We start from the raw sequence: 57,671 nt of genomic DNA on the forward strand, positions 1-57,671 counted from the left end.
CCCGCCGCCCGACCAACTATTGCCGTCGCCAGATGATGGAACGGCCCGAGCCGGTTCCCGTTCAATTCGTCAATTGGTGACCCTTAACCGCCGGGAGAATCAGACAAACCAAGATTGAAAAGGCTCAATGTCAATCGCGAAACGCGGCGCCGCGCCGGGCCGGCTCGGGCAGGAACACGCACATGGCCACCGCCAGCGCCGGGACGAAGCACAGCACGGTGAACGGGGCCGAGATGCCGTGCGTGTCGGCGATCGCACCGAGGGCGGGCGCCGCGAGCCCACCGGCGCTGACGGCGAGGCCGAGAGTGACCCCGGAGGCGGTTCCCGGCCGGCTGGGCAGGTAGTCCTGCCCGAGCTTGACCAGCACGGCGAACGGGATGCTGATGGCCATACCCGCCGCGACCGCGGCGGGAAGTCCCGTCACCGGTCCGCCGGCCAGCCGCAACGCGACGAGGGCCGGCACGGTGAGCACGGCGCCGGCCTGGACGGTGCGGACCGCCCCGAACCGGTCCGCGAGGCGGCCGCCGACCAGCGTTCCCCCGACACCGCCCATCAGGAACAGGGTCAGCGCGAGCCCGGCGAGGGCGTGGCTGGCACCCAGGTGCCGCAGCCAGAACAGCTCGATGAACGTGCTGACGCCGAACAGCAGCACCGACCGGACGATCTCGACCGCGGTCAGCAGCAGGAACGGACGCGGGCGGTCGGGCGTGGGTGCGCCCGCACCAGTGCCCGGCCGCCGGGCCGCCACCGGCCGGCGGCCCGCCCGCAGCAGTACCACAGCGAGCAGCAGCGCGGGCGGGATGAAGAGCACCGTCGCGTTCGGCCCCCAGGCGGCGAGGGCCGGTGTGGCCAGCAGCGGCGCGAGGAAGAACCCGACGCTGCCGCCCGCCGCGAACAGGCTCATCGCGGTGGTGTCGTCGCCTGCCACCGCGCGTGCGGCCGCGCCGGCCGCCGGATGGAACATCGACACCCCGACCCCGGACAGCAGGAGCAGCAGCCAGGTCGCGGCGTAGGCAGGCGCCAGCCCGGCCAGGCCCGCGCCCACCCCGGCCAGGCTGACGCCGACCGGTGCCATCCAGGGGACCCGGCGGCGGTCGACCAGCACGCCGACCAGCAGCTGGGGCAGCGAGCCGCCCAGGGTCGCGGCCAGCGCCAGGCCGGACGCGGCGGTGTAGCCGTAGTTCCGTTCGAGGACGAAGTAGGGGATGCTCGCCGGGACCAGCCCCTGGTACAGGTCGTCGACGGCGTGCGCCGCCGTCCAGGTCCGCATCCGGGCCCAGAGCGAGGCGGGTGCCACTGCCGGTGGTTCCGTCAGCGCTGTCGGTGCCGGGACGATGCCGGCGAGCAGGGCGCCGGGGCTGCTGTGATCGTGGGATGTGCGCATGTGATGGGCCACTTCCGCTCAGCCGCGCTGCCGGGGCAGCGCGCGCAGGAACGTCTCGATTTCCGGGAGGACGGCGGCGGCGAGGTCGACCGGGGTGGTGAGGGAGTCGTCCAGGGCACGGCCGGCGAGCACGGCGGCCGGCATGATGCGCGCCGCGGCGTGGACGACGTGGTCCGGATGGCGCCAGTCGCCGCCCGGGAAGAGCAACGTCGGAACCCGCACAGCGGAGAGCTCGTCGACGGACCGGAAGGACCGGTCGTGCCCGATGGCCGCCGCGGCGGCGACGCTGTCAGGGTCGGCGCGCCCGATCGCCTCCCTGACCATGGCGTTCGCCAGCGGTGACAGCCCCCGCAGGAGTGGTTCCCAGCCCGCCGCCAGGCCGTCCGAGCGGACCCGTCCGGCGAACTCGTCGAGCAGCCGGATCTCGGCGGCTTTCGCCTCGTCGTCCTCGATGTCCTCGACGCCGATGGCGACCACGGCGGCAGGCCGGTCGGGATGGGCGATCGCCAGCCGCAGCGCGATCGTCGCACCGATGCCGACCCCGATGACGGCGGGCACGTCGCCGTGCGCTCCCGCGGCGGGCACAGCGGCGAGCACGGTGAGAACGTCGTGGACGTACTGGTCCCAGGTGTGGCGGGCCGGGTCGCGGCACACCGACGCGCCGTACCCCCGGATGTCCGGCTGCACGACGGTGTACCGCCCGGACAGCCCGCGGGCGATCGGGTCGAGGCTGTGTCGGTCGGGGCCGCCGGCGTGCAGCAGCACGACGGGCGGTCCGGACCCGCCGACATCGACGTGCAGGTCGCAGCCGTCGGGGGTGGTCACCCGGTGTGACGCAGTCATGAGGCACTCCTGACGCGCCCGCTCGGGGGCGGGCGACGGGCACGGGACCGGTCACGTTCGGTGGGTGCCGCGTGGGGCGCCGGGGCCGGTCCCGGTGGACGACTGCGAGCCTCTCCCGCCGGTGGCCTGGCCAGCCACCGCCAGCCCGTACAGTTCTGTCGATGAACCGCCATCTCGCCGCCGGGCCGATATTGCTGCGCCTGGCGGACCGGGAGGGCGTCGACTGGCACGATCACGCCGACCACCAGCTCGTCTACCCCGGGACCGGGGTGCTGCGGGTCTTCACCCGGCGGGGCTCGTGGGTGGTGCCACCGCTGCGTGCGGTCTGGCTGCCGGCCGGCGTCGCCCACGCACACCGGGCGCACGGCCGCACCGACATGCACACGCTCGCGTTCGGGCCGGACGACGATCCCTTCGGTGTTCCCGACCCGACGATCGTGGCGGTGACCGGCCTGCTGCGGGAGCTCATCCGCGCGCTCACCGACCCGGAGCTGAGCCCGGCCGACGCCGCGGATCTCACCGCCGTGCTCCGTCGCGGGCTGCGACCGGTCACCGAGCCCCGGCTGCACCTACCCAGGCCGGTCGACGACCGACTCGTCGCCGTCACCACCGCGCTCACGCGCCAACCCGCGGACACCCGGACCCTGCGCGAGCTCGCGCGGACCGCGGGCGCGAGCGAGCGGACGCTGAGCCGGCTGTTCCGGGCCGAGACCGGGATGACCTTTCCGCAGTGGCGGGCGCAGCTCAGACTGCACCACAGCCTGACCCTGCTCGCGATGGGCGAGCCGGTCACCGTGGTGGCCATCGCCTGCGGTTACGACAATCCGAGCTCGTTCACGGCGGCGTTTCGAGACGCCTTCGGCGTCACCCCGGCGCGCTACGCCCGCGGCGCCCGCGCGGATGGCACCGCCCCGGGCGGCGCGGTTCGGGTTGGCGCCGCCCCGGATCCCGCAGTGGTGGACGCCGCCGCCCCGGCACGGGCCGAACCCTGATCGGTGACCTGCTCGGAGAAGGGCCCGGCCGCCTCCAGGCAGTCCAGGAAGGCACCCACGACCGGCTGCGGGTCGGGGCGCCACACGGCGTACATCCCCACTGTCGGGACCGGGTCGACCAGGCGGACCGCGAACAGCCCGTGGCCGGGCGGGTGCGCCCCGCGGGCCGCGGAGGCGAAGCCGACGACCGGCCTGGTGGTGACCACGATGCCGGTGGCGCCTGAGTCGTCCACCTCGTCGGAGATCGTCAGCGCGATGCCACAGCGGTCGGCCGCGGCGAGGATGGCGTCGTGCATGGCAGGACTCTGCTCCCGGCGGAACAGCACGCAGGGCTGGTCGGCCAGCTCCCGGAACGGGACCTCGTTGCGGGTCGCCCAGGGATGGCGGCGGCTGACGATCGCGACCAGCGGTATCGTCGCGACCCGCTGGGAGCGCAGCTGCGCCGACGGCGGCCCGGCGAAGACCAGCGCGACGTCGAGGCGGCCCTCTGCCAGCGCGGACAGCTGCGGACCGCTGCGCGCCTCCCACAGGGTGGTCGACACACCGGGATAGTCGGCGGCCAGCCGCAGCAGCGTCGGCTGCAGCACCCGCTGACCGGCCGGGTAGTTGAACCCGATGCTGATCATGCCGGTGCGCCCGGACGCCGCCTCCCGGGCGACGGTCACGGCGCGGCGGGTCGCGTCCAGCAGCCTCCGGGCCTCGACCTCGAAGGCCCGGCCGGCCGCGGTCAGCTTCACCTCATGGGAGCTGCGCGAGACGAGCTCGACGCCGATGTCGCGCTCGAGCCGCTGCAGCTGCTGGCTCAGCGACGGCTGCGCGAGGTGCAGCCGGGCCGCCGCCCGGCCGAAATGAAGTTCTTCGGCGATGGCCAGGAATGACGTGAGATATCGCAGCTCCATGGCCGTCCTCCCGGTGGGCGCAGACCACGTTACCGGTGAGCGCTAACCACCGGTAACGCGCACATGTGGACGGCGGAACGAGAACATGGCGGGCAGGCGCGCCGGCCGGCAGGGCGGTCTGGGCCGACCGCGACCCGACGGGTGCTGCCGCGCTCCCGCGCGGGCCTGCCATGTACGCGTTCACACCTGGCGTGCATTGCCTGCCGGTGGAATCCGCGACCGGCGTGCGGCAGCATCCGTTGCCGCTTCGCCCGGGATGCGGACGATTAGCGGCGCCGATGGGCCAATTGTGGTCGAGAAATCGTGTTTGACCGGTGGGTGAGCGGCGGGCAAGCATTTCCAGGGAACGGGTACGGCCCGCGGACGGTACGCGGAGAAAACAGGCGCACGGTGGCCGGTGCCACGCGGAGAAAGCCGCATGGCCCAGCAGCCGGGCGAGGTGTTTCGACGAGAGGACGCCGGTGGTCATGCGGGTATCCCTGGACGAGGTGGTGCCGGGCACGACTGCCGCCGCCGCGCTCGCCGCCGGCAGCGTGCACGGGGCGCTGGCGGCCGTGGCGGCCCGCCGCCCCGCCGTCCGGATCGACTTCCCGTCCTCGGGCGATTCGCTGTCCTACCGGGAGCTGGTCGAGCGCGGCGAAGCCCTCGCCGCGGCGTTGGCGCGCGGCGGGGTACGGCCCGGCGCGCGGGTCGGCCTGCTCAGCGAGAACGCCCCCGACTTCCTGGTCGCGCTGGCCGGGGTGAGCCGGGCCGGCGCCGTGACCTGCCCGCTTCCGCTGCCGACCTCGACCCGGGACCTGACCGGGTACGCGGCGCGGCTGGCTCGGGCGGCGGCCGTCGCCGACATCGGTCTGGTCCTGGTGGGCGGGCGCACCGCCCGACTGGCCAGCCGGTTCGCCGCGGCGTTCGACGCCGGCGGCGCCGTCCGGGTTGTCACCGTCACCGAATACACGGCATCCGCCGGCGCCGGTGCGGGCGCCGGCGGCCCTCTGCCGGACGAGGTGCCCCCGGGCGCCCCGGCGCTGGTCCAGTTCACCTCCGGCAGCACCGCCGCGCCGAAAGGCGTCCTGCTGACCCACCACAACATCCTCGCCGGCCTCGCCGCGATCATTGACGGTGTCGGGCTCACCGAGAACGACGGCGGCGGAATCTGGCTGCCGCTGTTTCATGACATGGGGCTGTTCGGCACGCTCGCCGGAATTCTCACCGGAATGCCGATGACGGTCTGGTCGCCGGCCGGTTTCGTGAAGGATCCGGCCGGCTGGCTCACCGACTTCCTGCGCCGGGGCGGGAGCATCGCGCCGATGCCGAACTTCGCGTACGACTACCTCGCCGACGCCGTCCCCGAGCCCGTCCAGGCCGGGCTCGACCTGAGCGGCTGGCGGGTCGCGTTCAACGGGGCGGAGCCGGTGTCCCCCGCGTCCGTCGACCGCTTCCTGGCGATCTTCGAGCCGGCCGGGTTCTCCCCGGCGGCGATGATGCCGGTCTACGGCATGGCGGAGGCGACCCTGGCGGTGACCTTCCCGCCGCGCGGCCGGGCGCCGGTCTCGCGCTGGGTCGACCGTGACCTGCTCGCCCGGCGGGGGATCGCCGTCGACGTCGCACCGGACGATCCGGCCGCCCGCGGGCTGGTCGGCGTGGGCCGGCCGGTGCGCGCGATGAACGTGCGCGTCACCGGCACCTCGCCCGGCGCCACCGGGCCGGCTCCCGACGACCAGGTCGGCGAGATCCAGATCCGCGGCGAGGCGGTCACCGGCGGCTACCTCACCGAGTCCGGCGCGGTACCCGCCGACGCCTTCACCGCGGACGGCTGGCTGCGCACCGGCGACCTCGGCCTGCTACGTGACGGTGAGCTGTTCGTCACCGGCCGGGCCAAGGAGATGATCATCGTGCGGGGGGTGAACTACTACCCGCACGACGCCGAGGATGCCGCCCGCGACGTTCCCGGGGTCCACCGCCGGCGCTGCGTCGCCTACGCCGACATCGCCCCCGACGGAACCGAGGCGATGACCGTGCTGGCCGAGACGACGCTGGAGGACGACGCCGCGCGCGACCTGCTCACCACCGGCATCCGCACCGCGGTCGGTGCCGCGCTGGGCCTCGCCGAGATCACCGTCCACCTCGTCGGCCCCGACGCCCTGCCGCGGACGTCCAGCGGGAAGTTCCAACGTCTCGCCGCCCGCGACGCGGTTCCGGTGGCGTGAGCGGGCAGCCGGCCCGAGCGGGTGGCAGGGCCGGGCTGTCATCCCGAGGGCCTGGCTGTCACCCCGTCCGACATCCGATCCGACCATCCACACGATGTCCCTTCCCGACCGCGGCCCGCGCCGCGGCCCGCACGGGCCGGCGCGTCCGGGGCCACCGTCTCCGTCCCAGGCAGGTGCTGGCACATGCACAGCTACGACGTGTTCCGCCACTATGAGCGCCAGGTGTGGCGGCTCGCCGACATCCCCTTCGACGAGGTGCGGCGAAGTGACGTCCGCCCCGAGTACATCCGGATCGCGCGCGGCGCGGTGATGGGCGAGGCGAACTCGATCGCCGCCCAGCACGGATTCTTCGACGAGTTCGTCCATGACTACGACTTCTCCGCCTTCGTCGCCCTGTGGGGCTACCAGGAGCTGCAGCACCACTTCGCGTTCCGGGCCTGGCTGGACGTCGTCGGCGAGCCGGTGTCGGCGGCGCCGATCGCGGCGATGCGCGAGCCCTACGCACCCGGCACGACGCCGGCGGCGACGCTCGCCACCAACATCATCTCCGAGCTCACGGTCAACCACGTCTACCGCGCGGTCGCCGGCTGGGTCCAGGAGCCGGTGCTGCGCATGATCATGACCAACGCCAGCCGGGACGAGGCCGCGCACGCCCGCGAGTTCATCCACTACACCCGCCGCCGGCTCGCCGAGCACCCCGACGAGCTGGCCTCGGTGCTGGAGACGCTGTTCGTCTACACCGCCGAGCAGCGCATCAAGCATCCGGTCGGGGTCTTCAAGGGCGAGCTGGAGGCGCTGCGCGACCACGACACCATCGACACCGGATTCGAGTTCTTCCTCTCCCAGGTGGCCACCGAGGGAGAGCTCGCGCACCTGCAGGACAAGATCCGCCGGGCGTTCGGCGCGATGACCGGCCTCGACCTGGGCACCAACGCGCGGGTCCGGCGCGAGCTCGCGGAGGTGCTGGGGTGACCGCCTCGACCGAGGACACGCGCACCGCGCCCGCCGGGACGTCCGGGCCGTCCAGGACGTCCGACGGGCCACTGGCCGAGGTGCTCGGGGGCCCGGCCGCTGACGACGGGCACCTGCGGACGCCGTGGACCGTCCTGGAGGACTACCAGTGCTTCGGGTGCTCACCGCACAACGCACACGGCCTGCGGCTGCGCTTCCGGGAACGGCCCGACGGCATCTCCACCACCTTCCAGCTCGGCCCGACACACGAGTCCTACCCCGGAGTCGTCCACGGCGGGCTGCTCGGCGTGATCTGCGACGAGACCATGGGCAACCTCATCGTGCTGCGGGTCGGCCAGCCCGCGTTCACCACGGCGATGCGGGTGCGCTTCCTGGCGCCGGTGCTGGTCGGGGCCGTGCACGAGTGCCGGGCCCGGATCATCCCGGGCGCGGACGGCTCCACTCTGATCAACACCGAGGCTGATGTCGTCGACGCCGCGGGCACCGTCGTCGCCACCGCCCGCGCGACCTACCGGCCGGTGGCGCTGGAGGCGGCCCGCGACCGCATCCAGATCAGTGACGACGCCGCCGGGCGCCTCGCCCGCGTCCTGGCCGCGACCGCGGACGCCGCCGGTCGGCCGCTGGCTGACCCGCCGCCGACCGACCGGCCGGTGGCTGACGAGCCGCGCGGCGGCCAGCTCCCGAACGTCCCCGCATCCGAGGAGTCCTGATGTCCACGACCGCCGCCGAGCCGGTGCTCTCGACCATCACCGGCATCGTCGCCACCGAGCTCGCGACCGCCCCGGGCACGATCGATCCGGACCTCGATCTGCGGTCGGTCGCCGGCGCCGACTCGGTGAAGGTGCTGCGCATGATCGCCCGTATCGAGCGAGCCTTCGACATCGAGCTCGACGACGAGACCGTCTTCACGGTGACCACGGTCCGTGAGGTGACCGAGGTCGTCGAGCGTGCCCTCGCCGGGGGGGCCGCGGCGTGACCGTCACCTCCACCGGCGCCCCGGCACCGGCCGTGCCTGCGCCAGCGAGCGTCGCCGCGGCAGCTGCCGCGGACCCGGCCTCCATCGCGGACACCAACCAGCACTACGACCTCGACCCGGAGATCTTCGGCCTGTTCCTCGACTCCCGCCGCAAGTACTCCAGCGGCCTGTACCGCGCGGACGGGGTGACGCTGGAGGAGGCACAGCTCGCCAAGCTGCGCTTCGTCGCCGACCGGCTGGCGCTGCGCGGCGGTGAGCGGACGCTGGACGTCGGCTGCGGCTGGGGTTCGGTCGTCCTGCATCTCGCGCGTGAGCTGGGCTGTCACGCGGTCGGGGTGAGCCCGGCGGGCCGCCAGCACGCCTACATCGCCGAGCGCGCCGCCGAGCTGGGCGTGTCCGACCTGGTGCGGACCCGTCAGGGCCACTTCGAGACCTTCGACACCGAGCCGGCGTCCTTCGACGCGGTGTCCCTGCTCGGCTCGATCGTGCACATGCCCGACCTGGACCTGGTGTTCCGCCGGGCGCGCGCGGCGCTGCGCCGTGGCGGCCGGCTCTACGTGTCCGAGTCGTGCTTCCGCAACGCCGCCGCGCACGCGGAGTTCGACCGTCGTGGGGGCACCGAGTTCGTCCGTAACTCGATCTTCGGATGGGGCGACATGCGCCCGCTGTCCGAGCTGGTCAGGGCGGCCGAGGACGCCGGGTTCTCGATCCGGTCGGTCGACGACCTGACCGAGGACTACCGGCGCACGATCGAGGACTGGCTGGCGAACGTCGCCGCGAACGCGGACCGCATCGACGCGATCCGGCCGGGCACGGCGGCGATGCTGACCCGGTACCTGCAGGTCGCCAACGCCGGCTGGGGCTTCACGACGAAGCACTACGCGCTGGTCTGCCAGAAGTCGCGCTGAGGAGCGGGAGCACACCGACGATGACCAGTACACCGACGATGACCAGCGCACCCTCGGTTACCAGTACGCCGGCACGCGAGCCAGTCCTGCGCGGCCCGGTGCGGGGGCCGTTCCTGGCCCCGGGCGAGCTGGCGCAGGCCGTGACCGACTTCCATCTGGCCTCCAGCCCCGCGCGGCGGTGGGACGTCGAGACCGCCGTCGACTGGGCCGCGGCGGACGCCGACCGGCTCACCGACGGCCAGCGTTCCGCCGTCCGCTTCGTGACCCTGATCGAGGACCATCTCCCGGGCTATTTCGCCGTCTACACCCGCCGGTTCCCGCTCACCGCGGACGTGGATCCGGCCGAGTTCGCCCACCACCGCGAGCTGTACCACTTCACGGTCCGCTGGGCGGTGGAGGAGGACAGCCACGCCCGCGCGCTGTTCCGCTACCAGACCGAGGCCGGCATCGCCGACGCGGACGCGCTGCGCCACGAGCTGGCGCTGGAGGGGCGCAAGCCGTTCGAGCTGCCGCACGACGACGCGGTGTCGCTGTTCGCCTACGCGCTCGTGCAGGAGAAGGCGACGCAGCTCTACTACCAGCAACTGCGTGCCGTCGTCGGTGACCCGGTGCTGGGCACCCTGCTCGGCCGGCTCAGCCGGGACGAGGCCCGGCACTTCACCTTCATGGCGGACGTCATCGAGCGCTACCTGCGTACCCATGGCGACGCCGTGGTGGAGCCGATCCGCGAGGTGATCGAGCGGTTCCGGATGCCGCTGGCGGACACGATGCGTGGCTACTGGCGCTGGGCGCTGCAGATCGCCGACACCGCCCGCTATGACCACACCGACGCCTACGAGCATCTGATCCGGATCATCAACCGCGCGGTGGACGCGCGTTCCGACCGGGTCGAGGAGCTGACCAGGTTCGTCGCCAGCTGCCGCTCGGGCACGATCGCGACGGCCTGATCGCGACGGCCTGATCGCGACGGCCTGATCGCGACGGCCTGATCGCGACGGCCTGGTCGCGACGGCCTGGTCGCGACGGTGTGGTCGCGACCGTGTGATCGGACCGCCGCGGCGGCGGGCCCGCGCCGCCGGTCGCCGTTGTGTGACACTTCCGCAGAACAACGGAAACGGTTAGGTTTGCTTCCGGTTTCCACATCGTCCCTCCGTGGGTGCCCCGACGAAACCGACGGTGGGACCGACGGAGGGACACGCGGTGGACGACGTCAGCTACGCCCGGCGAATTCGCCAGCTCGCCGAGGAACATCCGGACGAGCCGGCCTTACGGCACATCGCACTGGACGGCTCGGAGCCCGTCCTCACCTGGTCTGACCTGGACCGACGCTCCAGTCAGCTCGCGGGGGCCCTGGCGGGGCGGGGCCTGGGCGGCGGCGACCTGCTGGGGCTCGGGTTACGCAACTCGCCGCAGTTCGCGCTCAGCGCGCTGGCCGCCTGGAAGCTCGGCGCGGTGCCGGTGCCGATCCGCTGGGACCTGCCGGACTGGGAGCTCTCCCGGCTGCGCGAGACGGTCGGCGCACCCGTGCATCTGGGGCCGGCCGACCTGCCCTGGATCGATGCCACGGCCGACCTGGACGTCCCGGACCTGCCCGACGCGACCTCGCCGCAGACGAACGGGATCTGCAGCAGCGGCTCGACCGGCACGCCGAAGGTCATCCTCAACACCCGGCCGGCCGTGTTCGACGCACGCTTCACCACACCGTTCATCGACCTGTGGCGGACCGACAACCCGGTGCCCCGGCCGCAGGTCATTCTGGTGCTGGCGCCGATGTACCACGCCAACGGCTTCTCCACCCTCTACAGCCTGCTCGGTGGGGACCGGCTCGTGGTGATGGAGAAGTTCGACGCGGCGCGGATCGTCGACGTGATCGAGCGCTACCGGGTCACCACCTTCACCGCGACGCCGACCATGCTCAAGCGCATCGCGGATCTCCCGGACATCGAGGGCCGCGACCTCTCCAGCCTGGAATGGATTCTGCAGGGTGCGGCTCCGATGCCGCCGTCGCTCGTTCACCGGTGGGCGAAGCTGATTGGCGCCGAGCGCATTCTGATGGCCTATGGAATGACCGAGGCAATCGGCATCACAGCCTTGCGCGGTGACGAGTGGATGAGTCGGCAGGGCAGCGTCGGGCGCGGTATGCGGGGTACCGAGGTGAGCATTCTCGACGACGCGGGAAATCCCCTGCCGGACGGTGAGATCGGTGAGATCTTCCTACGTACCCCGGCGGCGAGCTACGGCGGGTACACGTATCTCGGCAAAGCACCGCAGTTGCGGCAGACCGGGCAGGGCTTCGAGACCGTCGGAGATCTGGGATATCTCGACTCCGACGGCTATCTCTTCCTTGTCGACCGGCGCGTCGACATGATCATCTCGGGTGGCGCGAATGTTTTCCCGGCCGAGGTCGAGGTGGCACTCATCGATCACCCCGAGGTTCTCGACGTTGTCGTGATCGGGCTACGTGATCCGGAGTGGGGCCGGCGGGTGCACGCCGTCATCGCGCCGGTCGACCCGTCGCGACCGCCGACCTCCGCGGAGATCATCGCCTTCGCGAAGAGCCGACTTGCCGCCTACAAGGTACCCAAAACGGTGGAAATCGTGGACGCGATCCCGCGCAGCGAGGCGACGAAGGTCAACCGGGGCGCGCTTGTCGAGGCGCGCGGCGGCTGACCGATCCGGACCGGGAGTCCGCCTCCGTGGCGGGATGTGACCGCAGCCGCGGACGGTGGGCGGATGCGGCGAAACCGTGGGAACGGGCCGGAAAGGCGGCACCAGGAGTGGCAGTCGGGTGTCGCCTTTTCTGGTCGCATCGGGCGGGCGAATGGTGCGGGGCGAACCGCTCACGAGCCCGCGGGCGGCGGGCCCCCGAAAAGGAGACGGAACCGTTCCGAAATTCGCGGGTGTCGCCGCGTGCCTGTGCTGTTCGCCGGGGTCGGATCGCTCCGGTATGGCGGTGTGACGACAGGCACACCACCACGCCGCCGCGTGCGGGTCTGAGATTTTGTGTGGAACGTTCCCCGAGGTGCCGACCCGGCAGGACGCTGTAAGGCCCATCGACTACCGTGGCGGGGCCCGCACGCCACGCCGGCCGTGCCTTGATGCGCCTGACCAGGTCTGACCAACCGCGCTCCGGCTGACCAACCGCATCCGGCTGACCAACCGCATCCGGGCGCCCAGGCCGGCCGGCCCGATGAAGGAGTTTTCGAGAAGAATGCCTCTGCGTGCTCGCCGGTCTTGTCTGGCTGTTCCTGGCTCGAACCCGAAGATGCTGGGCAAGGCGCAGGGCCTTCCCGCTGACCAGATCTTCTGCGATCTTGAGGATTCCGTCGCCCCGGACGCGAAGGAGTCGGCGCGCGGCAACGTCGTGGCCGCTCTGAACGAGGGTGACTGGGCGGGCAAGACCCGGGTGGTGCGGGTCAACGACCTGACCACCAAGTGGACGTACCGCGACGTGGTCACGGTGGTCGAGGGCGCCGGCGCGAACCTGGACTGCGTGATGTTGCCGAAGGTGCAGACCGCGGCGCAGGTGCAGTGGCTGGATCTGCTGCTCACGCAGATCGAGGAGGTGATGGGTTTCGAGGTCGGTCGGATCGGGATCGAGGCTCAGATCGAGAACGCGCTGGGTCTGTCGAACGTGAAGGAGATCGCGTTCGCGAGCCCGCGGATCGAGACGATCATCTTCGGGCCGGCGGACTTCATGGCGTCGATCAACATGCCGTCGCTCGTCGTCGGTGCCCTCACGCCGGACTATCCCGGTGACCCGTTCCACTACGTGCTGTTCAAGATTCTCGAGGCGGCGCGGGCGCGGGGCGTGCAGGCGATCGACGGCCCGTTCCTGCAGATCCGGGACGTGGACGCGTTCCGCGGGGTGGCGAAGAAGTCCGCGGCGTTGGGTTATGACGGCAAGTGGGTGCTGCACCCGGGGCAGATCGAGGCGGCGAACGAGATCTACGCCCCGCGGCAGGAGGACTACGACCACGCCGAGCTGATCCTGGACGCGTACGCCTGGTACACGTCGGCTGCCGGTGGTCTGCGCGGAGCGGTGATGCTCGGCGACGAGATGATCGACGAGGCCAGCCGCAAGATGGCCGAGGTCATCGCGGGTAAGGGCCGGGCTGCGGGGATGGCGCGCACCGCGACCTTCACCCCGCCCGAGGCCTGAGCGGAGGCCGGCTGCCCGCGCTGGTTACTCGCGGGTAGCCTCCGCTTGTTACTCGCCGGTAGGCTGCCGGGCTCCGGCTGGTATTTCGCTGGTTTTCGCCGAGATCAACGACACGGGAGCCGTGATGGGCAGGGTTGCGCAGACCGACGGGTTGACGGATGTCCAGGCGGACATCCTGGCCGCGGTGCGGTCGTTCGTGGACAAGGAGATCCTTCCGTACGCGAACGAGCTGGAGCGCAAGGACGAGTTCCCCGACGCGATCGTCGAGGCGATGAAGGAGATGGGGCTGTTCGGGATCACGATTCCCGAGCAGTACGGCGGCCTCGGCGAGTCGCTGCTGACCTACGCGCTGGTGGTCGAGGAGATCGCGCGCGGCTGGATGAGCGTTTCCGGTGTGATCAACACCCATTTCATCGTGGCGTATCTGGTGTTGCAGCACGGCACCGAGGACCAGCGGGCGCGGCTGCTGCCGAGGATGGCGACCGGTGAGGTGCGCGGCGCCTTCTCGATGAGCGAGCCGGGCTGTGGTTCGGACGTCTCGGCGATCACCACCCGCGCCGACCGCGACGGCGACGACTACGTCGTGAACGGTCAGAAGATGTGGCTGACGAACGGCGCCCGCGCCGGGCTGGTCGCGACGCTGGTGAAGACCGACGAGGGTGCGGAGTCGGTGTACCGGAACATGACGACGTTCCTGTTGGAGAAGGAGCCCGGTTTCGGGACGCATGGGGGGATCACGATCCCCGGGAAGCTCGACAAGCTCGGGTACAAGGGCGTCGAGACGACCGAGATGATCCTCGACGGGCATCGCACCCCGGCGAGCTCGATCCTGGGCGGGCCCGAGGCGGCCGGCAGTGGCTTCTACCAGATGATGGACGGGGTCGAGGTCGGGCGGGTCAACGTCGCGGCGCGGGCCTGCGGGATCATGATCCGCGCGTTCGAGCTGGGGATCGCCTACGCCCAGCAGCGGCGGACGTTCGGTCATCAGATCGCCGACCACCAGGCGATCGCGTTCAAGCTCGCGGAGATGGCGACCAAGGTCGAGGCCGGTCATCTGATGATGGTCAACGCGGCCCGGAAGAAGGACAGCGGGCAGCGGAACGACGTCGAGGCGGGGATGGCGAAGTTCCTGGCGAGTGAGTACTGCCATGAGGTGACGACGGAGTCGTTCCGGATTCATGGCGGGTACGGCTATTCGAAGGAGTACGAGATCGAGCGTCTGTACCGGGAGGCGCCGTTCATGCTGATCGGTGAGGGCACCTCGGAGGTCCAGAAGCGGATCATCAGCCGCGCGCTGCTCCAGGAGTACAGGCTTCCCCGCTGAGCCGGCCGCCGGCCGAGGGGCCGCAGGCCGAAGCAGGAAGTAGCAGGAAAGTTGTCCGGGTACCGCGGGCGGGTGGACGACGCGGGACACCCGCCCGTGCGGGACCGGCCCGGCAGACAGCACCGCCGGGCAGACAGTACCGCCGGGCAGCCGGCGTCGCCGGGCACCGGGACCGCCAGGCACGAGGAAATCAGGGGAGTGGGGCATGCAGTTCGGCCGGTACTACGAGGAGTTCGAGGTCGGCGCGGTCTACAAGCACTGGCCGGGCAAGACGGTCACCGAGTACGACGACCACCTGTTCTGCCTGCTGACGATGAACCACCATCCGCTGCACCTCGACGTGAACTACGCCGAGAAGACCACCCAGTTCAAGCGGAACGTCGTCGTCGGCAACTACGTGTACTCGCTGCTGCTGGGGATGTCGGTCGCCGACGTCTCCGGCAAGGCGATCGCGAACCTCGAGGTCGAGTCGCTGCGGCACGTGGCGCCGGTGTTCCACGGGGACACGATCTACGGCGAGTCGACCGTGCTGGACAAGGTGGAGTCGAAGAGCAAGGACGACCGTGGCATCGTCACGGTCGAGACCCGCGGCCTCAACCAGGACGGCACCCTGGTCTGCATCTACCGCCGCAAGGTCATGGTCCCCAAGCGGTCCTACGGTGAGGCCCGCGGCGGCGAACAACCCGGCCGCCCCGAGCCGCGTAGCTGACCCCGGTCAGTTACTGACCCGAACCGGGCGTCCGGCCAGGGTTCTGGCGCAGGCGCACCGGGGGCGGCAGGGAAGCGGCCGCTTGCGGCCGTTGGACAGAAGTCGACAGCGAACGCTGGATCCGGCCATGCTGGAGCAGGTCCGGGCGGTGTGTCCCACCGTGCCCCGGGCCGCAGGCCCTGGGGTGCTGCCCCGGGCAGCCAGCCGCCGGTGGTGTCGTCGGCGATCCGCGTACTCGGGTACCGCTCGCGGTGCCGCGGGCCCGCGGGTCGCGCCGACGTCTCCGCCTGCGTTCGCCTCGACGAAAGGTGACATTCGTTGGATCTCCACGGCGCGCCCGTCCGCCCTGCCGCCGCGCGGCACCTCGGTTCGAGGTAGCCGATGTTCTCCGTCGATTCCGTCCTCGCCACGCTCGCGCTGGAGCCGGTGGCCACCGATCACTACCGGGCCGGCAGCGTCGGCACCGGGGGGCCGGTCGTCCACGGTGGCCAGCTGCTGGCGCAGACCCTGGTCGCGGCGCAGCAGGGCCAGGAGGGCAAACGGGTCAAGACGCTCCACACGGTGTTCGCGCGGGCCGCGAAGCCGGACGTCGACCTCGACATCGCGGTGAGCCGGGTGCACAGTGGCCGCAGCCTCGCGACGAGCCTGGTGTCGATCAGCCAGGGAGGCCGGCTGTGCGTGCAGTCCCAGGTGCTCCTGTCGGCCGAGGAGCCGGACTTCATCAGCTACGCGGCGACGCACCCGGCGCCCCCGACCCTGCCTGCCGCGCCGGATCCGGCCGAGAGCGCCGGCAGCTGGCAGATCCAGATCGTCGGCGACGTCGACCTGAACGACCCCGACGCCATCGGGCCCGCCGAGCTGGACGTGTGGACCCGCTGGCCCGGTGCCCCGGACGACCCGGTGACCAGCCAGGCGCTGCTGGCGTTCTCGACGGACAGCTTCCTCATCGCGACGGCGATGCGCCCGCATCCGGGCGTCGGCCAGGCACTCGCGCACCGGTCGATCTCGACCGGTGTGCTCAGCCACACCATCACCTTCCACGCGCCGAGCCCGGCCCGGGACTGGCTGCTGCTGTCGCACCGCAGCACGTTCGCCGGGCACGGCCGCAGCTATGGGCAGGGTGACGCCTACCGCGGCGGGCAGGGGCTGGTGGCGTCGTTCGTGCAGGACAACATGATCCGCGCCATGGCCGCCTCCGGGAGCCACCTCTAGATCTCCCCACCACCTCGGGTACCCAGTACCCCAGTACTCCCGGGGCGCCGAGTGCGGCCCGCAATCCCAGGGCGTTCCTCGATCGGGAGGAACGCCCTGGATGTGTTCGGGGTCCGGCGCGGCCCTTCACGGGTCACCCCGGCCAGATGTTGGGTCTTCGATGTGGCGGCAGCCGGTCCGCGGCGTCTTCCGGTCTCGCCGGATCGCTCGCTTCCCATTGGTGAGTACCTCACTCTCGGCCACTGATCTCGTCGCTCTCGCCAGGCGGAAGGCAGAAGTCGACACTCTCGGATGCGGTCTGAGAGGATTTGGGCAGGTAGTCGCTGCCTGCCCGCGGATACCGCGTGGCTGGCACAGGACTGTCAGATCGCAGCGACGTCGGGTAATGGACGGGTTGCGCAGCGGAAGATCGGTCTGTCGGGCGGCGGGAATCCGCCCCCGGAATTGGCCGGCAAATCGCCTGCTGCGTCAATCTTTACCCGGACAAGAGAGGCTCCCGTAACGGTGGCTCAGTGGGTCCGGGTTTGTCTTGACATCGACATCGACATCAGTAGTATGAGGCACCTCACAGCCCCGGGGTCTGTACTGGATCACTGTGAGGTTCGTGGCCCCCACCAGAGGAGCGAACGTGACGGATCATGAAGCGGTAATCGTTTCGACCGCGAGAACGGCGATCGGCACGGCGGTCAAGGGTTCCCTCGTGGACGTCGACGCGTTCGAGCTCGGCACGCAGGCCGTCGCGGAGGCGGTTCGGCGCTCGGGTGTCGACCCGGCCGACATCGACGATGTCGTGCTGGGGGAGTCGCTGTACGGCGGCGGTGACATCGCGCGCTACGCCGCCATCGAGGCGGGCCTGTTCGGCGCTCCGGGTGTCGCGCACAACCGGCACTGCGCCTCCGGGCTCGTCGCCGTGCAGACGGCGGCGGCCTCGATCCGCTCCGGCATGGACCGGGTCGTCGTGGCGGGCGGCACGAACTCCTCGTCCACCGCACCGCGCGCGAAGCGGCGCCGGCCGGGAACCGACGAGGTGGAGGACTGGTACTCGCCCACCCACCGCAACTCCGCCGAGGCACCCAACTACGACATGTCGATCACTGTCGGCTGGAACGCCGCGGTGAAGGCCGGGGTGTCCCGCGAGGAGATGGATGCCTGGGCCCTGCGGTCGCACCAGCGGGCGGTGGCGGGCATCGACGCCGGCTCCTTCAAGGAGGAGATCTTCCCGATCGAGGTGCCTCGGCGCGACGGGACGAGCTTCACCTTCGAGGTCGACGAGCACCCGCGCCGGACGACCAGCATGGAGAGGCTCGCCGGGCTCAAGGTGCTGCACCCCGAGATCGAGGGTTTCAGTATCACCGCCGGTAACGCCGCGGGCGCGAACGACGGTGCGGCCGCCATGGTGATCACGGACAGCTCCTACGCCGCGGCGAACGGGCTGGAGGCCCTGGGTGTCGTGCGCGCGTGGGCCTCGGTCGGTGTTCCGCCGGTGGACACCGGCATCGCGCCGACCCTGGCGATTCCGAAGGCCCTGCGGCGCGCGGGGCTCTCGGTGTCCGACATCGACCTCTGGGAGATCAACGAGGCGTTCGCCTCGGTGGCGGTCGCCGCGTCGCGGCTGCTGGAGATCGATGACAGCCGGGTCAACATCCTGGGCAGCGGCTGCAGCCTGGGGCACCCGATCGCGATGACGGGCGCGCGTCAGGTGATCACGCTGATCCACGAGCTGCGACGCCGCGGTGGTGGTCTCGCGGTGTCTGCGATGTGCGCTGGCGGCGGTATGGCCAGCGCGCTCGTGCTGGAGGTTCCGGCCCCGTAACACCGAGTGAGTGGGCGGGCTCGCCCGGATGGCCACCGGGCGAGCCCGCGCCGGCTCGGCGCCAGGACGGAACACGACAGCAAGAACACTGAGCCTGCTCCACCCGTCGACACGGGCTCACGACCCCCCTGACCGTGGGCCGTGAGGTGGAAGAGGCTCACTGCCCCACGGGCACGTCGTGGCGGCAGTATTCCCCGTACCTCGATTTCAAGGGAATGACGACACGGTGAAGCGGCAGCGTTTCCGTTCTCGGCGGTCAACTCGTCCACCGGCCACATGCCCACCGGCCGGGAGTGCACGCAGCGCCCCGGCTCACTTCGATACTAGCTCCGGTAGCTGAGCGGTCGGGCCATGAACGATACTTCTGTTGCGCACGACTTCTTCCAGGCGCTGCTGCAGGGCCTGCCGCCGGGAGTCGTCTATTCCCTGGTCGCGTTGGGCTTCGTCCTGACGTACAAGACCTCCGGTGTCTTCAACCTCGCGTTCGGCGCCCAGGCCTACGTCTCCGCCGCCATGTACTTCAAGGCGCGGATCACCTGGGAGTGGCCGACCGTGCCGGCGGTCATCCTGGCGGTGTTCGTGCTGCCGCCGCTGATCGGCCTCGTCCTCGAGCGGCTGATCTTCCGGCCGCTGCGGACGGCGCCCGCGGTGGCCAGGCTCGTCGTCGCCGCCGGGCTCGCCGTCGCCATCCCGTACCTGTTCGACATCCTCGCGAAGTTCACGGCCGTCGCCGGGGAGACGCCGGTCGGTGTCGCACCCGACGGAGCGAACGTCTTCTACGACCCGTTCGGCGTGTACGCGTTCAGCCGCGACGAGCTGGTCAGCATGGGCGTCGTGCTCGTGGCCGTCGTCGGGCTGGTCGCGCTGTTCCGGTTCAGCGCGATCGGCGTCCGGATGCGGGCTGTGGTCGAAAGCCCGAAGATGACCGAGCTCAACGGCATCGCGGCGGACCGCATCTCCGCGCTTTCCTGGGTGCTGTCGTCGTTCTTCGCGGGAATCGCCGGTGTGCTCATCGCACCGCGCTTCAACACGCTCGCCGCCGCCGACTTCTTCAGCGTCATGGTGGTCGCGATCGCCGCGGCGGCCATCGGCCGGCTCACCAGCCTGCCCGGGGCGCTGGGCGGCGGCATTCTGCTGGGCGTCGTCATCGCCCAGCTCAACACCTTCCTGCCGCGCTGGTCCGACGACCACGCCTGGGTCAAGACGGTGCAGGAGAACCTGACTCCGTCCGTGCCCTTCGTGGTGCTCTTCGCGGTCGTGGTCCTGGTTCCCAGCATCCGGCGGTCCCGCGACTCGGGTGACCCGCTGGCCGGGGTCGAGCCGCCGCCGCCCTCGCTCGGCGGTGAGGTGCGTGACCCGCGCCTGGCGATGATCATCAGGCTGGTCGGTCTCGCCGTCCTCGCGGTCACCGCGACCGTGGTCCTCACCAGGGGCGACTCGCTGTGGGTCTTCCTGGTGACGAAGGCCGTGGTGATGGGCATCATCTTCCTGTCGATCACGGTGGTCACCGGCATGTCCGGGCAGATCTCGCTGTGCCAGGGCACGTTCGCCGCCATCGGTGCCTTCACCGTGTACCAGATGGTGGTCCGCTACGACCTGTCGGTGCTGGTCGCGGCCCTGATCGGAGCCGCGGTGGCGGCCGTGGTCGGTGCCCTGCTCTCGCTGCCCATCCGCCGCCTCGGCGGCATCTGGACGGCGATCGCGACGCTCGCGTTCGCCTACTTCTTCGACGCCGTGCTGGTGAAGCTCTCCTGGGTCGGCGGCGGCGACGAGGCGGTACTGCAGGGAACCACGGTGCCGCGACCGGTCATCGGCCCCTGGGACCTCGGCGACGACAAGTACTACCTGGTGTTCGCCTCCATCGTCCTGGTCGTGGTGGCCGCCGTCGTGCTGCAGCTGCGCAAGGGGACGTTCGGCCGCACCCTCGTGGCGATGCGCGGCAGCGAGGTGGGCGCCGAGTCGATCGGCATCTCCTCCGCCCGGGTCCGCCTGATCGCCTTCGCGGTCTCCGCCTTCATCGCGGGGCTCGGTGGCGCGCTGCTCGCCATGGCGCAGAAGGACGTCAGCTACGGCACGAACTTCGGGCCGTTCGCGGCGCTGTTCTGGGTGGTCATGGTGGTCACCCTGGGCTCGCGCACGATCCGGGGCGCGCTCAACGCGGCCGCGGCGTTCGCGCTGTTCGAGCCGCTCATCCTCTCAGGCACGTTCATCGCCTGGATCGCGCGCAGCGAGGATGCCGTGCCGGACTTCTTCCCGATCACGGGTAACTGGGTGTTCGTGCTGTTCGGCCTCGCCGCGCTGCAGTTCGCACGGCATCCCGAGGGCCTCGTCGAACGGCAGATGAAGCTGCCCGCGTTCCTGACGAACCTGCTTCCGACGCCCACCCCGGCGCTCGCGGGGGCCGGCGGCGTCGGTGCCGTGGGCGCGGCGGCCGGGCCGGCCGAGCCGGACGCGGCGGTGCCGGGCGCGGCCACGCCCACCAAGCCCGGCGCGGAGGCCGCGGCGAAGACCCCGGCCGCCGAGGCGCCCGCCGCGGCGAAGCCCGAGGAAACCACGGCCGCCGCCGAGGCGCCGGCCGTGCAGGCGGCACCCGCGGAGCCCGCGGCACCCGCGGCACCCGCGCCGAAGTCCGCCGAACCAGCGGTGTCCGCTGCTCAGAACCCCGAGCCACCCGCGACCCCGCCGGCGGCGTCGGCTGCCGAGGGCGAGGGCGCCGCCGCCACACCGCCCGAGGCCGGCGTCTCGGTGAGGTCGGGTTCCAACGGAGAGTCGGAGCGGCCGGCCGCCTCCTCGCCGGCGCGAACTGAGGATGTGGTCTCGTGACCGAGGTACTGCGGGCCACCGGCGTCACCAAGCGCTTCGCCGGGATCGTCGCCCTCAACGACGTGACGATGCAGATCGACGAGGGCGAGCGGGTCGGGCTGATCGGGCCGAACGGGGCCGGGAAGACGACGTTCTTCAACTGCCTGCTCGGCGTGCTGCCGATGGACGGTGGCAGCGTCGCCATCGCGGGCAAGGACGTCACCGGCGTCGCCGCCTACCGTCGGGTGCGGGCGGGAATCGGCCGCACCTTCCAACGGATCGAGCTGTTCCCGGACTGCACCGTCCGTGATCATCTGCTCGTCGCCGAGCGGGTCCGGCGCGGCACCGGCCGGCTGTGGAAGGACATGATCGGCCTGGGTCGGCCGACCTCCGCCGAGCTGGCCCAGTGTGACCAGGTCCTGGGGCTGCTGGGGCTGCTCGACCTCGCCGACGAGCCCATCGAGCGGCTCAGCCTCGGCCAGGGCCGCCTGGTGGAGGTCGGCCGGGCGCTGATGACCGAGCCGAAGCTGCTCCTGCTCGACGAGCCCTCCTCGGGCCTGGACCGGTCGGAGACCTCCGCGCTGGCGAAGACCCTCCAGGAGGTCCAGCGTGAGCAGGGCTTCGCGATCCTGCTGGTCGAGCACGACGTCGAGCTGGTCACCAGCTTCACGGAGCGGTCCTACGTGCTCGACTTCGGACGTCTGATCGCCGAGGGCCCGACCCGTGAGGTCATGGCCAGCAAGGAGGTCCGGGACGCCTATCTCGGGAACTTCGAGGTGAAGAGTTGAGCGACGCACAGGCGGTCGAGGAGGGCGCAGGCACGATGACCGGGCCGACCTCGGAAGAAGCGGCGGCATCCGAGCCGACGGCGGCAGCGGTGCCGGCAGCGGCAGGATCGAAGACGGAAACAGCAGAAGCAGCGCCGGCGGTGGTGACGGCGCCGGCGCCGGCGCCGCAGGCCCCGGTCCTTGAGCTGCGCGACGTGGTGGCCGGCTACGGGCCGTTCCGGGCCCTGTTCGGTGTCTCGTTCGAGGTGGCGCCGGGCGAGGCACTCGCCCTCGTGGGTTCCAACGGTGTCGGGAAGACCACGGTCGCCCGGGTCGCCTCCGGCCTGGTTACACCGACGCAGGGCACCGTCCACGTGGACGGTGCCGACATGACGGGCGCCAAGCCCTACCGGTACGCGCGTGCCGGCGTCGCCCACGCCACCGAGGGGCGGTCGGTGTTCGCGACGCTTACCGTCGAGGAGAACCTCGCGCTCTCCTTCGGTCGGGTGCGTGGCAAGCGCGGGGTCCGCGAGGCGCTCGAGCAGGCCTACGAGCTCTTTCCGGTGCTGGGGGAGCGACGCAGGCAGCTGGCGGGCAGCATGTCCGGTGGGCAGCAGCGCATGCTGTCGATGGCCCGGGTCATGGTCGAGGTTCCCAAGATCCTCGTCGCGGACGAGCTGTCGCTGGGCCTGGCGCCGATCATCGTCGCGGAGCTCTACGAGGCCCTGCGCAAGCTGCGGGAGCAGGGCACCGCCCTGCTGATCGTGGAGCAGCAGGTGGCGCACGCGCTCGACCTCTGTGACCGGGTCGTGCTGCTCGGCCACGGTTCGGTCGAGTGGACCGGTGCCAGCGCCGACGCGGGTGACGTCGTCACACAGGCCTTCGAGCCGGCGCACTGACAGCACTGCCGGGGCACTGACTCGGTTCGCACACTGGTGAACGCGAAGGCGCCTCCGGACCCCGCCTGGGGTCCGGAGGCGCCTTCGTTGTTGGGGGCCATGCAAGGCCCGGCGCGGGCCGCGGCCGGGCCGCCCGTTTCGGGCTAGCCCTGATGGGGACGGGGGCGCAGGAACGGGCGCGGACCGTCGGGGTCGTCATCGTCCGGCGCGTCCTGGGGCCGGGGCCGGTCACGCAGCTGCAGCGCGTTGCCGAACAGGCGGGCCAACTGCTCGGCCGCAAGCTCCAGGTCGCTTTCGACGAGGCCCTGCACCAGCCACATCTCGGCGAAGCGGGAGACCATCGCGCCGAGCGAGTGCGCGGCGATGGCGGGATCGATGTCCGGGGCGGCCAGCCCGAGCGCCTGCAGCTGGCGGATGGAGCCGACGACCCGGTCCCGGTCACGCTGCTGGTGATGGAAGCGCTCACTGTTGAGCTCGGCGTCGTAACGGGACACCTGCTCGATCACACCGATGATGCGGGCTTCCGCCCGATAGCTCTCCAGATACCGCCGGATCCCGGCCCGAATGCGTTCCCGGGGTGGCGCGGTTGAGGAGGGGATGAAGATTGCCGTGCTGAGCGGAGCGTTCAGGAGGTCGGTCATCTCCTTGGCGATCTCGCGGAAGATCTGCTCCTTGGAATCGAAGTAGTGGTAGAAGGAGCCGTGCGACAGGCCGGCCTGCTCGGCGATGTCCGAGATTCTCGCCTCCAGGAACCCGTCCTTCTCGAACACGGTCTTCGCCGCATCGAGGAGGCGTGCCCGCGTCGCCGCTCCTTTGCGCGAACGTGGCCCGTTCGGCTTCTCGCGGTCGGTCGGCGCGGCCGTCGACAATGCCTTCTCCTCAGCGTGCGGGACCGGCCACATTGAGTGCCGCGGGCGGGGCCCGCATGTGCAGGTCGGTGGTGTCGGACTGTTGTTGGGGCTGGTGCTGCCGGTGATGCTGACTATCGGCGGAGCCTGGTTATATCGGTGGCGTTCGGTTAGGGTAAGTACAGCCGACTATACTATCGGCGCCGTGGATTTTCTGGTCTCTTCCCTGGATCTGGTAGGTGCGTGTCGAAGCGCTCTCCGCTAAAGGTGCCCCCCACCGTCCCACGGCCAGGTGGGGCTGGCCGCGGTCGTTTACGCGTGGCGGCCGGTCCGGTCATGGGCCGCGGCTGCTCCGCGGCCGGCCGTGCGGGTCGACACGCCCCGGGCGGGCCGGAGCGTGTCGACAGGTGGGCGTGGCGGTCACCCGATGGGCCGGTGTATCACCGCACCATCCGTGGCAATGCGGCTACCAGGACACATCGGTTGGTGGATTCGCCGTAGAGCTGATGCGGCGTGTCGCGGTCCGGGCGGGATAACCCGACACGCGGACCGCTTCGTGTTGTAGCGTCGCTCCTGATAAGGCACCTCTTTTATACGGAGAATACCGTTTGCAGGGGAGTGGAGCGATGCGGACAGTAGTTGTTGGGGCGTCCAGCGGGCTGGGTCGCTGTATCGGGATCGGCCTGGCGCGGGAGGGAGCCCCGACCGCGTTACTCGCCCGGCGGCGCGACCGGCTCGTCGATGCGGCGAAGGAGGCCGGGGAGGGCACCCTCGCGATCGAGTGCGACGTAACCAGTGCGGACTCCTGTAAGCGGGCGATCGACGAGGCGGTGAATGGCCTCGGCGGTATCGACGCCCTGGTCTACTCGCCTGGCGTCGGGCCGCTCATCCGGCTGGCTGACATAGACGCCGAAACCTGGCACAGCACTTTTGCCACGAACGTGATCGGTGCATCACTGATCACCGCGGCGGCGATTCCTTACCTCACCGAGAGCGGTGGCACGGCCGCCTACCTTTCGACGGTCAGTGCGTCGGTCACCGACCCGTGGCCGGGCCTGGGCGCCTATGCCGTCAGCAAGGCCGCGCTGGACAAACTGGTCGAGGCGTGGCAGGTCGAGCATCCGAAGGTCGGTTTCACCCGGGTTGTGGTCGGCAACTGCACCGGTGGTGAGGGCGACTCCATGACCGGGTTCACTTCCGGGTGGGACCTCGGTCTCGTCGGCGAGGTGCATCCGATCTGGCAGAGCCGCGGATACATCACGGAGAACTTCCTGCCCGTCGACGAGCTTGTCCGGGTGGTCCACAACGTCCTGCGCAACGGCGCGAGCACGAGTGTTCCCAGCGTCGTGGTGGGGCCTCGCCTGTAGCCGCCGAGCCCTTCTCCGAGCCCGGCACTGCCGACACGTCGCCAGTGCCGGGTCGCCATCGGCGACATGCCACTCGTTGGTGACTCGCTGCTGACGAATCACCAACGGCACGTTCCTGTGCGCTGCCAGTCCATACCGCCGTCCCGTGCCGCCCCGGCCTCGACCGCCGTCGTCCGGTGCTGTGGCACGGGACGTCGTGCTGCGCGGAAACGGCCGGGTCCGCCCTGGTCCCCGGGGACGTCAGGGGGCCTGGCGTGGGGTTCGTCCCGGAGCCTGTGGGGGGCGCGGGGCTTCGCCTCGACACGGCGGGCCCGGACCCGCTAGCCTGCGTCGCATGTTAGTCGACGCTAACATCGACCGCCCGGCCTCCTGGGAGCGGACAGCGCCCGGCGAGCCCCTGCGGAGTCTGGTCGATGTCAAGGACGATCCCGCGCGCCGCAACGCCGCCGCGTTCGCGCAGCTCGTGGACGAACTGCGCGCCACGCTGGCCCGGACCGCGCTCGGCGGGCCCGAGACCGCGCGGCGCAGGCATGTCGAACGCGGCAAGCTGCTGCCCCGCGACCGGCTGGACACCCTGCTCGACCGGGGCAGCCCGTTCCTGGAGCTCTCGCCGCTGGCGGCCGCCGGCCTGTACGACGACGAGGCCCCGGGCGCCGGGATGATCACCGGGGTCGGCCGGGTGTCCGGGCGGGAGTGCGTCGTCGTCGTCAACGACGCCACCGTCAAGGGCGGCACCTACTACCCGATCACGGTGAAGAAGCACCTGCGCGCCCAGGAGGTGGCGCTGCACAACCGGCTGCCCTGCGTCTACCTGGTGGACTCCGGTGGCGCGTTCCTGCCGCGCCAGGACGAGGTCTTCCCGGACCGGGAGCACTTCGGCCGGATCTTCTTCAACCAGGCGACGATGTCGGCCCGCGGCATCGCCCAGATCGCGGCCGTACTCGGCTCGTGCACCGCGGGCGGAGCCTACGTCCCGGCGATGAGCGACGAGGCGGTGATCGTCCGCAACCAGGGGACGATCTTCCTGGGTGGCCCGCCGCTGGTGAAGGCGGCCACCGGCGAGGTCGTCAGCGCCGAGGAGCTGGGCGGCGGCCTGCTGCACTCGCGGCGCTCCGGAGTCACCGACCACCTCGCCGCGGACGACACCGACGCGCTGACGATCGTGCGGCGCATCGTCGGCCAGCTCGCGCCGCGCGCGCCCCGGCCGTGGGACGTCGTGCCGACCGAGGAGCCGCTCCACCCGACGTCCGAGCTGTACTCGGTGGTGCCGGCGGATCCGCGCACGCCCTACGACGTCCGCGAGGTGATCGCCCGGCTGGTGGACGGCAGCAGGTTCGCCGAGTTCAAGAAGGAGTACGGCTCGACCCTGGTCACCGGGGTCGCCCGCCTGCACGGGCACCCGGTCGGCATCATCGCCAACAACGGGGTGCTGTTCGGCGAGTCGGCGCTCAAGGGCGCCCACTTCATCGAGCTGTGCGACCGGCGCCAGATCCCGCTGCTGTTCCTGCAGAACATCACCGGGTTCATGGTCGGCCGCGACTACGAGGCCGGCGGTATCGCCAAGCACGGCGCGAAGATGGTCACCGCCGTCGCCTGCGCCCGGGTGCCGAAGTTCACCGTCGTGATCGGCGGATCGTTCGGCGCCGGCAACTACTCGATGTGCGGCCGGGCGTACTCGCCGCGGTTCATGTGGACGTGGCCCAACGCGCGGATCTCGGTGATGGGCGGCGACCAGGCCGCGGCGGTGCTCTCCACCGTCCGCCGGGACGGCATCGAGGCCCGGGGCGGCAGCTGGACCGCCGACGAGCAGGCGGCGTTCGAGGCGCCGATCCGCGAGCAGTACGAGCACCAGGGCAACCCCTACTACGCCACCGCCAGGCTCTGGGACGACGGCGTGATCGACCCGGCGGACACCCGCACGGTGCTGGGTCTCGCGCTGTCGGCCGCGGCGAACGCGCCGCTGGACCCCGTCGGCTACGGCATCTTCCGGATGTGAGGACGATGTTCCACACGGTGCTTGTCGCCAACCGCGGTGAGATCGCCGTCCGGGTGTTCCGGACCCTGCGCGAGCTCGGTATCCGGTCGGTGGCGGTGTACTCCGACGCCGACGCGAACGCCCGCCACGTCGCCGAGGCGGACGTGGCGGTGCGCCTGGGCCCGGCCCGGGCGCTCGACTCCTACCTGAACATCGAGAAGGTGCTCGCCGCCGCGGCCGCCACCGGCGCGCAGGCGATCCACCCCGGCTACGGCTTCCTCGCCGAGAACCCGGCCTTCGCGCAGGCCTGCGCCGCCGCCGGTGTGGTCTTCGTGGGCCCGTCTCCCGAGGTCGTCGACCTGATGGGGAACAAGATCGCCGCCAAGCGCACCGTCGCCGCGGCGGGTGTTCCCGTCGTCCCCGGCCGGATCGAACCGGGCATGACGGACGACGACCTGGTCGCGGCGTCGGCCGAGATCGGCTACCCGGTGCTGGTGAAACCGGCCGCGGGCGGCGGCGGCAAGGGCATGCGCCTGGTCCGCGACCCCGCGGACCTGCCCGAGGCGCTGCGCTCCGCCCGGCGCGAGGCCGCGGCCTCCTTCGGTGACGACACGCTGTTCGTCGAACGGTTCGTCGACATCCCCCGGCACATCGAGGTGCAGATCCTCGCCGACACCCACGGCAACGTCATCCACCTCGGTGAGCGCGAGTGCAGCCTGCAGCGCCGCCACCAGAAGATCGTCGAGGAGGCGCCGTCGGTGCTGCTCGACGCCGCCACCCGGGCCCGCATCGGGGGCGCGGCGGTGGACGTCGCCGCCGCCGTCGGGTACGTCGGTGCCGGCACGGTGGAGTTCGTCGTGGGCACCGAGCGGCCCGACGAGTTCTTCTTCATGGAGATGAACACCCGGCTGCAGGTCGAGCACCCGGTCACCGAGCTGGTGACGGGCGTCGACCTGGTCGCCGAGCAGCTGCGGGTCGCCGCCGGGGAGCGGCTGACCCTCACCCAGGACGAGGTCCGGCTGGGCGGCCACGCGGTCGAGGCCCGGGTCTACGCCGAGGACCCCGCCCGGGGCTTCCTGCCGACCGGCGGCGACGTCCTGGTGCTGCGGGAACCGGCCGGTGCGGGAGTGCGGGTCGACTCCGGCCTGATGGCGGGCTCGCCCGTCGCCGCGACCTACGACCCGATGCTGGCCAAGGTCATCGCCTGGGCCCCGGACCGCGCCGGCGCGCTCGCCCGGCTCGACGCGGCGCTCGCCGACACGACGCTGCTGGGAGTGACCAGCAACATCGGCTTCCTGCGGCGGCTGATCGGACATCCCGACACCCTCGCCGGCCGGCTTGACACCGGCCTGGTCGAACGCCACCTCGAGGCGCTGACCGCCCCCGCGCCGGAGCCCGACCCCGGGGCGGTGGGGGGCGCGGTCGTCGGCGCTCCGACAGCGGACGAGGCGCTGGCGGTGTTCGCGCTGGTCAGCGCGCACACCCTGATCCCCACCGGGGCGGTCGTCGACCCGTGGGACGTCCCGTCCGGCTGGCGGCTGGGCGAGCCGGCGTGGGCCCGCTGGTCGGTGGCAGGCGCGGGTGCGGGTGGCGCCGCAGCGCCGGTGCGCGAGGTCGGTGTGCTGCGCACCGCCGACGGCGGCCTGCGGGTGCGCGTCGACGAGGCCGAGCCGCGTACCGCCGAGCTCACCTGGCTTCCGGCCGCGCAGGCGGCCCCGGCCGGGCCGGTCACCCAGGTGGCACAGGCCCCCGCCGCGGCGGTGCGGTCGGGGCAGGCCCTGGTCACCCTGGACGGGCTGACCAGGCGCTGGCAGATCGCCGTGACCCCCGGTGCCCTCTGGGTAGGTGCCGACGGCTTCGCCTGGTCACTGGCGGAGCGCCACGCCGAGCGGGGCGGCGACAGCGCCGCGGGCGAGCAGGGCGGCGAGGCCCGCAGCCCGATGCCGGGCATCGTCGTCGACGTGCGGGCGCGGGCCGGGGACACCGTCGAACCCGGTGCCCCGCTGGTGGTCGTCGAGGCGATGAAGATGGAACACACGGTGGTCGCGCCGCTCGCCGGCCTGGTCAAGGACGTGCTGGTGCGGGTCGGCGACTCGGTCGCGCTCGACGCGCTGCTCGCCGTCGTCGAGCCCGCCGCCGTCGAGCCGGCGAGCGAGCCGCGGGCCGCCGGGCCGCAGGTCACGGACGAGGCACCGCGGCCGCGCGCCGACCAGCCCTAGCCGGGACTCGCCACACCGCCAGCCAGAACTTTCCACAACGCAGCAGACAGGGACGGGCCATGGTCGAGGGTCGACTGAGCGAGGAACACGAAAGCCTGCGCAAGACGGTGGAGGAGTTCGCCCGTGAGGTGGTGGCCCCGGCCGCCGCCATCCATGACGAGGCGAAGACCTTCCCGTACGAGATCATCGCGCAGATGGGGGAGATGGGGCTGTTCGGGCTGCCGTTCCCCGAGTCCTACGGCGGCCAGGGTGCCGACTACTTCGCGCTGTGCCTGGCGATCGAGGAGCTGGCCCGGGCCGACTCCTCGGTGGCGATCACGCTGGAGGCCGGGGTGGGCCTGGGCGCGATGCCGATCTACCGGTTCGGCACCGAGGCGCAGCGGGAGGAATGGCTGCCGGTGCTGGCCAGCGGCCGGGCGCTGGGTGCGTTCGGGCTGACCGAGCCGGGCGCCGGCAGTGACGCGGGTGGCACCCGCACCACGGCCCGGCTCGAGGGCGGGGAATGGGTGATCAACGGCTCGAAGGCCTTCATCACCAACTCCGGGACGGACATCACCCGGGTCGTGACGGTGACCGCGGTGACCGGGGAGCCGGTGAACGGCCGCCCGCAGATCTCCTCGATCATCGTCCCGGTCCCGACCTCGGGCTTCAGCGCCGGCGCGCCCTATTCGAAGGTCGGCTGGCATGCGTCCGACACGCGGCCGCTGTCGTTCCAGGACGTGCGGGTGCCGGAGGCGAACCTGCTCGGCGAGCCCGGGCGCGGCTACGCGAACTTCCTGTCCATTCTGGACGAGGGGCGCATCGCCATCTCGGCGCTTTCGGTGGGGCTCGCGCAGGCCTGCGTCGACGAAAGCGTGAAATACGCGAAGGAACGTGAGGCGTTCGGCGCCCCGATCGCGCGCAACCAGGCCATCGCCTTCAAGCTCGCCGAGATGGAGACCCGGACGTTCGTCGCCCGGACGGCGTACTACGAGGCCGCCTGGAGAATGCTTGCCGGGCTGCCCTTCAAGAAGGAGGCGGCGATGGCGAAGCTGTTCTCCTCCGAGGCCGCGGTGACCAACGCCCGTGAGGCGACCCAGATCCACGGCGGCTACGGGTTCATGAACGAGTACCCGGTGGCCCGGCACTGGCGGGACTCGAAGATCCTCGAGATCGGTGAAGGCACCAGCGAGGTGCAGAAGATGCTGATCGCGCGCCATCTCGGCGTCTGACGGACGGGAGCGACCACCTCATATGAAGCACATTGTTGACGCTGTCCAGTCAGCTGTTCCGCACACGGAGGATCGCCGCGCCCTGTTCGCGTCCCTACCAGTCCCGGAGTCGTATCGGGGTGTGGTGGTGCGGAAGGACGAGGTGGGGTTGTTCGAGGGGCGGGTGTCGCGGGACAAGGATCCGCGGGAGTCGTTGCATGTGGATGAGGTGGCGACGCCGGAGTTGGGGCCGGGTGAGGCGTTGGTGGCGGTGATGGCGTCGTCGGTGAACTACAACACGGTGTGGACGTCGATTTTTGAGCCGTTGTCGACGTTCGGTTTCCTGGAGCGGTATGGGCGGACGTCGCCGTTGGCGCGGCGGCATGATCTGCCGTATCACGTGGTGGGGTCGGATCTGGCGGGTGTGGTGTTGCGGACCGGACCGGGGGTGCATGCCTGGCACCCCGGTGACGAGGTGGTGGCGCACTGTCTGTCGGTGGAGTTGGAGCGGCCCGAGGGTCACAACGACACGATGCTGGATCCGGAGCAGCGGATCTGGGGGTTCGAGACGAACTTCGGTGGTCTCGCGGAGCTCGCCCTCGTGAAGGCGAACCAGCTGATGCCGAAGCCGAACCACCTCAGCTGGGAGGAGGCGGCGTCCCCCGGTCTGGTGAACTCGACGGCGTATCGGCAGTTGGTGTCGCGGAACGGGGCCGGGATGAAGCAGGGCGACGTCGTCCTGATCTGGGGCGCGTCGGGTGGGCTGGGGTCGTATGCGACGCAGATGGCGTTGCGGGGTGGGGCGATTCCGGTGTGTGTGGTGTCGTCGCCGGCGAAGGCGGAGATCTGCCGGTCGATGGGGGCGGAGCTGGTGATCGACCGGGCGGCGGAGGGGTATCGGTTCTGGTCGGATGAGGTGACGCAGGATCCGCGGGAGTGGAAGCGGTTGGGGGCGCGGATCCGGGAGCTGACGGGTGGGGAGGATCCGGACATCGTGTTCGAGCATCCGGGGCGGGAGACGTTCGGGGCGTCGGTGTTCGTGGCGCGTAAGGGTGGGACGGTCGTGACGTGTGCGTCGACGAGTGGGTTCATGCACGAGTACGACAACCGGTATCTGTGGATGAGTCTGAAGAGGATCGTGGGGTCGCATTTCGCGAACTATCGGGAGGCGTGGGAGGCGAACCGGTTGGTGGCGCGGGGGTTGATCCATCCGACGTTGTCGAGGGTGTATGCGTTGGAGGAGACGGGGCAGGCGGCGTTCGATGTGCATCGCAACGCGCATCAGGGGAAGGTCGGGGTGTTGTGTCTGGCGCCCCAGGAGGGGCTGGGTGTTCGTGACGAGCAGACCCGGGCTCGTCACCTGACGGCAATCAACCGCTTCCGCGGCGTGTAGGGCATACGGCGCCGGTGCGGGTGTGGGCCTGGGTGTGGACGGGTGGCCCGGCCCACGCCCGCACCGGCGCCGGTATCCATGCCTGCCCCTTGCTCGTCCCGCGGTGGCGTTCGGGGTGCCCGTGGCCGGGTGCGGGCTGATAGCCTGCGGGTCGAGGAGGACTGTTCCGGTGTCAGCAGAAACAGCCCCATCTGCGCCGGGCGAGGGTCCACCTGTCAGGAGCACGAGGCCCAGGGGCGCCGCGCCACGTGGGGGCACGAGCTCGTCCAGTGGTGCTGCCTCTCGTGGCGCTGCTTCAGCCGGTGTTGCCGCGTCGTCCGGGAGCACGTCCGCCGGGGCCCGACGGCCCGGCGCGCGTTCGGGTCGCCGTGAGGAACTGTTGTCCGCGGCCGCGCACCTGTTCGCCGAGCGCGGCTTCCGCGGGGTCGGGATCGAGCAGATCGGTGCGGCCGTCGGCATCAGCGGCCCGGGCATCTACCGGCACTTCCCCAGCAAGGACGCGATGCTGGTGGAGCTTCTGGTCGGTATCAGCCGGCATCTGCTCGACGGCGCGCACGCCGCCCGGGCGGCCGGCGGCAGCGGGGCCGACACCCTGGACCGGCTGGTCCGCGGGCATGTCGACTTCGCCCTCGACCACCCCGAGCTGATCGTCATCCACGACCGTGATCTGTGGAGCCTGCCGGGCGAGGCCGCCCGTGAGGTCCGCAGGCTGCAGCGCGCCTACGCCGAGCAGTGGGTCGAGGTCCTGCGCGACGCCCGGCCCGAGCTGGACGCGCCGACGGCCCGGGCCCGCGCGCACGCGCTGTTCGGCCTGATCAACTCGACCCCGCACAGCGCGCACGACCTGGACCGGCTCCAGATGGCCGCGATGCTGCGCGCGATGGCGCTGGGCGCGGCCCGCAGCTGACACCCGCGTGGCGCGCGGACGCCGTGTCCCGGCGACAGGTGGCGCGGTGACGCGCCAGGGGCGCGGAGATCTCGGTCACGCCGAACCAATGATCTGGGCATTTCGGAATTCCGGCAACGGGAATGGCGTTCTGGTTGCTGGGAGAGGCGGACCCATCGTCGGTGACGCCATTGCCGTATCGAAGTTGTTGCACGGCGAACCCGCCTTCTCTACGTTGCGTGGAGGGTGGCCGGTAGGTGCGGTGACGGAGCTCAGGGCGAGGACGCCAGGCCCGACCGCACTCCCGACGCCTCGCGACGTCGCCGCTGGGAGGACCCCCGGGCGGCACCGATCGCGCGGCGAAACCCCGGCCCCGCCGGCGCGGATGGCCGTGCGGCGGGATATCGGTTGAATGGAGTGGACTGCATGACCCAGGGAAACGCGGCCGTACCGTTGGCTGTCGCAGTCGTCGGATCCGGCCCGTCCGGGTTCTACGCGGCGGCGTCGTTGCTGGAGCAGAACGACGTGCCGGTGCGGGTGGACATGTACGAGCGGCTGGCGACGCCCTGGGGCCTGGTGCGCTCCGGAGTCGCGCCGGACCACCCGAAGATCAAGGCGGTGTCCAGTGTGTACGCGGCGATCGCCGCGCACGAGAACTTCCGGTTCTTCGGCAATGTGGACATCGGCAAGGCCGTCACCCGCGAGGAGCTGACCGAGCGCTATGACGCCGTCCTCTACGCGGTGGGCGCGCAGACCGACCGGCGGCTCGGAATTCCCGGTGAGGACCTGCCGGGCAGCGAGTCCGCGGTCGACTTCGTCGGCTGGTACAACGGGCACCCCGACTACGCGCACCTGAAGTTCGACCTCAGCGGTGAGCGCGGTGTGGTCATCGGAGCCGGCAACGTCGCACTCGACGTCGCCCGCATCCTGTGCTCGCCGCATGAGCGCCTCGCCCGTACCGACATCGCCGACCACGCGCTCGAGGCGCTGCGCCACTGCGGGCTCAAGGAGGTCATGGTCGTGGGGCGCCGGGGCGCGGCGCAGGCGGCCTTCACCACCGCCGAGCTCAAGGAGCTGCCCGAGTACACCGAGTCCGGCGTCGACATCGACCCGGCCGAGGTCGCCGAGCAGCCCGGTGAGGAGGCGCTGTCCCGGCTGGTCAAGCGCAACCTGACCGTGATGCGCGACTACGCGCACAACCCGCTGCCGGCCGGCGCGCGCCGGGTCGCCCTGCGGTTCCAGCGCACCCCGCTGGAGATCCGCGGCGACGGCCGCGTCGAGGAGATCGTCTTCGGCCTCAACGCGCTGAAGACCGACGAGGACGGCTGGGTCAGCGCCGTCGACACCGGCGAGCGCGAGACCGTCGCGACCAGCCTGGTCCTGCGCGCGGTCGGCTACAAGGGCCGGTCGATCCCGGGCCTGCCCTTCGACGACCGCCGCGGCGTGATCCCGAACGTCAACGGGCGGGTGGACGGCGTGGAGCGCGAGTACGTCGCCGGCTGGATCAAGCGCGGGCCGACGGGGATCATCGGCACCAACAAGAAGTGCGCGTCGGAGACGGTCGGGCGGCTGCTCGCCGACATCGCCGACGGCTCCGTCCGCCGCCACGACCGCACCGCCGCCACCGACCCGATCGCCGGGATCGAGACCTGGCTGCGCGGTCGCCAGCCGCACCTGGTCACCGAGGCCGGCTGGCGGCTGATCGACGCCGCCGAGCGCTCCTCCGGTGAGCCGACGGGCCGGCCGCGGGTCAAGCTCGTCCTCACCGAGGAACTGCTGGACGTCGCCCTCGAGCGCCGCATCGCCTGACCTGGTTGATGCCAGCACAGCCGCCGCCCGCCGCGGCGGCTGTGCTGGCCAGGCTGCGGCCACCTCGGAGATGGTTGCGCTCAGTCGCGAGCGGGGTGGTGGACGCCCGATCCGACGGCGAGCTGGAACCTGGTCTCGTCCTCGGTGCCCGGAGCGGCAGTGAGAACGACGATCTTTCGTTCCGCGTCGCCGTCGGTCAGGACGTCGCAGTCCACCGCGATCGGCCCTGCCGCCGGGAGATGAACGATCTTGTTGGCCGATCGTCCGGCCGGAAAGGGCAGTGACAACATCGACGGCGCGACGTGCTCGCGCTTCGGTCACGAAGGCTGCGCGGCCGGGCCCGGGGTCAGCGCAGCATCACGTCCGGCGGCGGATGGCGATGGCGCGGAGGCGATGCGGCTCAGGAGCCGGCCGGCGACCCCCAGCAGGTCGGCCTCCGCCTCGGTGAGACCGGCCACGGTGGCCGCGAGCCAGGCGTCGCGCTCGGCCATGTCCCGCTCCATCTCCTCCCGCCCAGCGGGAGTGATCTCCAGCACCGACTCCCGCCTGTCCTGCTCGGAGCGGCGCCGGGTCAGCAGCCCGTCCCGCTCGAGGTCGGCGAACACCCTGGTCAGCGACTGCGGCTGCTGACCTTCCGCGGCGGCGACCTCGCCCGGGGTGGACGGGCCCTCCCGGTACAGATGCCCGAGAACCATGATCTTGTTCACGCTCAGCGCGCCGGCCGCGCGCTCGGCCCGCAGCCGACGGGTCAGCCGGGCGACCCCACGCCGCACGTCGGCTGCGATCTCGATCTCATGGCTCCCGATTTCGCCTCGCACAGTCGTACGCTATCACTTAGGAATCATGTCGAGTCTTCCTGGGTGAGCGTTCGAGGGTGGGCTCATGAAGCTGGGGGCGAATCACGCTTGCGGCAGAGAAGCGCTGCCTGATGTTCTACGTCCTACGTAATATTTGGCGTCGAGTCGGGGGAACGGAAGGCCTCGACCCGGGGCTGGTGGAGCTGCGTTCGACCGTACTGTCCATGGCCGCCGTGCTGGCCGGCCTCGGCTGCGCCACGGCGCTGCGCGGGGCAGCGGGGCTGCACGCGCAGTCAGTGGTCGCCACGGTCGCTCTGACCGTACTGCTCTGGCGCGGGGAGCGGTCAGCCGCATCCCGCCACCGCCCGGTCGCGCTGCTCGTCGTACCGCTGTTCGCGATGGGCGCCGGTGAGGTCGGCCGGCTGATGAGCACCGCGCCGCCGGTGGGTGACACGCTGTACGTCCTGATGACCGGTGCGGCGGTGTGGGTTCGCCGCTTCGGCCCGCTGGCCGCTCGCTTCGGTGCTCTCGTCCTGCCGACGTCGCTGCTGGTTCTCATCGTCGCCGTGCCGGCGGGTCCGGGGGTTGACCCGCTCGGCTGGTTCGCGGCGACGGCCTTCATCGCGATCGCCGTGACCCACCTGTGCCTGCTCTTCGGCGAGCGCATCGGGGTCCTTCCACACCGCGCTCGCGTCGCGGCCCGGCCGGCGGCGGGCGTCCCGCCGCATCGGCGCCCGCGGATGCAGGGGCGTGCTCGGGCGTACGGGCGTGGCCGGGCCGGCCGGCCGCGCGGGTGGCGGCTGGCGCCGACGACCCGGATGGCCGTCCAGCTCACCCTGGCACTGGCGGCTGCGTTCGCGCTCGGCCGGCTGGTGTATCCGCAGCACTGGCCGTGGGTGGTGATCAGCACCTACATCGTGTGCAGCGGCACCAGGGCCCGCGGGGACGTCCTGCACAAGGGGGCCGCGCGGGTCGTCGGTGGGGCGGCGGGCACGGTGCTGGTCGCAGCCTGCGCGGGCCTGCTGCCGGCCGGGGGCACCGGCGCGCTGGTGGCGCTGTTCGTCGTGCTGGGCATCGCGACCTGGCTGCGCCCGCTGCACTACGCGCTGTGGGCCGCGGGGGTGACGGCGATGCTGGCGCTGCTGTACGACTACCAGGGCACCGGCGGCCCCGAGGAACTGGTGGAACGGCTCGGCGGCATCCTGCTCGGCGCCGCGCTGGCGGGGGTGGTCTCGTGGTTCGTCCTGCCGCTGCGGACCAGGGACGTCGTGCGGGTGCGCACCGCCCGGTCGCTGGCCGCCCTCGCCGGGGTGGTCGCGGCGGGCCGCTCCGCGCCGGAGCTGGTGCCGGAGCTGCTCACCCGGCGGCGGGACTGCTTCGAACGCGCCCTGGGTGACCTGCTCGACGTCGCACCGCCGGTGGAGGCGCACCGTGCCCTCGGCCGGCTCGCCGACCGGATCCCCGCCCAGGCCGTCCGCGACCTGGTCACCTGGCCCACCGGCGTCGATGCTGGCGCTGGTGCGGGCGGTGCCGGCGAGCACCAGGCCCACGCCGCGGACACGATCGACGCACTGGTGCGCTGCCAGGCTCCGGTTCGGGCGCTCACGGAGCTGGGGTGCGCCCACCCCGAGGCGCTCGCGGACCCGGCCGTCCGCCGGGGACTGGAACAACTGGAGCAACACGTCGCGGCGGCCTGCCGCTGACCTGCCGCCGGCCCACCTGTCGCCGCCGGCCGGCCGCCGACCGGGGGCTGACCCGCCGCCGGCCCGCCGCCGGCCGGGTGCCGCCGCTGGCGCCGGTGGACGCACCGCGGGCAGGCCGGTGCGAAAGGATCGCCCCATGGGCACCGGGGACGCGGCGGGGGCACCGGCGGCGAGACGGCCGTGGCCGGGGCGGTCACGGCGTGCGGCGGGAGCCGGCGCCGACGCCGTGGTGATCGGAGCGGGCGTGAACGGCCTGGTCGCGGCCAATCTGCTGGCGGACGCCGGCTGGGACGTCGTGGTGTGCGAGGCCCAGAGGGAGCCGGGCGGGGCCTGCCGCTCGTCGCGGCTGACCGCACCCGGCATCGGCATCGACACCGGCACCGGCCCGCCGCCGGGCACCGACCTGTCGTTCACCACCGACCTGTTCAGCGCCTTCCACCCGTTCGCCGCCGCCTCGCCGGTGCTGCGCGGCCTCGCGCTGGGCGAGCACGGCCTGCGCTGGCGACATGCGCCGACGGTGCTGGCCCATCCGCTGCCGGACGGCCGGTGCGCGCAGCTGTCGACCGACCTCGACGAGACCTGCGCCTCGCTCGCCGACTTCGCCCCCGCCGACGCCGACGCCTGGCAGGAGCAGGTCGCGCTGTGGCGACGGGTCCGCGCGCCGCTGCTGGACGCCCTGCTCGCCACCCCGTTCCCACCGGTGCGGGCGGGCGCCCGGCTGCTGCGCGCGCTGGGCGCCGCCGACGGGCTTCGGTTCGCCCGGTTCGGGGTGCTCCCGGTCCGCCGGTTCGCCGCCGAGGAGTTCGCCGGCGACGGAGCGGGCCTGCTGCTCGCCGGCTGCGCCCTGCACACCGACCTCGCCCCCGAGGCCGCCGGCTCGGCGCTGATCGGGTGGCTGCTGGCGATGCTCGGCCAGGACGTCGGCTTCCCGGTACCCGAGGGCGGCGCCGGGAACCTGACCGCGGCGCTCGTGCGCCGGCTGCGTGCCCGTGGTGGCGAGCTGCGCACGGGGACGCCGGTCGCCGCGGTGACGGTCCGCGCCGGCCGGGCCGACGGTGTGCGGCTTGCGGACGGATCGGTGCTGCCGGCCCGGCGCGCGGTGATCGCGGACGTCGACGCGGTCTCCCTCTACCGCGGCCTGGTCGCACCCGAGCACCTGCCGCCCCGGCTGCTCGCCGATCTGGACCGCTTCCACTGGGACTCCGCGACGTTCAAGGTCAACTGGGCGTTGGCGGGCCCGATCCCGTGGTCGGATCCGCGGGTGGCGCGCGCGGGCACCGTCCACCTCGGCGGCACGATGGACGATCTGACCGTGACGGCCGCGGAACTGGCGCGGGACCTGGTGCCGGCCCAGCCCTTCGTCGTCCTGGGCCAGATGACCACCGCGGATCCGAGCCGGTCGCCGGCGGGGACCGAGAGCGCCTGGGCCTACTTCCACATCCCGCAGCGCCCGCGCGGGCACGCCGGCACCGCGGGCGCGCGTCTCCCCGCCACCGCAGCGGTCACCGGTCGTCCGGACGGACAGGGCCGTCCGGACGAACACGACATCGCGGTGCTGCTCGAGCGGCTGGAGCGCCGGATCGAGGCATACGCACCCGGTTTCACGACGCTGGTCCTGCGCCGGGACGTGCAGTCCCCGGCGCGCCTGGAGTCGATGGACCGGGTGCTGCACGGCGGCGCGCTCGGCGGCGGCACCGCCGCCCTGCACCAGCAGCTGGTGTTCCGGCCGGTGCCGGGGCTCGGCCGGCCGGAGACCCCGGTGCCCGGGCTCTATCTGGCGTCGATGTCGGCGCATCCCGGGGGCGGGGTGCACGGTGGCCCCGGGGCGATGGCCGCGCGGGTGGCGCTGGGCGCCGCCGGACCGACCGGTGCCGCCCGCCGGCGGGCGCTGGCCGCCACCCACCGGATGCTCTATTCGACACCGGCAAGGTCGTCGATGCCGGCCGGGCCGGCGGAGCCCGGCTGATGCTCGGCGCCCGGCGGTCCGGGAGCGCCCGGGTGGTCGGGAGTGTTCGGGTGGCCGGGGGTGCCCGGCGGGCCGGGGGTGTTCGGATGATGGTCGGAGAAGGAGTCCTTCAGCGCCTCGGAAACGGTGCGTGCGACCCGTCCGAAGGCGGCGTCGTACCGGAGTGTCTCCGTGCGCGGATAGTCGAACGGAATCTCGACTTCGGCCACCAGCCGCCCGGACCGGGCGGAGAGCACTCCGACGCGGCGGGCCAACGCGACGGCCTCGACGACCGAATGGGTGACGAAAAGCCCCGCGAAACCCTCGCGCAGATGCAGCCGTACCAGCTCGTCGCCGAGACGCTGGCGGGTTATCTCGTCCAGCGCGCCGAACGGTTCGTCCAGCAGGAACAGTGCGGGCCGGGCTGTCAGCGCGCGGGCGAGGGAGACCCGCATGCGCATGCCGCCGGAAAGAGCCCGTGGGCGATGGCGTTCATAGTCGCTCAGACCGGTGAGCGCGAGCGCGTCCGCGACCAGGCCGGCCCGCTGCGCGCGCGGAACACCGTCGAGCTCGGCGAACAGGCCGACATTGCCGGCGACGGTCCGCCAGGGCAGCAGCGTCGGATCCTGGAAGATGAGGGCGGGGGAGCCCGGCCCGGCGCTGACCGTGCCGGAGGTCGGCGGTGTCAGCCCGGCGGCGATGCGCAGCAGGGTCGACTTGCCCGAGCCGGAGGCGCCGACCAGCGCCACGATGTCGTGGGTGCCGACGGTCAGGGAGAGGTCGCGCAGCACCTCGGATCCGTCCGGGAAGGTCATGCCGACGTGCTCGAAGGCCAGCGCGGTGCCGGCGGGGGCGAGGCCGACCGTGGGCCGCCGGGATGCCCGCGGTCGGCCCGGCCGAAATCGCGGTCTCACGGGCGCCGCCTCTCGGCTGCCACGACCTGGAGAGAAAACATCGGCTCGACCTCACCCGACCTGTGCATTTGACGGAAAGCAGAAGAAGCGGTAAAGCCGCGGCGCGCCAAGTTTAGCGAGCCTTCTGACCCACCGAGCGTCGGGCTGTGCACCACCTGTGAAAAAATTACCCAGGTATTGAACGTGGACGGTCCGTCGGGTCCGGTAACCAGGCGCCGGGAGCCCGTCGCACGGGGAGGGTCCACGACTAGGAGGACAGCGTGCTCGACGGCGAACCCATCGTGAACCGCATCATGTTGGGGGCCCGCCTGCGCCGCCTTCGTGAGGGAACCGGAATCACCCGGGAGAAGGCCGGTTACCAGATCCGTGCCTCCGACTCGAAGATCAGCCGCATGGAGCTCGGGCGGGTCGGTTTCAAGGAACGCGACGTTGCCGACCTGCTCACCCTGTACGGCGTGGTCGCCGAGGCCGACCGTGCCCCGATCCTCGCACTGGCCAGGGAGTCGAACCGGCCGGGCTGGTGGCGTGGCTTCGCCGACGTCGTGTCCCCCTGGGCAGAGCCCTACCTGGGGCTGGAGGCCGCCGCGGCGCTGATCCGGACCTACCACCTGCACCTGGTTCCGGACCTGTTGCAGACCGCGGACTACGCCCGTGCCGTCGTGCTCCAGACCAGCAGCCGGGGCTCGCTGGCCGACGAGGCCGTCGACCGTGCCGTCGCGATGCGGATGGCCCGGCAGCGCCTGCTGACCCGGCCGGACCCGCCGAAGCTGTGGGCCGTCGTGGACGAGGCCGCGCTGCGCCCGCGGATCGGCTCCACCGCGGTCCTGCGGGCCCAGCTGGCGCATCTGGCGGAGCTGGCGGCGGCGCCGAACATCGTCATCCAGATCCTGCCCGCGGCCTATGGCGGGCACGTCTCGGCGGCCGGTGCCTTCACGATCCTGCGGTTTCTTGAACCCGAGGTGCCCGATGTGGTCCACCTCGAGCACCTGACCGGCGCCGCCCACCTCGACCGGCCCGAGGACGTCGACCGCTACGAGGAGCTGATGAACCGGATCGGCGTCGACAGCGTCACCCCGGAGCGCACCCCGGACTACCTCGCCCGGCTGAGCGCGCGCCTCGAGCGCTGAGCCCGGCCCGCCGCCGCGTCGGTCTGCCGCGGTGTCGGCCTACGGACAACGGGGCATCACGCAATGGCGTCGGGTGGGCCCGCTCCGTAAGCTTGGGGCGTTCTCGTCCGGACCCGGCGCCTGGAGGCTGCCTTGCGACGTCTACCGACCCGTACCGCGCTCACCGCCGCCCTCGCGGCGGCCGGGCTGACGCTGGTGGTGAGCGGCTGCGGCGCCGAGGACGACCAGGCCGCCGCGGCGACCTCCACCGCCTCCGCGACGCCCACGCCGTCCGCCTCCGGGTCGGCGCCGGCCACCCGTGGCGGGGCCGCCGGGTCCGTCGAGGTCGTTCTGTACAACGTCACCGGGGCGGATGTGGGCACGGTGACCCTCACCCCCGTCGACGGCGCCGTCCGGGTCGAAGGCCGGTTCCACGGCCTCACCCCGGGGGGCTACCACGGGTTCCACATCCACCAGAAGCCGGTCTGTGAGCCCAAGGCCGCCGACGGGGCGTTCAGCACCGCGGGCCCCCACTTCAACCCGGGCGGTACGCATCACGGTGAGCATGCCGGCGACCTGCCGCCGTTGCTGGTGGACAAGGACGGCACCGCCGAGATCCTCACCCAGAGCGACCGGTTCACCATCGACGACCTGCGCAGGGGTGGGGTCGCGCTGATCGTGCACGCCCAGCCGGACAACCTCGCCCACATACCGGATCGGTACCGGGCCAGCGGAGCCCCGTCCCCCGGCCCGGACGAGAAGACCAACGCGACCGGTGACGCCGGTGACCGCATCGCCTGTGGCGTGCTCGCGAAGTCCTGACGCCTTCGCTGTGGCGATCCTGCGGTGGTCCTTGGTCTCCCCGCCGGCCGGACCAAGGCAGGGTGATCTCCGCCCGCCCTCGGTGACACCGTGAGGTACGACACCGAGGGTGGGGAGGATCTCAATGTGGAGCCGTCCGATCGTGTCCAACGTCGTGACGTTGGACGTCAACGCCACCTACCTGACCGACGCCGGGAAGCGGGTTCCCGCGCTGGTCTCGCTGGGCTTCGATCCGCTGGACCCGGTCGCGATCACCGTGCGGGCCCAGGTCGACGAGCCGCGCCTGGCCATGGCGACCTTCGCCCGGGCGCTGTTCGTCGTCGACGACGACCGGTGGGCCGGCCCGGCCGGACCGGCCGGCCTGGCCGGCCGCGACGAACCCGACGGACCGGCCGGCCAGGCTGGGCCCGATGAGCCGTCCGTCGCGGACGGGGCCCGCGTCGAGCCGGTCGTGCGCGGCGGGCGACGCCTGTTGTCGGTGTCGGTGCCCTGCCCCGGTGGGAGGGCCGCGCTCGAGATGTCGGCGACCCGGGTGAGCGCCTTCATCCAACGGACCTACACCCTGGTTCCGGTGGCGGCGGAGGCCGCCATGATCGACCTTGATCTGGATCTGGGGCTGGCCGCGCTCGGCTGCGGCTGACCCGACCAGACCCGACCGGGCCGCCGGGTGGTCGGGCGGCCGGCGGCGGTCCGGCGGTGCGATCAGTCGATGACGAGGATCTCGCCGAGCGGGCGCCGTGGGGTCAGCGTGGAGGCGGCGGCGTCGCGGCGGGGATAGCCCACCCGCAGGATCATCTGGATGTGCCCGGCGATGCTCAGCATCCGTTCGATGACCGAGCGGTAGCCGTCGCTGTCCACCGGCTGCCCCAGTGGCGAGGCCGCGGCACCGGCGGCGGTGACGGTGAGCAGGACCCGGGCCAGCGCCTGGCCGGCACGCAACCGGTCCTCGGTCTGGTCCGCGTCCGTGCCGAGCACGATGACCGTCGGGTTCTCGGTGGGCGGCGGCCCGCCCGCCGTTCCCGCCGCACCCGGGGTACCCGTTGTGTCGAAGTCGCGCAAGGGGAAGTCACTGGCACGGAAGGGATGGTGGGTGGCGGCGACGTCCGTGGGCACGCCGTCGCCCGCCGGGCCGTCGCCGCGTCGCCACGTGGCCAGCTCGGCGCGGTAGGCGGGGTCGGTCTGCTCGGCCCAGTCCGCCCGCGCGGCCACCACCGCGGCGCCGAGCCGCTGGTCGGAGTGGGCCAGTGGCATGAGCCACGCGCCCTCCGCCTCGGCGGCGCGGCGCAGCTGCTCCAGCAGGGCCGGCTCGAGGGGCTGGTCGGCGAACGGCCGGCGGTCGGTGTGGCGCGCGCCGGCGGCGGAGAACAGCAGCCGGTCGGCGTCCGTAGCCGCATGCCGCCCGCGGACGTCCAGCGTGGCGAGCACCAGGTCGTCGCGCAGCGCCGGCTCCGGGCCGGAGCGGCCGGCGGAACCGGGCAACAGCTCCACCACCGGTTCCAGCCCGAGCACCCGACAGGCCAGGCGCGCGTGCAGCAGGGCCGCACCGCAGCTCACCACCAGCTGACGCCCGTCCGGGTCCAGGACCGGCAGGCGCCGTCCGACGTCGGGCGCCAGAGTGAGCCGGCCGGCGGCCAGGCGCCAGCGCCACGGCTGGGTGTTGTGGATGGACGGAGCGAGCGAGGCCGTTGTCACGACCTCCACGGCCACCTCGCGGCCGATTCCCGCGGTCCCCGACTCCATGATCGCCCGCCTCCCCTCGCCGCCCGGTGGCACGAACCGAGCGCGCCGTCCGCGGCGCGGACAACATCCACCGTAATCGGCACCAGGCCGGGTGAAGGGGTACAGACAGGACAATCGTGCCTGTGTGGATGGGCCGAGCGTCGACGTTTCCGTCACGTCCGACCGGGCCGCGACGCCCGGCCCGGCCGCGGCGCGAGGCGGCCGTGGCCGCCCGCCGACGCGGAACACCAGTTCCGCCGGCACGGCCGCACGTCGCGCCGGGAACCGGGACGGCCCGCCCCCGCCGCGGGCCACAGGTCCCGCCCGCCGCGGTCGAGGTGACATGGGCGAAGGGCCCGCGGCGCCCGTATGGTCGCGGTCATGGAGAAGATCCGGGTGTTCGTTCTCGATGACCACGAGATCGTGCGGAATGGTCTGCGTCAGACGCTCGCCCGGCATGACGATATCGAGGTCGTCGGTGAGGCCGGGCTGGCGGCGGAGGCGCTGCGGCGTATTCCGGCGTTGCATCCGCATGTGGCGGTGCTGGACGGGCGGTTGCCTGATGGCAGTGGCATCGACGTGTGTCGGGAGATCCGGTCGGCGTTGCCGGGGGTGGCGTGTCTGATTCTGACGTCGTATGACGATGACGAGGCGCTGTTCTCCGCGATCATGGCTGGTGCGGCGGGGTATGTGCTGAAGGAGATCCGGGGCAACGATCTGGTGGGTGCGATCCGGACGGTGGCGTCGGGTCAGTCGTTGCTGGCTCCGTCGGTGACGCGTCGGGTGTTGGAGCGGCTGCGGGACGGGCCGCACGAGGATCCGGCGATGGCGACGCTGAACCAGCGGGAGCGGGAGATCCTGCAGCTGATCGCGGACGGGTTGACGAACCGGCAGATCGGTACCCGGCTGGGGCTGTCGGAGAAGACCGTGAAGAACTATGTGTCGAGCATTCTGGAGAAGCTGGGCCTGGCCAGCCGCACGCAGGCGGCGGTCTACCTGATGAAACAGGCCGGAGAATAGAAGCCGCCGGGGAATGCCTGCTGGTGTGCGCGCTGCTGGTGGGCGCGCGCGGCGCGGTCCGGCTCAGCTGGTGGGCGGTGGAACGGCTCGAATGTGGGATGTCCGACAGCACCGCGAAGGAGCCGGGCCCCCGGTGCGAACGTCCTGGGAACGGTGGGCTGGACGTCGCGGGGAATCAGGACCGAGAAGTCACCTGACGCGGTGGGACGAAGGGAGGATGCTGAAGTCCAGGCGGGGAAACGGATCAGGGAGGAAACTCTCCACGATCGCCGGAGTCGATCGCCACCGGGCTCGTCCGGTGAGTTCCGCCCCCCGGCCACGGTCCCAAAGGAACCGGGCTCCGGTGCGGTCGGTGTGACACGGCAGGTGTGAGACCGAGCATGCACCGTCCCGGCAGACGGTCTGGAGACGAAGATGTTTCTGCATGACGACGCTCCTTCGGGGCAGGCCACCGACATCCGTTCCGAATCCTGGGGACCGACCGAGGTCGGAACAGCACCCGAGCCGGCCGTGCGCGAGCTACGTCTTGACAGCCGTGAAACCGTGGAAACCGCGACCGCCGTCGTCTTTCTCACCGAGGATCGGGCCTACAAACTACGCAAGCCGGTCGACCTCGGATTCATCCACCTTCGTTCCCGGCAGGCGCGGCTGAACGCCTGCGAGGACGAGGTACGACTCAACCGCGAACTGGCCGCCGACACCTACCTCGGCGTCGCCGACATCCGCGACGGATCCGGCCGGCTGTGTGATCACATGGTCGTCATGCAGCGGATGCCGGCCGCCCGGCGGCTTTCGACGCTGGTGACAGCGTCGGTCACCGCCACGGCGGCACCTGAGACGCAGGCCGGGCTCCTCGGGGAGCTGCAGGCGCTCGCCCGGCGGACCGCGGCCTTCCACGACCAGTGCGCGACCTCGCCCGAGATCACCCGCGCCGGCGGCCGGTTCGCGTTGCAGGCGCTGTGGCTGGAAGCGCTCGAAGGGCTCGCACCGTTCCGCGGGCGCCTGCTGGACGCCGCCGTGGTCGACGAGATCGGCACGCTCGCGCTGCGCTACCTGACCGGTCGCGGCGCGCTGCTCGCGCGGCGCGCCCGCACCGGGCGGATCCGCGCCGGGCACGGCGACCTGCGCGCCGACGACATCTACTGCCTGCCGGACGGCCCGCGGATACTCGGCAGCGTCAGCCCCGACCCCGCTCGTCGCGTCGGGGACGTCCTGGGCGGGGTCGCCTCGCTGGCGGTGGACCTGGAGCTGCTCGGCGCTCCCGCGGCCGCCCGGGCGTTCCTCGACGCCTACCGGGAGGCGTCCGGTGATGCGGGCCCGGCCTCGCTGGAGCATCTGTTCATCGCCCAGCGGGCTGTCGTCCGCGCGGGAGAGGCCTGCGTGCGCGCCCATCAGGGCCATCCGGGGGCCGACGAGCAGGCGCGGGCACTCGCCGCGCTCGCGCTGGCGCACCTGCGGCGCGGCAGGGTTCGGCTGGTGCTCGTCGGCGGCCTGCCCGGAACCGGCAAGTCGACGTTGTCCCGCAACCTCGTCGCGGCCGGCGACGACTGGCTGCTGCTGCGTTCGGACATCGTGCGCAAGGAGCTGGTGGGCCTCGCGCCGGAGGTGTCCGCGGTGGCGGCTCCCGGCGAGGGCATCTACACCGCCGACGCGACCGAGCACAGCTACGCCGAGCTGCTCACCCGGGCCCGCCACGCACTCGAGCACGGCCAGACGGTCGTCCTCGACGCGTCCTGGTCGTCGCGGCGTCCCCGGGAGCGAGCGGCGGAAGTGGCGGGGGAGTGCGACGCGGACCTCCTGTCGATCCGCTGCGTGACCCCGCCGAAGGTCGCCGTGGCGCGCATCGCGGCGCGAGCGGCGAGCTCCGCCGCGGGCCGCGTCGGCGGCCCGGGCAGCGAGGCACCGGGTGGCTCGGCCGGCGGCACCGGTCCCGTCGGTGCTGTCGTCGACCCGTCGGACGCGACGGAGCTGGTCTACTTCGACATGGCCACCCGCACGGACCCCTGGCCGGACGCGATGGACGTTGACACGTCCACCTCGGCCGAGGAGTCGGCGGCCACGGCTTGGCGCCTGGTCGACTGACGCCACCGGCTGACACCAGCGGGTGTTGGCGGGTGACCACCGGCGCCCGCCGCTCCCGCGGCGTCATCCGGTGCGGCGCGCACCCGCTATCAAGATAGTCAACGACGTTGATGATTCGGCGTGCGGCGGTGATTTTCCGCGTTCCTGGCCCGTTGCCACCCCTTCCGTGTAGGTTCCCTTCACGGAAGGGCCATTTCCTGAAACGATTCTGGCCATAACTCGACAGCGGGGGCGCTGGGTCGACGGTGGCTGAGCCAGGATGGGACTTCTTCGTCTCCTACACAACCTCCGACCGGGCCTGGGCCGAATGGATCGCCTGGCAGCTTGAGGACGCGGGCTACCGGGTGCTGATCCAGGCCTGGGATCTCGTGCCGGGTGCGCGCTGGATGAGCCGGATGGCCGACGGAGTGCGCGACAGTCAGCGGGTTCTGGCTGTGCTCTCGCATTCCTACCTGGGATCGGTGTACGGGCGAGCGGAATGGGAAGCTGCCCACCAGCAGGACCCCGACGGGTTTGCCCGCAAGGTGGTCCCAGTCCGCGTGCAGGACTGCCCCCGCCCCGTTCTCCTCGGCGGAGTCGTGTCCTTCGACCTGTTCGACCTACCCGCCGACCAGGCCAGAGACCGACTGCTCGACAACATTCGATCCACGCTCGCGGGACGTGCGAAACCGGTTTCCGAGCCACGGTTCCCCGGAACCCTCGTCCCACCCACCTCAGCAGTCCCGCACCGCATCACCGAACTCATCCCCGCGTTCCCCGGCGCCGAACCCGATACCAACCCGGACATCGACGTTCATCTTTCCGCCCGATCCGCACCGGCGCATTCACGTTCACCCGCTCCACGGCCGCCAGAAGGACGGCACCTGCAGCCCCATGACCGGGCCAGCCCGCCACACCGACCCCGGGTCACCAACCGGCGGAGGCGTCGCTATTGGTGGATCGCTACAGCCCTCGCCACCGCACTCGCGGCCGCCAGCCTCCCGCTGGTGCTGAACAGGGACAGCGGCCAGCTTGCGAGCCCCCGCGGCGTGGCGGTCGGTCCGGATGGTACGGTCTACGTCGCCGACTCCGGCTACAACCTTGTTGAACAGGTCGACAACACGTCCGAGGGGCTGTTCAACGTCGCCGGCAATGGTTCCGGGGGGTTCTCCGGAGACGGCGACCGGGCCACCGAAGCCACGCTGAACACTCCGTCCGGGATTGCGGTCGGTCCGGATGGCGCGGTCTACATCGCCGACTCCGGCAACCACCGGATTCGGAAGGTTGACCCGTCCGGGAAGGTCAGTACGGTCGCCGGCACCGGTATTGGGGGGTTCTCTGGTGACGACGGCCCGGCCACCAAAGTCATGTTGAACTATCCGCTTGGGGTGGCGGTCGGTCCGGGTGGCGCGGTCTACATCGCCGACTCCGGCAACGAGCAGGTTCGGAAGGTCGACCTGTCCGGGAGGATCAGTACGATCGCCGGCACCGATGGTGAGGGCTTCTCCGGTGACGACGGCCCAGCCACCGAGGCCACGCTGAACTATCCGCACGGGGTGGCGGTCAGCGGTGATGGCGCGGTCTACATCGCCGACACAGGCAACGACCGGGTTCGGAAGGTCGACCTGTCCGGGAGGATCAGTACGATCGCCGGCACCGGCACCGAGGGCTTCTCCGGTGACGACGGCCCAGCCACCGAGGCCACGCTGAACTATCCGCACGGGGTGGCGGTCAGCGGTGATGGCGCGGTCTACATCGCCGACACAGGCAACGACCGGGTTCGGAAGGTCGACCTGTCCGGGAGGATCAGTACGATCGCCGGCACCGGCACCGAGGGCTTCTCCGGTGACGACGGCCCGGCCACCAAAGCCATGTTGAACACTCCGTCTGGGATTGCGGTCGGTCCTGATGGCGCGGTCTACATCGCCGACACAGGCAACGACCGGGTTCGGAAGGTCGACCCATTCGGGAAGATCAGCACCGTCGCCTGGCTCTGAGCCATCCTCCGACGTCATCGAGCGCGATCTCTGGGGAAATTCAAGATAGTCAACGCTGTTTACGTATCGGTGCCACCAAATTTGATCTTGATCGAGGTGTCCGGCTTGTCAGCGGCGCATCAGCAGCGGGCCGCCGAACAGGTGCGCGCCGACCATCTCGAAATTGGTCGTGGCGAGGGTGATGTGGCGGGCCGCGGTGTGCACGTCGCGGAAGCAACGGTCGAGGGCGTCGCCGGAGCGCAGCGCGGCCGCGCCCGCGGCGGTGTGCACCATGGTCACGGCCTGCACACAGTTCTCCGCGACGGCGGCGGCGGCGAGGCGAACGACGGCGGACAGCTCCTCCCCGCCGTGCTCACCGCAGGTGGTGACCTGGTCGGCGGCGTCCGCGAGGACGAGCTCGGCCGCCCGGACCAGGGCGGTGGCGCGGGCGAAGGCCGCGTGCACGGTCGCCCGCTCGGCCAGCGCCTCCGTCGAGCGCGCCGGAACGGTGCGGGCGGCCAGCTCGCGGAACACGGCCAGGGCCTGCTGGGCGATGCCGACGGTGGTCGCCGCGGTGGTGAACGGCGCGAAGTCGTAGTAGGCGATCGCATAACCGCGGGAGCGGCGCGGGCTCGGCGGGCGGCGCAGCAGCGAACCGTCCACCGCATGACTTTCGGGGACGACGACATTGTCCACGATGAAACTCCCGCTTCCCGTTCCGCGCAGGCCCAGGGAATGCCAGTCGTCGACGAAGGTGACTGCGCTGCTCGGCACGCACAGCATCCGTATCGGCGCCGGCCCGGCCCCCGGCCCGTCGGCGAGGGTGGCGGTGCAGACGAGCCAGCTGGCGTGGGTGGCGCCGCTGGCGAACGCCCAGCGGCCGCTGACCCGGTAGCCGCCCGGTACCCGCACCGCCGCACCGGTGGGGTTGACCCCGCCGACGACCAGCCCGCGGCTGCCGCAGAACAGTCGGCAGGAGACCTTGTCGGGCAGATAGTCCGACAGCCGCCCGATCGCGCCCTGGACGCCCATCTGCCAGGCCGCGGACGGGTCCACGCGCGCGATCGCCTGCAGCACGGCGGTGCCGGTGCGCAGGCTCACCCCGCCGCCGCCCAGCGCGCGTGACACCCACATCCGGTGGAAGTCCTGCGCGCGCAGCGCGTCGATGACAGCTGGCGAGGTGGTGCGATCAGCCTCGGCCTGCGCGCGGTTCTCGGCGAGTGTGGCGCTGATCTTCTCGACCCGCTCCAGCCAGGTCCGCGTCTCGTCCGAGACCTCCGCGCAGGTGTGCGCCATTCACCGACCGCCGTTTCGTCGCGAGCGCGGGAAGCCGGTTGGTGCCGCGCAGGGGGACAGATCCGCATCCACTCTGCGATGGTAGGTTGCCTGCCGCAGTTTCTGACTGCGGCAGGAAAATGTTCCGCATTCGCGGATGCCATCTGACCTGTGATGGGTCGTCGGGAAGCCGGGGAGCCGTCGACATTCGCCCCTTGTGCCGACCGTACGGACCGGCCGGCCCGGCAGTGCTGGCGAGCCTCGCGGGCCCGCCGCCGGTCCGGGTTGCCCCGCGATGGGGCGCGTCGGCGTGTCGAGACCGGAGCGCGGTGGTATGAGTCGTGGGCGTGTCGCCCCGGTTTCGGGGCCCTGAGGCGGGTTGTAGGGGAGAATTCCGAGGTGCCGGAGAAGGCGGAGCCCACAACGTCGAACGACCCGTCGGCGGACCGGCGTCGCCTGCTCGCCGGCAGGTACCGGCTCGGGTCGATCCTGGGCAGCGGCGGGGCGGGAATCGTCCGTGCGGGTGAGGACACGCTGCTGCGCCGCCCGGTCGCGATCAAACAGGTCCGGCTGCCGCCGCCGGCCGTGGAGGGCGACGGTGACGCCACCCGCGAGCGGGCCGTCAGCCGGGAGCGGGTGCTGCGCGAGGCGCGGGTCGCGGCGCGGCTGCGCCATCCGGGCCTGGTCGCCGTCTACGACGTCATCGAGGCCGACGGCTCGCCCTGGATCGTCATGGAGCTGGTCGAGGGCCGGTCCCTGGCCGAGATCATCCGCGAGTCGGGCCGGCTCACCCCGGCGACGGTCGCGCGGATGGGCGTGAGCCTGGCCTACGCGCTGGAGGCGGCGCACCGGTCCGGGGTCGTGCATCGCGACGTCAAGCCGGGCAACGTCCTGGTCACCCCGGACGGGCAGCCTCGGCTCACCGACTTCGGCATCGCGGTGAGCGAGGGCGACCCGGCGCTGACCAGCACCGGCATCGTGGTGGGTTCGCCGGCCTACATTCCGCCCGAGCGGGCCCGCGGCGCGCGGGTGGCCGCGCCCGGCGATGTGTGGGGCCTGGGCGCCACCCTGTTCTCCGCCGTCGAGGGCGAGCCGCCGTACGCCGGCGAGGGCGCGCTGGCGACCCTCGCGGCCATCGTCGAGGACCGGCGCCGTCCCTGCCCGCATGCGGGCCCGCTGGGCCCGGTCCTGGCGCAGCTGCTCGACCCGGACCCCGACCGGCGGCCGTCGCTGGCGCAGGCCCGGGCGATGCTGCGCCAGATCGCGGCCAGCGAGCCCTATCCGACCAGGGAGTTCGACGCGTCGGCGCATGCCGACGTCGATCCGGGGCCGGACCCGGCGTCGGCCCGCCAGCCCGCGCCGGACCGGGAGCGGGACGTCCCGGCCGAGCATCGCGAGGCGGCCGCGCCCAGCGGGCCCTCGGCCGCCCACCGGGCCGCCGAGCCTGCCGGGGACCGCGGGCACTCGGCGCCCGGTGGGCCGGTGGAACACCGCGGGCCCGCGACGCCGAGCGAGCCCCCCGAAGCCGGCGCGGGCCGGTCGTCCGGCGGCCTTGTCGGCCCTGGTGGGTCTGGTGGCCCTGGTGGGTCTGGTGGGCCCGCGGTGGCCGGTGCACGGCCGGCGGCGGGCCGACGGAGCCGTCGTTCCGTGGTGCTGGTGGTCGTCCTCGTGGTGCTTCTGGCCGGCGGACTGGCCGGCCTCGGCGTGGTGCTCACCAGCGGGCCGGATGGAACGGCCGGGCCCACCGCCGCCACGCCCGGCACCGCAGCCACTCTCGGCGGACGCGCCGGCACCGACTCCGCCACCGGCGCGGGCTCCGGCACGACGACACCGGGCCGGTCTTCGGCGTCACCGCCGGCGTCCGCGTCGGCGACGACCGGGGCGACGGTGACGCCGACGGCTCCGGCCGGGCCGGGTGGTGCCGTCCCGTTGGACCAGGTCGGAACCGTGATCCCGAGCTCGACCGACCCGGTGCCGGCACCGGCCGGCCTGACGTCGCGCAGCGGCGTGGCCGGCTGGTCGGTCGCGGTGCCGGCGGGCTGGCGCTCCGCCGGCCGCGCACCGACGAAGGAGACGTTCACCGCCGCCGAGGGCTTCCCGGAGCTGCTGGTGGAGGTTCGGCCCACCGCCGGCCCGTCCGCGATCGGTGCCTGGCAGGAGCTGGAGGCCTCGGTGGCACGGACCAGCCCCGGCTACCAGCGGGTGTCGATCCGCCCGGCGGACGGTGCCGCCGGCACCTCCGCCGCGATCTGGGAGTTCACCTCGACGTCGGGTGGCCGGACGGTGCGCACCGTGGACGTCGCCGTCGTGCGCAACGGCCACGGCTACGCGCTGCGCTGGCGGGTGCCCGAGGACCAGTGGCCGCAGCACGAGCAGCTGGTCCGGCAGGTGACCGCCACCTTCCGTCCCGGACCCTGAACCGGAACCCGCGCCGCTCCCTCGGCCGCGGCGCGGGGCGGATGGCCGGCCGTCCGCCCCGCGGGCCGTCAGCCGAGCGGGGCCGCGGGGGGAGAGGTGCGTCCGGTCGCCACCCGGCGGACCAGCGCACGCAGGTCGTCGCCGCTGAGCGGCTGCTTGTGGGTGGTGGCGTGTGCCCGGACGAGTCCGACGATGGGCTCGAGGTCCTCGTCGGGGGCGTCGATGCCGTGGCGGTCCATCAGGTGGCGCACGGCCGCCCGTCCGCTGTGCTTGCCCAGCACCAGCCGGCGTGACGCCCCGACCTCCGCAGGGTCGAACGGCTCGTAGGTCGCCGGCGCGCGCAGCACACCGTGCACGTGGATGCCGGACTCGTGGTCGAACACCTCGTCCCCGACGACGGCCTTCCCCGCGGGCAGCGGGCGGCGCGCGGCGCCGGCGACCAGGCGGGCCAGCGGGCGGAACGCCGCGGTGTCCAGCTCGACGGGGAGCTCGAGCAGGTGCCGCAGCGCCATCGCGACCTCCTCGATCGGCGCGTTGCCGGCGCGCTCACCGAGGCCCGTGACGGTGGTGCTCACCCAGGTGAACCCGGCCTGCACGGCGGCGATGGTGTTCGCGGTGGCCAGCCCGAAGTCGTCATGGGCGTGGATCTCCCAGGGCCCCGGGACCGCCTCGACCAGGGCTCGCAGCCGGGTGTGCAGGGCGATCGGGTTGGCCACGCCGACGGTGTCGGCCCAGCGGAACCGGGTCACGCCCAGGCCGCGCAGCTCCCCGGCCAGATCGGTGACGAAGGCGTCGTCGGCGCGGGAGGCGTCCTCGAAGCCGACGCTGACCAGCAGCCCCCGGTCGGTGGCGTCACGCACGCAGGCGGTGATCCGCTCCCTGGCCCACGCTCGGGTCTTGCCCAGCTTGATCCGTAGATGCAGGTCGGAGGCGGGGATGGTCACATGGACGGCACTGACGCCGCTGGCGACGGCCGCGTCGAGGTCGCGCTGATCGGCCCGGCACCAGGCGACCACCCCGGCACGCTCGACGGCGCCCACGACGCGGCGCAGCACCTCGATCTCGCCCGGGCCCATGGCGGGGATCCCCGCCTCGATCTGGTGTACGCCGGCGGCGTCGAGCGCGACGGCGATCGCGACCTTCTCCTCGGCGGTGAAGGCGACTCCCGGGGTCTGCTCCCCGTCACGCAGAGTGGTGTCGCAGAACCTGACTTCCATAACGGTCACCGGCACTTTCGGCGGCTGTGAAATACCCGACGGGGGCTGGTGTTCGCGGCAACCAGGAGGCCGAAATCGTCGGAGACCTTATGTCGCGCCGATTTCGCGCGTGGGTCACACGGTAGCGGCGAGGTTAACAGGATGGTCGCCGCGGTGAGGCTTACCTTTTCCGGCAGGAAATTCCTGGATGGTGCGGAGGAAAAATCCGTCCCGGCGGGTGCGTCGCGGCACACCCGCCGCTGGCGGCGGGCGGGCGGGCGTGGCCGGCGGCGCGGTGCGGGCGCCAGTCGGTGTGAGCGCCGCCGGGCAACCGGTCCGCACCGGCGGTCCGGGTCGGGTGGTGGTGCTCACACGGACGACCAGCTCCGGTGCGCCTCGTGTGGAGGGCCACGTCACGAGATCGTTCGCGCACCCTGACGGATCCGCGCGAGGCTGGGGTCCGCGGGAGAGGTGGCACCGGCAGGGCTGGCCGGCTCGTCGCCGGTGAGCAGCCGGTCGGTCGCCGGGCGGGCGGGCACGGTCACCGGGCGACGAGAGCACCGGGCCGAAGGAACCACACCGGATTCGGCCGGCTACCGGCTGCCGGTCGCCGGGAAGGACACGGCCGCCGCAGCGCCGGCACCGGCCGGCGCGAATTTCCGGGAGTTTCCCGAAAGATAACCTGCCGGCCGGTCGCCGGTCGCGTCTCCAGTCGGATGCGGATTCCCGCGGTTTCCTGACGTTCATCGGCCGGCCGTCGGGGTGAGGCGACGGCGTCACCTGTGTTCGCCAGCATGATCGCCCGGTGAAACCACCAGAACCAGACATCGCTGCCGGACATCGTCCGGACAGGGAGGATTGGCGTGGTATCTTCTTTCTCCGCTTCTCGGCGCGGTTTTGCCGCGTTGGGTGGTGCGGGTGCAGCCGCGATGCTGCTGGGTACCGGGGTCGCCTCGGCGTCCTCGTCCTACCCCTACCCGCTGCCGGGTAGGAACCCGTTCGGTCTCGGTGTGGGCTCGGGCGAGCCCACCTCGGACGGTGTCGTGCTGTGGACGCGGCTTGCTCCAGAACCACTCGCCGCCGACGGTGCGGGCGGCATGCCCGCAGTGCCGGTGCGGGTGGAGTACGAGGTGGCCCGCGACGAGAAGTTCCGTTCCATCGTGAAGCGCGGAAGCGTGGTCGCGACCCCGCAGCTGGGGCATTCGGCGCACCCGGAGATCCGGGGGCTCGAGCCGGGCCGCACCTACTACTTCCGTTTCCGGGCGGGTGACGAGATCTCGCCGGTCGGCCGGACGAAGACCGCGCCGGCGCCGGGTGCCAACCCGCGGGAGCTGAACTTCGCGTTCGCCTCCTGCCAGCAGTGGCAGGTCGGTTTCTACACCGCCTACGAGCACATGGCGGCCGAGGACCTCGACTTCGTGGTCCACCTCGGGGACTACATCTACGAAACCGGTTTCACAAGCAACGTCCGTGGCCTCACCCTCGGCGCGCCGTTCGACACCGAGACGTTCGATCTGCCGCGCTACCGCGCCCAGTACGCGCTGTACAAGTCGGACGCGTCGCTGATGAAGGCGCACGCCAACTTCCCGTGGATCCAGACGATCGACGACCACGAGGTCGAGAACAACTGGGCCGACGAGATCTCGCAGGCCGACACCGAGCCCGACCAGGACCCGGCGGTCTTCCGGCTGCGCCGGGCGGCGGCGTTCCAGGCGATGTACGAGAACATGCCGCTGCGCAGCGCCCAGCTGCCCCACGGCGCGGACGTCCAGCTGTTCCGCAAGCTGAGCTTCGGCCGCCTCGCGGACATCGCGATGCTCGACACCCGGCAGTACCGCGACGACCAGCCCTGCGGTGACGGCAGCGGCTCCACCTGCGCCGACCGGTTCGCCGCCGACCGCAGCCTGCTCGGCGACCGGCAGCGCAGGTGGCTCTACGACGGCTTCGGCCGTTCGAAGGCCCGCTGGCAGATCATCGGCAACCAGGTTCCCATGGTGCAGACGGACCTCGACCCCAGCGAGGTCGTCAACGTCTACTACGACCCGTGGGACGGCTACGTCGCCGAACGTGACAACCTGCTCGCCGAGGCGCGCCGGCGCAAGGTCCGCAACCTTGTCGTCATCACCGGGGACCGGCACCAGAACTACGCGGCGGACCTGCGCCTGGACTACGCCGACGTCAACTCGCCGACCGTGGGCAGCGAGTTCGTCGGCACCTCCATCACCACCGGCGGCAACGGCGCCGACCTGCCCGCCTCGGCGCAGACCCTGCTGGACGCGAACCCGCACATCAGGTTCGTGAACACCCAGCGCGGCTACGTCCGGGTGAACGTCACCGAGCAGCGGTGGCGCAGCGACTTCCGGGTGGTGCCCTACGTGGCCACCGCGGGCGCGCCGATCTCGACCCGGGCCAGCTACGTGGTCGAGGACCGCCACCCCGGAGTCACCCCGGCCTGACCGCCCCCGCCCCGGCCCCGCCCTGACCCTGCACTGAGCCTGCCCTGGCCCGGCCCGACAGATCGGGCCGGGCCGGGGCAGGTGCCGTCGCGGGGCCGCGCGGCGGACGCTAGCGTCGGAGACCGTGAGCGTCGATCTGCGCAGTGACACCGTGACCCGTCCCACCCCCGGCATGCGCCGGGCGATGGCCGAGGCCGAGGTCGGTGACGACGTCTACCGCGAGGACCCGACCGTGCGGGAGTTGGAGGAGCACGCCGCCGGGCTGCTCGGGCACGAGGCGGCCCTGTTCGTCCCGAGCGGCACGATGGGCAACTTCTGCGCGCTGCGCGCCGGCGCCCCGGTCGGCACGGAGATCATCGCGGACACCGAGGCCCACATCGTGACCTACGAGCTGGGTGGGCTCGCCGCCCTCGGCGGCGTGCAGACCCGCACCCTCACCGGGCTCGCCGACACCCTGGAGCTGGCCGCCGTCGAGGCGCAGCTGCGGGCCTTCCCGGGCGGGGGCACCTACAACATGGTGCGCACCAGCGTGCTGGCGGTGGAGAACACCCGGGCCCGCGACGGCGGGCTGGTGTGGCCGCTGGAACGCCTGGACGCGGTGCGCGCCATCACGTCCGCCGCCGGGGTGGCGCTGCACTGCGACGGCGCCCGGCTGTGGAACGCCGCGGTCGCCCAGGACATCCCACCGCGCCGCCTCGGGGAGATGTTCTCGACGCTGTCGGTGTGCCTGTCCAAGGGCCTGGGGGCGCCGGTGGGATCGCTCGTCGTCGGCGACACCGACCACGTCGAACGGGCCCGGGAGTGGCGCAAGCGCCTCGGCGGGGGGATGCGCCAGGCCGGCGTGCTCGCCGCCGCGGGCCTGTACGCGCTGCGCCACCACGTGGCGCGCCTCGCCGACGACCACCGCCGCGCCGGCGACCTGGCGGCGACGCTGGCGGCCGCGGCCCCCGGGCGGGTCGACCCGGAGCGCACCGAGACGAACATGGTGCTCCTCGACGTCCCGGACGCCGGTGCGTTCGCGGCCCAGGCGGCGGCCGGCGGGGTGCTCGTCGGCGCCGCGGGCCCGGCCAAGGTCCGCATCGTCGCCCATCTCGACGTCGACGACGAGGCGATCGCGCACGCCGGGAAGGTGCTGGCTCCGCTGCTGGCCGACCTCCCCGCGGTCTAGATCCCCCGGCCGGCCCGCGGCCCCGTCGCACCACACCGCTGGCCCCATCGCGCCGCTGGCTCCGCTGCATCGCCATCGCCATCGCCATCGCCGTCGCCGCTCCGCCCGCGCGACCGACCGCCCGGTGGCCTGTCGGTCGCCTATCGGGTCCCCGCCTGGGAGGCGGTGTCCGCCCCCTCGGCCCGCCGGCCGGCCGTCTGGGACGCGGCCGCCTCGGGGCGCAGGTCGGCGAGGGTGAGCGGGTGCGCCGGCGGGTCGGGCAGCGCGATCCGGGTCGTCGTGATCCGGCCGGGCAGCACCCGGAGCAGCTCACCGGGGCGCAGCGCCCGCCAGTCGGGATGTTCGTCCATCGGCTCGCTGGCCACCACCGCGGAGGCGACGGTCGCCAGGTCGCTGGAGCGGACCCGGGTGGTGCCGGCGGCGTCGACGTGGTCGAGGGGCCGGCCACCGTGATGCCCACCGGCTCCGCGGCGCAGCAGGAACAGGGTGTTGGTGTCGGGATAGCGCAGCGCCCACAGCTCCCGCGGTGTGGTGAGCACCAG

Annotated in this window: 45 protein-coding genes (1 of these 45 running past the window's edge); 34 read left to right on the top strand and 11 right to left on the bottom strand. The window is 72.1% G+C overall.

The genetic code is table 11. The features are described 5' to 3' along the window. Nucleotides 1–130 precede the first annotated feature (130 nt). Nucleotides 131–1,384 (bottom strand): MFS transporter, encoded by a 1,254-nt coding sequence (locus ACG83_RS32110; protein ID WP_083473769.1) that lies wholly within the window; start codon nucleotides 1,382–1,384, stop codon nucleotides 131–133. Nucleotides 1,385–1,402: 18 nt separating this feature from the next. Further along, nucleotides 1,403–2,227, bottom strand: coding sequence for an alpha/beta fold hydrolase (locus ACG83_RS32115; RefSeq protein ID WP_054570032.1), 825 nt, complete (start codon nucleotides 2,225–2,227; stop codon nucleotides 1,403–1,405). A gap of 161 nt (nucleotides 2,228–2,388) precedes the next feature. Here ACG83_RS32115 and ACG83_RS32120 point away from each other — a divergent pair, with 161 nt between their 5' ends. Then, a complete protein-coding gene (locus ACG83_RS32120) occupies nucleotides 2,389–3,219 on the top strand; it encodes a helix-turn-helix domain-containing protein (RefSeq protein ID WP_116437328.1) in 831 nt (276 codons plus the stop codon). Here ACG83_RS32120 and ACG83_RS32125 read toward each other — a convergent pair. Continuing rightward, the gene (locus ACG83_RS32125) at nucleotides 3,105–4,118 is read right to left on the bottom strand and encodes a LysR family transcriptional regulator (protein WP_054570033.1); all 1,014 of its coding nucleotides are present in this window, start codon (nucleotides 4,116–4,118) and stop codon (nucleotides 3,105–3,107) included. The genes ACG83_RS32120 and ACG83_RS32125 overlap by 115 nt on opposite strands. 467 nt (nucleotides 4,119–4,585) lie before the next feature. Between ACG83_RS32125 and ACG83_RS32130 the strand changes: the two genes are divergently transcribed. From ACG83_RS32130 to ACG83_RS32200, 15 genes are all read left to right on the top strand, one after another. Further along, the gene (locus ACG83_RS32130; RefSeq protein WP_198955442.1) at nucleotides 4,586–6,322 is read left to right on the top strand and encodes an AMP-binding protein; all 1,737 of its coding nucleotides are present in this window, start codon (nucleotides 4,586–4,588) and stop codon (nucleotides 6,320–6,322) included. A gap of 183 nt (nucleotides 6,323–6,505) precedes the next feature. Beyond that, the gene (locus ACG83_RS32135; protein ID WP_054570035.1) at nucleotides 6,506–7,294 is read left to right on the top strand and encodes a hypothetical protein; all 789 of its coding nucleotides are present in this window, start codon (nucleotides 6,506–6,508) and stop codon (nucleotides 7,292–7,294) included. Then, nucleotides 7,291–8,004 carry a PaaI family thioesterase gene (locus tag ACG83_RS32140; protein ID WP_054570036.1) on the top strand — a complete coding sequence of 238 codons (714 nt, stop codon included), beginning with the start codon at nucleotides 7,291–7,293 and terminating at the stop codon, nucleotides 8,002–8,004. Before ACG83_RS32135 ends, ACG83_RS32140 begins: the two co-directional genes overlap by 4 nt. Further along, nucleotides 8,004–8,270, top strand: coding sequence for an acyl carrier protein (locus tag ACG83_RS32145; protein ID WP_054570037.1), 267 nt, complete (start codon nucleotides 8,004–8,006; stop codon nucleotides 8,268–8,270). The genes ACG83_RS32140 and ACG83_RS32145 overlap by 1 nt, the downstream gene beginning before the upstream one ends. Further along, nucleotides 8,267–9,178 carry a class I SAM-dependent methyltransferase gene (locus ACG83_RS32150; RefSeq protein WP_083473770.1) on the top strand — a complete coding sequence of 304 codons (912 nt, stop codon included), beginning with the start codon at nucleotides 8,267–8,269 and terminating at the stop codon, nucleotides 9,176–9,178. Before ACG83_RS32145 ends, ACG83_RS32150 begins: the two co-directional genes overlap by 4 nt. 20 nt (nucleotides 9,179–9,198) lie before the next feature. Beyond that, nucleotides 9,199–10,125 carry an acyl-ACP desaturase gene (locus tag ACG83_RS32155; RefSeq protein WP_054570038.1) on the top strand — a complete coding sequence of 309 codons (927 nt, stop codon included), beginning with the start codon at nucleotides 9,199–9,201 and terminating at the stop codon, nucleotides 10,123–10,125. A 253-nt stretch (nucleotides 10,126–10,378) separates the two neighbouring features. Next, nucleotides 10,379–11,848 carry a class I adenylate-forming enzyme family protein gene (locus tag ACG83_RS32160; protein ID WP_054570039.1) on the top strand — a complete coding sequence of 490 codons (1,470 nt, stop codon included), beginning with the start codon at nucleotides 10,379–10,381 and terminating at the stop codon, nucleotides 11,846–11,848. 541 nt (nucleotides 11,849–12,389) lie between these two features. Beyond that, on the top strand, nucleotides 12,390–13,340 hold the full coding sequence (locus tag ACG83_RS32165; RefSeq protein WP_035957551.1) for a CoA ester lyase: 951 nt from the start codon (nucleotides 12,390–12,392) through the stop codon (nucleotides 13,338–13,340). A 124-nt stretch (nucleotides 13,341–13,464) separates the two neighbouring features. After that, nucleotides 13,465–14,664, top strand: coding sequence for an acyl-CoA dehydrogenase family protein (locus tag ACG83_RS32170; protein ID WP_054570040.1), 1,200 nt, complete (start codon nucleotides 13,465–13,467; stop codon nucleotides 14,662–14,664). A 205-nt stretch (nucleotides 14,665–14,869) separates the two neighbouring features. Further along, nucleotides 14,870–15,373, top strand: a complete 504-nt coding sequence (locus ACG83_RS32175) for a MaoC family dehydratase (RefSeq protein ID WP_006544585.1) — start codon at nucleotides 14,870–14,872, stop codon at nucleotides 15,371–15,373. A gap of 381 nt (nucleotides 15,374–15,754) precedes the next feature. Beyond that, a complete protein-coding gene (locus ACG83_RS32180; RefSeq protein WP_054570041.1) occupies nucleotides 15,755–16,585 on the top strand; it encodes an acyl-CoA thioesterase II in 831 nt (276 codons plus the stop codon). Between the two features lie 628 nt (nucleotides 16,586–17,213). Beyond that, nucleotides 17,214–18,398 (top strand): thiolase family protein, encoded by a 1,185-nt coding sequence (locus ACG83_RS32185; RefSeq protein WP_006544587.1) that lies wholly within the window; start codon nucleotides 17,214–17,216, stop codon nucleotides 18,396–18,398. Between the two features lie 351 nt (nucleotides 18,399–18,749). After that, the gene (locus tag ACG83_RS32190; RefSeq protein WP_054570042.1) at nucleotides 18,750–21,221 is read left to right on the top strand and encodes an ABC transporter permease; all 2,472 of its coding nucleotides are present in this window, start codon (nucleotides 18,750–18,752) and stop codon (nucleotides 21,219–21,221) included. Continuing rightward, a complete protein-coding gene (locus ACG83_RS32195; RefSeq protein ID WP_054570043.1) occupies nucleotides 21,218–21,988 on the top strand; it encodes an ABC transporter ATP-binding protein in 771 nt (256 codons plus the stop codon). The genes ACG83_RS32190 and ACG83_RS32195 overlap by 4 nt, the downstream gene beginning before the upstream one ends. Then, nucleotides 21,985–22,866: an ABC transporter ATP-binding protein gene (locus ACG83_RS32200; RefSeq protein ID WP_054570044.1), complete on the top strand. Its 882-nt coding sequence runs from the start codon at nucleotides 21,985–21,987 to the stop codon at nucleotides 22,864–22,866. Before ACG83_RS32195 ends, ACG83_RS32200 begins: the two co-directional genes overlap by 4 nt. A gap of 143 nt (nucleotides 22,867–23,009) precedes the next feature. Here the strand turns inward: ACG83_RS32200 and ACG83_RS32205 are convergent, their stop codons facing one another. Then, nucleotides 23,010–23,735: a TetR/AcrR family transcriptional regulator gene (locus tag ACG83_RS32205; RefSeq protein WP_054570045.1), complete on the bottom strand. Its 726-nt coding sequence runs from the start codon at nucleotides 23,733–23,735 to the stop codon at nucleotides 23,010–23,012. A gap of 605 nt (nucleotides 23,736–24,340) precedes the next feature. Here ACG83_RS32205 and ACG83_RS32210 point away from each other — a divergent pair. The 7 genes from ACG83_RS32210 (at nucleotide 24,341) to ACG83_RS32240 (ending at nucleotide 34,553) form a co-directional block, all read left to right on the top strand. Further along, nucleotides 24,341–25,081: an SDR family oxidoreductase gene (locus ACG83_RS32210; RefSeq protein ID WP_054570046.1), complete on the top strand. Its 741-nt coding sequence runs from the start codon at nucleotides 24,341–24,343 to the stop codon at nucleotides 25,079–25,081. Nucleotides 25,082–25,415: 334 nt separating this feature from the next. Continuing rightward, nucleotides 25,416–27,077: a carboxyl transferase domain-containing protein gene (locus tag ACG83_RS32215; RefSeq protein ID WP_235498324.1), complete on the top strand. Its 1,662-nt coding sequence runs from the start codon at nucleotides 25,416–25,418 to the stop codon at nucleotides 27,075–27,077. Between the two features lie 5 nt (nucleotides 27,078–27,082). After that, nucleotides 27,083–29,275, top strand: coding sequence for a biotin carboxylase N-terminal domain-containing protein (locus ACG83_RS32220; protein ID WP_054570047.1), 2,193 nt, complete (start codon nucleotides 27,083–27,085; stop codon nucleotides 29,273–29,275). 59 nt (nucleotides 29,276–29,334) lie between these two features. Beyond that, on the top strand, nucleotides 29,335–30,486 hold the full coding sequence (locus ACG83_RS32225) for an acyl-CoA dehydrogenase family protein (RefSeq protein WP_054570048.1): 1,152 nt from the start codon (nucleotides 29,335–29,337) through the stop codon (nucleotides 30,484–30,486). Nucleotides 30,487–30,508: 22 nt separating this feature from the next. Continuing rightward, nucleotides 30,509–31,858, top strand: coding sequence for a crotonyl-CoA carboxylase/reductase (gene ccrA / locus ACG83_RS32230; RefSeq protein WP_054570049.1), 1,350 nt, complete (start codon nucleotides 30,509–30,511; stop codon nucleotides 31,856–31,858). 379 nt (nucleotides 31,859–32,237) lie between these two features. Beyond that, nucleotides 32,238–32,765, top strand: a complete 528-nt coding sequence (locus ACG83_RS32235) for a TetR/AcrR family transcriptional regulator (protein ID WP_054570050.1) — start codon at nucleotides 32,238–32,240, stop codon at nucleotides 32,763–32,765. A gap of 405 nt (nucleotides 32,766–33,170) precedes the next feature. Further along, nucleotides 33,171–34,553, top strand: a complete 1,383-nt coding sequence (locus ACG83_RS32240; RefSeq protein ID WP_054570051.1) for an FAD-dependent oxidoreductase — start codon at nucleotides 33,171–33,173, stop codon at nucleotides 34,551–34,553. A gap of 80 nt (nucleotides 34,554–34,633) precedes the next feature. Here the strand turns inward: ACG83_RS32240 and ACG83_RS32245 are convergent, their stop codons facing one another. Both ACG83_RS32245 and ACG83_RS32250 read right to left on the bottom strand, forming a co-directional pair. Further along, complete coding sequence (locus ACG83_RS32245) at nucleotides 34,634–34,843, bottom strand: hypothetical protein (RefSeq protein ID WP_054570052.1); 210 nt, start codon at nucleotides 34,841–34,843, stop codon at nucleotides 34,634–34,636. A 27-nt stretch (nucleotides 34,844–34,870) separates the two neighbouring features. Continuing rightward, nucleotides 34,871–35,371 carry a MarR family winged helix-turn-helix transcriptional regulator gene (locus ACG83_RS32250; protein WP_235498325.1) on the bottom strand — a complete coding sequence of 167 codons (501 nt, stop codon included), beginning with the start codon at nucleotides 35,369–35,371 and terminating at the stop codon, nucleotides 34,871–34,873. A 110-nt stretch (nucleotides 35,372–35,481) separates the two neighbouring features. Between ACG83_RS32250 and ACG83_RS32255 the strand changes: the two genes are divergently transcribed. Continuing rightward, complete coding sequence (locus ACG83_RS32255; RefSeq protein WP_083473772.1) at nucleotides 35,482–37,053, top strand: FUSC family protein; 1,572 nt, start codon at nucleotides 35,482–35,484, stop codon at nucleotides 37,051–37,053. 136 nt (nucleotides 37,054–37,189) lie between these two features. After that, nucleotides 37,190–39,019, top strand: coding sequence for an NAD(P)/FAD-dependent oxidoreductase (locus tag ACG83_RS32260; RefSeq protein WP_054570054.1), 1,830 nt, complete (start codon nucleotides 37,190–37,192; stop codon nucleotides 39,017–39,019). Here ACG83_RS32260 and ACG83_RS32265 read toward each other — a convergent pair. After that, nucleotides 38,965–39,813, bottom strand: a complete 849-nt coding sequence (locus ACG83_RS32265) for an ABC transporter ATP-binding protein (protein ID WP_369812937.1) — start codon at nucleotides 39,811–39,813, stop codon at nucleotides 38,965–38,967. The genes ACG83_RS32260 and ACG83_RS32265 overlap by 55 nt on opposite strands. A 359-nt stretch (nucleotides 39,814–40,172) precedes the next feature. Between ACG83_RS32265 and ACG83_RS32270 the strand changes: the two genes are divergently transcribed. The 3 genes from ACG83_RS32270 (at nucleotide 40,173) to ACG83_RS45585 (ending at nucleotide 42,480) form a co-directional block, all read left to right on the top strand. Further along, nucleotides 40,173–41,039, top strand: coding sequence for a helix-turn-helix transcriptional regulator (locus tag ACG83_RS32270; protein ID WP_083473773.1), 867 nt, complete (start codon nucleotides 40,173–40,175; stop codon nucleotides 41,037–41,039). A gap of 132 nt (nucleotides 41,040–41,171) precedes the next feature. Further along, complete coding sequence (locus tag ACG83_RS32275; RefSeq protein WP_054570056.1) at nucleotides 41,172–41,840, top strand: superoxide dismutase family protein; 669 nt, start codon at nucleotides 41,172–41,174, stop codon at nucleotides 41,838–41,840. 142 nt (nucleotides 41,841–41,982) lie between these two features. After that, nucleotides 41,983–42,480: an SsgA family sporulation/cell division regulator gene (locus ACG83_RS45585; RefSeq protein WP_161934822.1), complete on the top strand. Its 498-nt coding sequence runs from the start codon at nucleotides 41,983–41,985 to the stop codon at nucleotides 42,478–42,480. A gap of 62 nt (nucleotides 42,481–42,542) precedes the next feature. Here ACG83_RS45585 and ACG83_RS32285 read toward each other — a convergent pair whose 3' ends face one another. After that, nucleotides 42,543–43,580 carry a nitroreductase family protein gene (locus ACG83_RS32285; RefSeq protein WP_054570058.1) on the bottom strand — a complete coding sequence of 346 codons (1,038 nt, stop codon included), beginning with the start codon at nucleotides 43,578–43,580 and terminating at the stop codon, nucleotides 42,543–42,545. Nucleotides 43,581–43,928: 348 nt separating this feature from the next. On the opposite strand from ACG83_RS32285, the gene ACG83_RS32290 reads away from it, so the two are divergent. The 3 genes from ACG83_RS32290 (at nucleotide 43,929) to ACG83_RS32300 (ending at nucleotide 48,637) form a co-directional block, all read left to right on the top strand. After that, a complete protein-coding gene (locus ACG83_RS32290; protein WP_083473525.1) occupies nucleotides 43,929–44,579 on the top strand; it encodes a response regulator transcription factor in 651 nt (216 codons plus the stop codon). 414 nt (nucleotides 44,580–44,993) lie between these two features. Beyond that, the gene (locus ACG83_RS32295; protein ID WP_054570059.1) at nucleotides 44,994–46,661 is read left to right on the top strand and encodes an AAA family ATPase; all 1,668 of its coding nucleotides are present in this window, start codon (nucleotides 44,994–44,996) and stop codon (nucleotides 46,659–46,661) included. A gap of 245 nt (nucleotides 46,662–46,906) precedes the next feature. Further along, complete coding sequence (locus ACG83_RS32300; protein ID WP_054570060.1) at nucleotides 46,907–48,637, top strand: TIR domain-containing protein; 1,731 nt, start codon at nucleotides 46,907–46,909, stop codon at nucleotides 48,635–48,637. 108 nt (nucleotides 48,638–48,745) lie between these two features. Here ACG83_RS32300 and ACG83_RS32305 read toward each other — a convergent pair whose 3' ends face one another. Then, complete coding sequence (locus ACG83_RS32305) at nucleotides 48,746–49,912, bottom strand: acyl-CoA dehydrogenase family protein (RefSeq protein ID WP_054570061.1); 1,167 nt, start codon at nucleotides 49,910–49,912, stop codon at nucleotides 48,746–48,748. Nucleotides 49,913–50,290: 378 nt separating this feature from the next. On the opposite strand from ACG83_RS32305, the gene ACG83_RS32310 reads away from it, so the two are divergent. Continuing rightward, a complete protein-coding gene (locus tag ACG83_RS32310) occupies nucleotides 50,291–52,309 on the top strand; it encodes a serine/threonine-protein kinase (protein ID WP_054570062.1) in 2,019 nt (672 codons plus the stop codon). Nucleotides 52,310–52,377: 68 nt separating this feature from the next. On the opposite strand, the gene nifV is transcribed toward ACG83_RS32310, so the two are convergent. Further along, nucleotides 52,378–53,526: a homocitrate synthase gene (nifV, locus tag ACG83_RS32315; RefSeq protein WP_054570063.1), complete on the bottom strand. Its 1,149-nt coding sequence runs from the start codon at nucleotides 53,524–53,526 to the stop codon at nucleotides 52,378–52,380. A gap of 908 nt (nucleotides 53,527–54,434) precedes the next feature. Here nifV and ACG83_RS32325 point away from each other — a divergent pair. Then, a complete protein-coding gene (locus ACG83_RS32325) occupies nucleotides 54,435–55,961 on the top strand; it encodes an alkaline phosphatase (RefSeq protein WP_083473774.1) in 1,527 nt (508 codons plus the stop codon). 124 nt (nucleotides 55,962–56,085) lie between these two features. After that, nucleotides 56,086–57,129 carry a low specificity L-threonine aldolase gene (locus ACG83_RS32330; RefSeq protein WP_054570066.1) on the top strand — a complete coding sequence of 348 codons (1,044 nt, stop codon included), beginning with the start codon at nucleotides 56,086–56,088 and terminating at the stop codon, nucleotides 57,127–57,129. Between the two features lie 140 nt (nucleotides 57,130–57,269). Here ACG83_RS32330 and ACG83_RS32335 read toward each other — a convergent pair whose 3' ends face one another. After that, nucleotides 57,270–57,671 carry the 3' portion of a class II glutamine amidotransferase gene (locus tag ACG83_RS32335; RefSeq protein WP_054570067.1) on the bottom strand. It continues 516 nt past the right edge of the window, so only the last 402 of its 918 coding nucleotides appear in the window; the start codon falls outside the window, past its right edge; the stop codon is at nucleotides 57,270–57,272.

The sequence above is a fragment of the Frankia sp. R43 genome (assembly GCF_001306465.1).
Taxonomy (GTDB): Bacteria; Actinomycetota; Actinomycetes; order Frankiales; family Frankiaceae; genus Parafrankia; species Parafrankia irregularis.

What these genes read in the sequence shown, in the direction of transcription:
- ACG83_RS32110 (WP_083473769.1), bottom strand. Translation starts at nt 1,384, where the DNA reads ATGCGCACATCCCACGATCACAGCAGCCCCGGCGCCCTGCTCGCCGGC.
- ACG83_RS32115 (WP_054570032.1), bottom strand. Translation starts at nt 2,227, where the DNA reads ATGACTGCGTCACACCGGGTGACCACCCCCGACGGCTGCGACCTGCAC.
- ACG83_RS32120 (WP_116437328.1), top strand. Translation starts at nt 2,389, where the DNA reads ATGAACCGCCATCTCGCCGCCGGGCCGATATTGCTGCGCCTGGCGGAC.
- ACG83_RS32125 (WP_054570033.1), bottom strand. Translation starts at nt 4,118, where the DNA reads ATGGAGCTGCGATATCTCACGTCATTCCTGGCCATCGCCGAAGAACTT.
- ACG83_RS32130 (WP_198955442.1), top strand. Translation starts at nt 4,586, where the DNA reads ATGCGGGTATCCCTGGACGAGGTGGTGCCGGGCACGACTGCCGCCGCC.
- ACG83_RS32135 (WP_054570035.1), top strand. Translation starts at nt 6,506, where the DNA reads ATGCACAGCTACGACGTGTTCCGCCACTATGAGCGCCAGGTGTGGCGG.
- ACG83_RS32145 (WP_054570037.1), top strand. Translation starts at nt 8,004, where the DNA reads ATGTCCACGACCGCCGCCGAGCCGGTGCTCTCGACCATCACCGGCATC.
- ACG83_RS32155 (WP_054570038.1), top strand. Translation starts at nt 9,199, where the DNA reads ATGACCAGTACACCGACGATGACCAGCGCACCCTCGGTTACCAGTACG.
- ACG83_RS32165 (WP_035957551.1), top strand. Translation starts at nt 12,390, where the DNA reads ATGCCTCTGCGTGCTCGCCGGTCTTGTCTGGCTGTTCCTGGCTCGAAC.
- ACG83_RS32170 (WP_054570040.1), top strand. Translation starts at nt 13,465, where the DNA reads ATGGGCAGGGTTGCGCAGACCGACGGGTTGACGGATGTCCAGGCGGAC.
- ACG83_RS32175 (WP_006544585.1), top strand. Translation starts at nt 14,870, where the DNA reads ATGCAGTTCGGCCGGTACTACGAGGAGTTCGAGGTCGGCGCGGTCTAC.
- ACG83_RS32180 (WP_054570041.1), top strand. Translation starts at nt 15,755, where the DNA reads ATGTTCTCCGTCGATTCCGTCCTCGCCACGCTCGCGCTGGAGCCGGTG.
- ACG83_RS32190 (WP_054570042.1), top strand. Translation starts at nt 18,750, where the DNA reads ATGAACGATACTTCTGTTGCGCACGACTTCTTCCAGGCGCTGCTGCAG.
- ACG83_RS32210 (WP_054570046.1), top strand. Translation starts at nt 24,341, where the DNA reads ATGCGGACAGTAGTTGTTGGGGCGTCCAGCGGGCTGGGTCGCTGTATC.
- ACG83_RS32215 (WP_235498324.1), top strand. Translation starts at nt 25,416, where the DNA reads ATGTTAGTCGACGCTAACATCGACCGCCCGGCCTCCTGGGAGCGGACA.
- ACG83_RS32220 (WP_054570047.1), top strand. Translation starts at nt 27,083, where the DNA reads ATGTTCCACACGGTGCTTGTCGCCAACCGCGGTGAGATCGCCGTCCGG.
- ACG83_RS32225 (WP_054570048.1), top strand. Translation starts at nt 29,335, where the DNA reads ATGGTCGAGGGTCGACTGAGCGAGGAACACGAAAGCCTGCGCAAGACG.
- ccrA (WP_054570049.1), top strand. Translation starts at nt 30,509, where the DNA reads ATGAAGCACATTGTTGACGCTGTCCAGTCAGCTGTTCCGCACACGGAG.
- ACG83_RS32240 (WP_054570051.1), top strand. Translation starts at nt 33,171, where the DNA reads ATGACCCAGGGAAACGCGGCCGTACCGTTGGCTGTCGCAGTCGTCGGA.
- ACG83_RS32245 (WP_054570052.1), bottom strand. Translation starts at nt 34,843, where the DNA reads ATGTTGTCACTGCCCTTTCCGGCCGGACGATCGGCCAACAAGATCGTT.
- ACG83_RS32255 (WP_083473772.1), top strand. Translation starts at nt 35,482, where the DNA reads ATGTTCTACGTCCTACGTAATATTTGGCGTCGAGTCGGGGGAACGGAA.
- ACG83_RS32260 (WP_054570054.1), top strand. Translation starts at nt 37,190, where the DNA reads ATGGGCACCGGGGACGCGGCGGGGGCACCGGCGGCGAGACGGCCGTGG.
- ACG83_RS32265 (WP_369812937.1), bottom strand. Translation starts at nt 39,813, where the DNA reads ATGACCTTCCCGGACGGATCCGAGGTGCTGCGCGACCTCTCCCTGACC.
- ACG83_RS32285 (WP_054570058.1), bottom strand. Translation starts at nt 43,580, where the DNA reads ATGGAGTCGGGGACCGCGGGAATCGGCCGCGAGGTGGCCGTGGAGGTC.
- ACG83_RS32290 (WP_083473525.1), top strand. Translation starts at nt 43,929, where the DNA reads ATGGTCGCGGTCATGGAGAAGATCCGGGTGTTCGTTCTCGATGACCAC.
- ACG83_RS32295 (WP_054570059.1), top strand. Translation starts at nt 44,994, where the DNA reads ATGTTTCTGCATGACGACGCTCCTTCGGGGCAGGCCACCGACATCCGT.
- ACG83_RS32305 (WP_054570061.1), bottom strand. Translation starts at nt 49,912, where the DNA reads ATGGCGCACACCTGCGCGGAGGTCTCGGACGAGACGCGGACCTGGCTG.
- nifV (WP_054570063.1), bottom strand. Translation starts at nt 53,526, where the DNA reads ATGGAAGTCAGGTTCTGCGACACCACTCTGCGTGACGGGGAGCAGACC.
- ACG83_RS32325 (WP_083473774.1), top strand. Translation starts at nt 54,435, where the DNA reads ATGCTGCTGGGTACCGGGGTCGCCTCGGCGTCCTCGTCCTACCCCTAC.